Source organism: Rhizobium sp. SG741 (assembly GCF_012275435.1).
GTDB lineage: Bacteria > Pseudomonadota > Alphaproteobacteria > Rhizobiales > Rhizobiaceae > Rhizobium > Rhizobium lusitanum.
The window spans coordinates 1-57671 of sequence record NZ_JAAZQP010000016.1; the positions used below are offsets into that span (position 1 = coordinate 1).

At 61.5% G+C, this 57671-nt stretch carries 50 protein-coding genes (1 of these 50 running past the window's edge); 26 read left to right on the forward strand and 24 right to left on the reverse strand.

Features of this window, described 5'->3' with window-relative positions; genetic code table 11:
- Positions 1 to 349: 349 nt before the first annotated feature.
- The 4 genes from FHT29_RS29580 to FHT29_RS29595 all read left to right on the forward strand — a co-directional run bounded on the left by FHT29_RS29580 (position 350) and on the right by FHT29_RS29595 (position 5776).
- The gene (locus tag FHT29_RS29580) at positions 350 to 1300 is read left to right on the forward strand and encodes an ornithine cyclodeaminase family protein (protein ID WP_047559264.1); all 951 of its coding nucleotides are present in this window, start codon (positions 350 to 352) and stop codon (positions 1298 to 1300) included.
- On the forward strand, positions 1297 to 3774 hold the full coding sequence (gene hrpB / locus FHT29_RS29585) for an ATP-dependent helicase HrpB (protein WP_047559267.1): 2478 nt from the start codon (positions 1297 to 1299) through the stop codon (positions 3772 to 3774). The genes FHT29_RS29580 and hrpB overlap by 4 nt, the downstream gene beginning before the upstream one ends.
- 2 nt (positions 3775 to 3776) lie before the next feature.
- Positions 3777 to 5114 (forward strand): ActS/PrrB/RegB family redox-sensitive histidine kinase, encoded by a 1338-nt coding sequence (locus FHT29_RS29590; protein ID WP_168600812.1) that lies wholly within the window; start codon positions 3777 to 3779, stop codon positions 5112 to 5114.
- A gap of 74 nt (positions 5115 to 5188) precedes the next feature.
- The gene (locus tag FHT29_RS29595) at positions 5189 to 5776 is read left to right on the forward strand and encodes an ActR/PrrA/RegA family redox response regulator transcription factor (RefSeq protein ID WP_037195497.1); all 588 of its coding nucleotides are present in this window, start codon (positions 5189 to 5191) and stop codon (positions 5774 to 5776) included.
- Between the two features lie 33 nt (positions 5777 to 5809).
- On the opposite strand, the gene FHT29_RS29600 is transcribed toward FHT29_RS29595, so the two are convergent.
- On the reverse strand, positions 5810 to 6361 hold the full coding sequence (locus FHT29_RS29600; protein ID WP_047559276.1) for an MmcB family DNA repair protein: 552 nt from the start codon (positions 6359 to 6361) through the stop codon (positions 5810 to 5812).
- Between the two features lie 180 nt (positions 6362 to 6541).
- On the opposite strand from FHT29_RS29600, the gene FHT29_RS29605 reads away from it, so the two are divergent.
- Positions 6542 to 7216 carry a L,D-transpeptidase gene (locus FHT29_RS29605; RefSeq protein ID WP_037195499.1) on the forward strand — a complete coding sequence of 225 codons (675 nt, stop codon included), beginning with the start codon at positions 6542 to 6544 and terminating at the stop codon, positions 7214 to 7216.
- Positions 7217 to 7482: 266 nt separating this feature from the next.
- On the opposite strand, the gene FHT29_RS29610 is transcribed toward FHT29_RS29605, so the two are convergent.
- From FHT29_RS29610 to hslV, 6 genes are all read right to left on the reverse strand, one after another.
- Positions 7483 to 9651, reverse strand: a complete 2169-nt coding sequence (locus FHT29_RS29610; protein ID WP_047559278.1) for a malate synthase G — start codon at positions 9649 to 9651, stop codon at positions 7483 to 7485.
- A gap of 119 nt (positions 9652 to 9770) precedes the next feature.
- Positions 9771 to 11774: a hydantoinase/oxoprolinase family protein gene (locus FHT29_RS29615; protein WP_047559280.1), complete on the reverse strand. Its 2004-nt coding sequence runs from the start codon at positions 11772 to 11774 to the stop codon at positions 9771 to 9773.
- A 384-nt stretch (positions 11775 to 12158) separates the two neighbouring features.
- Positions 12159 to 13565, reverse strand: coding sequence for a cytochrome P450 (locus tag FHT29_RS29620; RefSeq protein ID WP_047559281.1), 1407 nt, complete (start codon positions 13563 to 13565; stop codon positions 12159 to 12161).
- Positions 13566 to 13658: 93 nt separating this feature from the next.
- A complete protein-coding gene (locus FHT29_RS29625) occupies positions 13659 to 14612 on the reverse strand; it encodes a DUF1402 family protein (RefSeq protein ID WP_037195507.1) in 954 nt (317 codons plus the stop codon).
- 162 nt (positions 14613 to 14774) lie between these two features.
- On the reverse strand, positions 14775 to 16085 hold the full coding sequence (gene hslU / locus FHT29_RS29630) for an ATP-dependent protease ATPase subunit HslU (RefSeq protein WP_037195508.1): 1311 nt from the start codon (positions 16083 to 16085) through the stop codon (positions 14775 to 14777).
- 44 nt (positions 16086 to 16129) lie between these two features.
- Entirely contained in the window at positions 16130 to 16657 is a 528-nt protein-coding gene (gene hslV / locus FHT29_RS29635) for an ATP-dependent protease subunit HslV (protein ID WP_034481393.1), read from the reverse strand.
- 212 nt (positions 16658 to 16869) lie between these two features.
- On the opposite strand from hslV, the gene hisB reads away from it, so the two are divergent.
- Genes hisB through coaA form a run of 7 tightly spaced genes read left to right on the forward strand, consistent with a single transcriptional unit; the run spans position 16870 to position 21538 of the window.
- Positions 16870 to 17478 (forward strand): imidazoleglycerol-phosphate dehydratase HisB, encoded by a 609-nt coding sequence (gene hisB / locus FHT29_RS29640; RefSeq protein ID WP_047559495.1) that lies wholly within the window; start codon positions 16870 to 16872, stop codon positions 17476 to 17478.
- Positions 17479 to 17502: 24 nt separating this feature from the next.
- Positions 17503 to 18000, forward strand: a complete 498-nt coding sequence (locus FHT29_RS29645; protein ID WP_047559291.1) for a DUF2628 domain-containing protein — start codon at positions 17503 to 17505, stop codon at positions 17998 to 18000.
- 2 nt (positions 18001 to 18002) lie between these two features.
- Positions 18003 to 18653 (forward strand): imidazole glycerol phosphate synthase subunit HisH, encoded by a 651-nt coding sequence (gene hisH / locus FHT29_RS29650; protein ID WP_047559300.1) that lies wholly within the window; start codon positions 18003 to 18005, stop codon positions 18651 to 18653.
- Between the two features lie 25 nt (positions 18654 to 18678).
- The gene (gene hisA / locus FHT29_RS29655; protein WP_037195518.1) at positions 18679 to 19422 is read left to right on the forward strand and encodes a 1-(5-phosphoribosyl)-5-[(5-phosphoribosylamino)methylideneamino]imidazole-4-carboxamide isomerase; all 744 of its coding nucleotides are present in this window, start codon (positions 18679 to 18681) and stop codon (positions 19420 to 19422) included.
- Entirely contained in the window at positions 19419 to 20207 is a 789-nt protein-coding gene (hisF, locus tag FHT29_RS29660; RefSeq protein ID WP_037195520.1) for an imidazole glycerol phosphate synthase subunit HisF, read from the forward strand. The genes hisA and hisF overlap by 4 nt, the downstream gene beginning before the upstream one ends.
- A 14-nt stretch (positions 20208 to 20221) precedes the next feature.
- Positions 20222 to 20536, forward strand: a complete 315-nt coding sequence (locus FHT29_RS29665; protein ID WP_047559314.1) for a phosphoribosyl-ATP diphosphatase — start codon at positions 20222 to 20224, stop codon at positions 20534 to 20536.
- A 6-nt stretch (positions 20537 to 20542) separates the two neighbouring features.
- Entirely contained in the window at positions 20543 to 21538 is a 996-nt protein-coding gene (coaA, locus tag FHT29_RS29670) for a type I pantothenate kinase (RefSeq protein WP_037195524.1), read from the forward strand.
- Positions 21539 to 21541: 3 nt separating this feature from the next.
- On the opposite strand, the gene FHT29_RS29675 is transcribed toward coaA, so the two are convergent.
- From FHT29_RS29675 to FHT29_RS29685, 3 genes are all read right to left on the reverse strand, one after another.
- Entirely contained in the window at positions 21542 to 22150 is a 609-nt protein-coding gene (locus tag FHT29_RS29675; protein WP_047559318.1) for an alpha-ketoglutarate-dependent dioxygenase AlkB, read from the reverse strand.
- Between the two features lie 130 nt (positions 22151 to 22280).
- Entirely contained in the window at positions 22281 to 22715 is a 435-nt protein-coding gene (gene arfB, locus FHT29_RS29680) for an alternative ribosome rescue aminoacyl-tRNA hydrolase ArfB (protein ID WP_047559325.1), read from the reverse strand.
- Positions 22716 to 22834: 119 nt separating this feature from the next.
- Positions 22835 to 24445, reverse strand: a complete 1611-nt coding sequence (locus FHT29_RS29685) for a phosphoenolpyruvate carboxykinase (protein ID WP_047559327.1) — start codon at positions 24443 to 24445, stop codon at positions 22835 to 22837.
- A 350-nt stretch (positions 24446 to 24795) separates the two neighbouring features.
- On the opposite strand from FHT29_RS29685, the gene FHT29_RS29690 reads away from it, so the two are divergent.
- The 12 genes from FHT29_RS29690 to trxA all read left to right on the forward strand — a co-directional run bounded on the left by FHT29_RS29690 (position 24796) and on the right by trxA (position 42779).
- The gene (locus FHT29_RS29690; RefSeq protein WP_197072741.1) at positions 24796 to 25527 is read left to right on the forward strand and encodes a response regulator transcription factor; all 732 of its coding nucleotides are present in this window, start codon (positions 24796 to 24798) and stop codon (positions 25525 to 25527) included.
- 194 nt (positions 25528 to 25721) lie between these two features.
- Positions 25722 to 27515: a sensor histidine kinase gene (locus FHT29_RS29695; RefSeq protein WP_037195535.1), complete on the forward strand. Its 1794-nt coding sequence runs from the start codon at positions 25722 to 25724 to the stop codon at positions 27513 to 27515.
- Between the two features lie 8 nt (positions 27516 to 27523).
- On the forward strand, positions 27524 to 27976 hold the full coding sequence (locus FHT29_RS29700) for an HPr kinase/phosphorylase (RefSeq protein WP_168600813.1): 453 nt from the start codon (positions 27524 to 27526) through the stop codon (positions 27974 to 27976).
- 154 nt (positions 27977 to 28130) lie between these two features.
- The gene (locus FHT29_RS29705; RefSeq protein WP_034481375.1) at positions 28131 to 28532 is read left to right on the forward strand and encodes a PTS sugar transporter subunit IIA; all 402 of its coding nucleotides are present in this window, start codon (positions 28131 to 28133) and stop codon (positions 28530 to 28532) included.
- 17 nt (positions 28533 to 28549) lie between these two features.
- Positions 28550 to 28825, forward strand: coding sequence for an HPr family phosphocarrier protein (locus FHT29_RS29710; protein WP_037195537.1), 276 nt, complete (start codon positions 28550 to 28552; stop codon positions 28823 to 28825).
- Between the two features lie 182 nt (positions 28826 to 29007).
- The gene (gene ahcY, locus FHT29_RS29715; protein WP_037195540.1) at positions 29008 to 30408 is read left to right on the forward strand and encodes an adenosylhomocysteinase; all 1401 of its coding nucleotides are present in this window, start codon (positions 29008 to 29010) and stop codon (positions 30406 to 30408) included.
- A 316-nt stretch (positions 30409 to 30724) separates the two neighbouring features.
- The gene (locus FHT29_RS29720; RefSeq protein ID WP_037195542.1) at positions 30725 to 33310 is read left to right on the forward strand and encodes a PAS domain-containing sensor histidine kinase; all 2586 of its coding nucleotides are present in this window, start codon (positions 30725 to 30727) and stop codon (positions 33308 to 33310) included.
- Positions 33307 to 34818 (forward strand): tRNA (adenosine(37)-N6)-threonylcarbamoyltransferase complex ATPase subunit type 1 TsaE, encoded by a 1512-nt coding sequence (gene tsaE, locus FHT29_RS29725; protein WP_168600814.1) that lies wholly within the window; start codon positions 33307 to 33309, stop codon positions 34816 to 34818. The genes FHT29_RS29720 and tsaE overlap by 4 nt, the downstream gene beginning before the upstream one ends.
- A gap of 77 nt (positions 34819 to 34895) precedes the next feature.
- Complete coding sequence (locus FHT29_RS29730; RefSeq protein ID WP_168600815.1) at positions 34896 to 35627, forward strand: nucleotidyltransferase family protein; 732 nt, start codon at positions 34896 to 34898, stop codon at positions 35625 to 35627.
- Positions 35628 to 35632: 5 nt separating this feature from the next.
- Positions 35633 to 38824, forward strand: coding sequence for a double-strand break repair protein AddB (gene addB / locus FHT29_RS29735; RefSeq protein ID WP_168600816.1), 3192 nt, complete (start codon positions 35633 to 35635; stop codon positions 38822 to 38824).
- Positions 38817 to 42383: a double-strand break repair helicase AddA gene (addA, locus tag FHT29_RS29740; RefSeq protein ID WP_168600817.1), complete on the forward strand. Its 3567-nt coding sequence runs from the start codon at positions 38817 to 38819 to the stop codon at positions 42381 to 42383. Before addB ends, addA begins: the two co-directional genes overlap by 8 nt.
- 75 nt (positions 42384 to 42458) lie before the next feature.
- Positions 42459 to 42779 (forward strand): thioredoxin, encoded by a 321-nt coding sequence (gene trxA / locus FHT29_RS29745; protein WP_037195551.1) that lies wholly within the window; start codon positions 42459 to 42461, stop codon positions 42777 to 42779.
- A 68-nt stretch (positions 42780 to 42847) separates the two neighbouring features.
- Here trxA and FHT29_RS29750 read toward each other — a convergent pair whose 3' ends face one another.
- From FHT29_RS29750 to FHT29_RS29780, 7 genes are all read right to left on the reverse strand, one after another.
- Positions 42848 to 44176 carry a folylpolyglutamate synthase/dihydrofolate synthase family protein gene (locus FHT29_RS29750; RefSeq protein WP_047559502.1) on the reverse strand — a complete coding sequence of 443 codons (1329 nt, stop codon included), beginning with the start codon at positions 44174 to 44176 and terminating at the stop codon, positions 42848 to 42850.
- 48 nt (positions 44177 to 44224) lie between these two features.
- A complete protein-coding gene (gene accD, locus FHT29_RS29755; protein WP_037195553.1) occupies positions 44225 to 45136 on the reverse strand; it encodes an acetyl-CoA carboxylase, carboxyltransferase subunit beta in 912 nt (303 codons plus the stop codon).
- Between the two features lie 108 nt (positions 45137 to 45244).
- Positions 45245 to 46084 carry a tryptophan synthase subunit alpha gene (gene trpA, locus FHT29_RS29760; protein ID WP_168600818.1) on the reverse strand — a complete coding sequence of 280 codons (840 nt, stop codon included), beginning with the start codon at positions 46082 to 46084 and terminating at the stop codon, positions 45245 to 45247.
- A 10-nt stretch (positions 46085 to 46094) separates the two neighbouring features.
- On the reverse strand, positions 46095 to 47309 hold the full coding sequence (gene trpB, locus FHT29_RS29765; protein WP_037195558.1) for a tryptophan synthase subunit beta: 1215 nt from the start codon (positions 47307 to 47309) through the stop codon (positions 46095 to 46097).
- Complete coding sequence (locus FHT29_RS29770; RefSeq protein WP_037195560.1) at positions 47306 to 47980, reverse strand: phosphoribosylanthranilate isomerase; 675 nt, start codon at positions 47978 to 47980, stop codon at positions 47306 to 47308. Before FHT29_RS29770 ends, trpB begins: the two co-directional genes overlap by 4 nt.
- 141 nt (positions 47981 to 48121) lie before the next feature.
- Entirely contained in the window at positions 48122 to 49123 is a 1002-nt protein-coding gene (locus tag FHT29_RS29775) for an NADP-dependent oxidoreductase (RefSeq protein ID WP_047559342.1), read from the reverse strand.
- Between the two features lie 40 nt (positions 49124 to 49163).
- Positions 49164 to 49979 (reverse strand): oxidoreductase, encoded by an 816-nt coding sequence (locus FHT29_RS29780; protein WP_047559343.1) that lies wholly within the window; start codon positions 49977 to 49979, stop codon positions 49164 to 49166.
- Positions 49980 to 50069: 90 nt separating this feature from the next.
- On the opposite strand from FHT29_RS29780, the gene FHT29_RS29785 reads away from it, so the two are divergent.
- On the forward strand, positions 50070 to 50501 hold the full coding sequence (locus tag FHT29_RS29785) for a helix-turn-helix domain-containing protein (RefSeq protein WP_047559344.1): 432 nt from the start codon (positions 50070 to 50072) through the stop codon (positions 50499 to 50501).
- A 49-nt stretch (positions 50502 to 50550) separates the two neighbouring features.
- Here the strand turns inward: FHT29_RS29785 and FHT29_RS29790 are convergent, their stop codons facing one another.
- From FHT29_RS29790 to FHT29_RS29820, 7 genes are all read right to left on the reverse strand, one after another.
- On the reverse strand, positions 50551 to 51312 hold the full coding sequence (locus FHT29_RS29790; protein ID WP_037195567.1) for a SprT family zinc-dependent metalloprotease: 762 nt from the start codon (positions 51310 to 51312) through the stop codon (positions 50551 to 50553).
- Between the two features lie 91 nt (positions 51313 to 51403).
- Entirely contained in the window at positions 51404 to 51844 is a 441-nt protein-coding gene (locus FHT29_RS29795) for a DUF2852 domain-containing protein (RefSeq protein WP_047559345.1), read from the reverse strand.
- A gap of 89 nt (positions 51845 to 51933) precedes the next feature.
- Positions 51934 to 52134 (reverse strand): hypothetical protein, encoded by a 201-nt coding sequence (locus tag FHT29_RS29800; RefSeq protein WP_047559348.1) that lies wholly within the window; start codon positions 52132 to 52134, stop codon positions 51934 to 51936.
- 69 nt (positions 52135 to 52203) lie between these two features.
- A complete protein-coding gene (phaZ, locus tag FHT29_RS29805) occupies positions 52204 to 53481 on the reverse strand; it encodes a polyhydroxyalkanoate depolymerase (protein WP_168600819.1) in 1278 nt (425 codons plus the stop codon).
- A gap of 301 nt (positions 53482 to 53782) precedes the next feature.
- Positions 53783 to 54625 carry a fumarylacetoacetate hydrolase family protein gene (locus FHT29_RS29810; RefSeq protein WP_047559504.1) on the reverse strand — a complete coding sequence of 281 codons (843 nt, stop codon included), beginning with the start codon at positions 54623 to 54625 and terminating at the stop codon, positions 53783 to 53785.
- 149 nt (positions 54626 to 54774) lie between these two features.
- Entirely contained in the window at positions 54775 to 56193 is a 1419-nt protein-coding gene (locus FHT29_RS29815) for a pyridoxal-dependent decarboxylase (RefSeq protein WP_168600820.1), read from the reverse strand.
- A 65-nt stretch (positions 56194 to 56258) separates the two neighbouring features.
- Positions 56259 to 57212: a glutathione S-transferase family protein gene (locus FHT29_RS29820; protein WP_168600821.1), complete on the reverse strand. Its 954-nt coding sequence runs from the start codon at positions 57210 to 57212 to the stop codon at positions 56259 to 56261.
- Between the two features lie 160 nt (positions 57213 to 57372).
- On the opposite strand from FHT29_RS29820, the gene FHT29_RS29825 reads away from it, so the two are divergent.
- Positions 57373 to 57671, forward strand: the 5' portion of a protein-coding gene (locus FHT29_RS29825) for a DUF2218 domain-containing protein (protein WP_092573055.1). The gene runs 1 nt beyond the window's last position; the window shows 299 of its 300 coding nt (coding positions 1-299); it begins with the start codon at positions 57373 to 57375; only part of the stop codon is in view: it crosses the right edge, with 2 bases visible at positions 57670 to 57671.

Below are 57671 nucleotides of genomic sequence, written 5' to 3' on the forward strand. Positions count from 1 at the left end.
AGGAAACACTAGAGCGAAAGTCGTCGTCGCCAGCAGCGCCGCCGCCCTCGTTCAGTGAGTGGGCTTATAATCCCACCCAACGAACCAAGTCAACACACCAACTGTAAAAATTCTGACATTTTTGTAAGTGATTGATTTTAAACATCATTTTTAAAAGATGAGGCGAAAGCTGGGAAATTTGACCCGATCGAGCACCATTTCCGGATTCATTTTACTTCCTTGGACGGAAACACCCAGGAAACGGCTTTCAAAGAGGCAGACTCAAGCTCCCATGGGGTCGCCGAAGGGCCTGCATTGCCAGTTTCGCGCCCAGGACCTAATAGAAACCGAGCTATTGAAGGAGTGGAGAATGCTGGTCCTCGACGAAGAACAGACGCGCGCAGCACTTGCATGGCCGGCGCTGATCGATGCGATAGCGGCGATGTTTGCCGATGGTTGCGTCATGCCGGTCCGACATCATCACGATATGGAGGTTCCCGGCGAAAGTGACGCGACGCTGCTCCTGATGCCCGCCTGGCTGCCGGGACGCTATATGGGCGTGAAGATGGTTTCGGTGTTCCCGGGAAATGCGGCGCGTGCCCTGCCGGCCATCTTCGGAACCTATCTTCTTTCTTCGGGCCAGACGGGGGAGATGCTGGCGGTAATCGATGGCGGCGAGCTGACGGCGCGGCGCACGGCGGCGGCCTCGGCGCTTGCTGCCCGATATCTTGCGCGCGAGGATGCCGAGGAGTTGCTTGTGTGCGGCACCGGACGACTGTCGCTCAATCTGATCCAGGCACATGCCACGGGCCGGCCCTTGAAGCGGATCGGCATATGGGGGCGGGACCGCGAGAAAGCAGCAGGCATCGCCAGGGAGGCGCAGGCGCTCGGCCTGGCCGCGGAGCCCGTCGCGGATCTGCAGGCCGCGGCTCGCAGTGCCGACATCATTTCCTGCGCGACACTATCGGGTGCACCGCTGATCCAGGGGGAATGGCTGAAGCCGGGCGCGCATCTCGATCTCATCGGCGGTTTCAAGCCGGATATGCGCGAGGCCGACGATACGGCGATACGGCGGGCGCAGGTGTTTGTCGACACGCGTGCCGGCGCGATGAAAGAGGCCGGCGACATCACCCAGCCCCTGAAGAATGGCGTATTGGCAGCCGACGACATCCGGGCCGAGCTCCGTGAGCTGGTGAACGGGGCGCATCCCGGACGGACCGATGACGCGGACATAACCCTGTTCAAATCGGTGGGCGCGGCGCTCGAGGATCTCGCCGGCGCGATCCTTGCCTATGAATATGTGCGGAGCAGGCAGGCGTGACGCATACAACGCCCTCATTGCCCGACCTGCCGGTCTCGCATGTGCTCGCCGATATCGGCGTTGCCCTTGCAGAGCATCGGCGCGCCGTCCTCTCGGCACCGCCCGGCGCCGGCAAGACGACGCTGGTGCCGCTCTTCCTGTTGGGGCAGGCATGGCGCGATGACGGCAAGATCATTGTTCTGGAGCCGCGGCGGCTGGCGGCAAGGGCAGCGGCGGCCCGCATGGCATCGCTTCTCAACGAACAGGTCGGCGACACCGTCGGCTACCGCATGCGGCTCGATAACCGCGTCTCGGCCAAGACCCGTATCGAGGTGGTGACAGAAGGCGTGTTCGCGCGGATGATCCTCGACGATCCCGAACTATCGGGCGTTTCCACTGTTATCTTCGACGAATTCCACGAACGCTCGCTGGATGCGGATTTCGGCCTGGCACTGGCTCTCGACGTGCAATCGGCGCTGCGTGAAGATCTGCGCATCCTTGTCATGTCGGCAACGCTCGACGTGGAGCGTGTCGCGACCCTGCTCGACCATCCGCCCGTCATCGAGAGCATGGGCCGCAGCTTTCCGATCGACATCCGTCATCAGGACCGGCCGCCGGGTGAGCGGATCGAGGATACGGTGACGCGAGCGATCCTCGACGCGCATGCGTCGGAACAAGGCTCTATCCTCGCCTTCCTGCCGGGACAGGCGGAAATTACCCGCACGGCGGAAAGGCTGGAGGGCCGGTTCGGCACTGCCACGATGATCGCGCCACTTTACGGCAATCTCAGCCAGAAGGAGCAGGACGCGGCGATCCGGCCGGCGCCGCAAGGTACCCGCAAGATCGTGCTGGCGACCTCGATCGCCGAGACGTCGATTACCATCGACGGCGTGCGCATCGTCATCGATAGCGGCCTGCAGCGGCTGCCCGTCTTCGAAGCCTCGACCGGCATCACGCGGCTGGAAACGGTGCGGGTATCGCGCGCCTCGGCCGATCAGCGGGCCGGCCGCGCCGGGCGAACCGAACCCGGTATTGCCATCCGGCTGTGGCACCCCGGCCAGACGGCGGCGCTGCCCGCCTTCACGCCGCCGCAGATCCTCTCCAGCGATCTGTCCGGCCTTGCGCTCGACCTCGCACATTGGGGCGTGCAGGATCCGGCCGCGCTCGCCTTTGCCGACCAGCCGCCGGCCACGACGCTTGCCGAGGCGCGGGCGCTGTTGCGGCAACTGGGTGCGCTCGACGCGGAAAACGGGCTGACGGCGCGGGGCCGGCTGATGCGCGAGCTGGCACTGCCGCCTCGGCTGGCGGCGATGGTGATCTCAGCCGCCGATTTCGGCCAGGCGCGCGAGGCCGCATTGCTTGCCGTGCTGCTGACCGAACAGGGACTTGGTGGACAGAGCATCGACCTGGAAGAACGGCTGCGGCGCTTCAAGACGGAAAAGGGCGAACGCGCCGAGGCAGCGCGCCGGCTGGCCGGAAGGCTTGCCTCGGCGGCCAGCGGCAAAGGGACTGCCGGCTCAACGCCACCGTCTTTGGCCGGCTCGCTGCTGCTGCATGCCTTTCCCGATCGCATCTCGCTGCAGCGCGGCGGGCGTGGGCGCTTCGTGATGGCGAACGGGCGCGGCGCCGAACTGCCGGAAACCGAGCGCCTTGCCGGTTCCCAGATGCTTGTCATCGCCGATCTGACCGGCCGCGCGGCACAAGCGCGTATTCTTGCGGCAGCCGAGATTTCCCGCACCGATGTCGAGGAGCATCTGCCGGGCGAGATCCGCACCGAGGATCAGAGCTTCTTCGACAAAGCCAGCCGGCAGGTGCGGGCGCGGCGCGCCACGCGGCTCGGCGCGATCATCTTTGAGGAAACGCCCCTGCCGCGCCCATCCGGCGAGCAGGCGGCAAAGGCGCTGGCCGAGGGTATTCGCGAACTTGGCATCGGCGTGCTGCCATTTCCCAAGGAAACGGCGCAGTTGCGCGCGCGGATAGGCTTTCTGCATCGCACGATCGGCGAGCCCTGGCCTGATATGGGCGACGACGCCTTGCTCGCGCGGCTGGACGAGTGGTTCACACCCTTCCAGGCTGAGGCTCGCGGACTTTCCGACATTTCCGCCGGCGGGCTTTCCAACGGGCTGATGTCGCTGGTGCCGCATGAGCTGCAACGCGATCTCGGCCGGATGGCACCCACGCATTTCGAGGCGCCGACCGGCCAGCGCCATCCCATTCAATATGATGGCGAGGAGCCGCTGTTGACCATCCGCGTCCAGGAGCTGTTCGGGCTGAAACAACATCCTGCCATCGGCGGCGGCCGGTTGCCGCTGGTGTTGGAGCTGACGTCGCCAGCCCATCGCCCGATCCAAACGACGCGCGATCTGCCCGGGTTCTGGGCCGGATCCTGGCGGGATGTGCGCGCCGACATGCGCGGCCGCTACCCGAGGCACCCCTGGCCGGAAGATCCGGCGGATGCCTTGCCGACGACGCGCGTCAAGCCAAGGGGAACCTGACGATGGCACGCTTCTTCCGCGGACTGGAAAAACTTTCCGATACAGAGATAAAGGCGCAGGATGACCACCATAGCAGCCGGCGACTGAGGTTGCAGACGCTGGTTCGCCTGCGCTGGCTTGCCGTCGGCGGCCAGACGGCGACGGTGACGATCGTCGCCTTCTGGCTGAAATTTCCGATGCCACTCTTGCCATGCTACGTGCTGATCGCTTGCCTTGCCTGGATCAACTTCTTCCTGACCCTGCGTTTTCCACCGACGCACCGGTTGGAGCCGCCGGCGGCGTTTGCGCTGCTCGGCCTCGATCTTCTGCAGCTCTGCGGGTTGCTGCTGATCACCGGCGGGCTGACCAATCCTTTCTCCGTGCTGGTCTGCGTGCCTGTCATCATTGCCTTCGCCTCGCAGCCGATCCGCTACAGCATGACGCTGATCGTGCTGGCGATGATCTGCATCACCGGCCTTGCCTTCTCGCCCTTCCCGCTGCCCTGGTATGATGGGGTTGCCACGAGCGTGCACAACGTGATGCAGCTGGGAGTCTGGTGCTCCATTGCCTCCACCATGGCTTTTGCGGCCTTCTATGCCTATCGCGTCTCCATGGAAGCATCGCAGCTTGCCGACGCGCTGTCGGCGACGGAGCTGGTGTTGCAGCGGGAAAAGCACCTGTCGCAGCTCGATGGGCTGGCGGCGGCGGCGGCGCATGAGCTTGGCACGCCGCTTGCGACCATCAGTGTCGTCGCCAAGGAGATGGAACGAGAGCTCAAAGAGGACGACCGTTTCCGCGAGGATGTGGCGCTGCTGCGCAGCCAGAGCGAACGCTGCCGCGATATCCTGCGGCGGCTGACCACGCTCTCCTCGGAGGACGAGGCGCATATGCGGCGGCTGACCCTGTCGTCGATGATGGAAGAGATCATCGCCCCGCATCGCGAGTTCGGGATCACGCTGCAGCTGATCGAAAAGAGCCCGCGAGCCGGCGAGCCCGTGCTGAACCGCAATGCCGGCATCATGTACGGTCTTGGCAACCTCATCGAGAACGCCGTCGACTATGCCCGCCAGACGGTGACCGTCACGGTGGAGTACAGCGCCGATACGCTCACGATCGTCATCGAGGATGACGGCAACGGCTATTCGCCGGAGATCCTGACGCGGATCGGGGAACCTTACGTGACGACGCGGCAGCGCGACGACACGGCTGGCGGCCTCGGGCTCGGCCTCTTCATCGCCAAGACGCTGCTGGAGCGCTCCGGCGCGGCGCTCGCCTTCGGTAATCGCGATCCGGAAACGCCGGGCGCGCGCGTGCGCGTCGAATGGCCGCGCATGTTGATCGACAGTAATTCGACAAAATGATTTTCACGGCTTAAAACAGCGGTCGTCAAATTGGTGGAATATGCAGGCGGATGGTCGCCGGGATAGAAGATAGAATGACGGATAAAGAGCTTGCCGCCTCGCGTGCCGGGGACAAGGATGCCGCAGCCCATATCGGCACGGATGCGACACTGCTGATCGTCGATGACGACGGCCCCTTCCTGCGCCGGCTGGCGCGCGCGATGGAAATCCGGGGCTTCGTGGTCGAGACGGCGGAATCGGTGGCGGAAGGTGTTGCCAAGACCAAGGCCAACCCGCCGCAATATGCAGTCGTCGACCTCCGGCTCGGCGACGGCAACGGCCTGGATGTCATCGAGGCGATCCGGCAGCGACGCGACGATACGCATATCGTGGTGCTGACCGGATACGGCAATATCGCGACGGCGGTCACGGCCGTGAAACTCGGTGCGCTCGACTATCTCGCCAAGCCAGCCGATGCCGACGATATCTACGCGGCGCTGACGCAGCGCCCGGGCGAGAAGGCGGAAGTGCCGGAAAATCCGATGTCGGCGGACCGGGTGCGCTGGGAACATATTCAGCGCGTCTACGAAATGTGCGAGCGCAATGTTTCCGAGACGGCCCGCCGCCTCAATATGCATCGTCGCACGCTGCAGCGCATCCTCGCCAAGCGCGCACCCAAGTAGAAGGCCCTTCGCTTACGCTCCGCGTGCTCGACGCTAAAGCTCCTCGCCCCCATCATCCGCCCCTGGATTGATCGAAGGGCTGTCACCTTCTCCCCGAGGGGAGAAGGTAAAATCCTTGCCCGTTGCCCATTCAGCAAGCATCAGACGCTGGGCGGCGGTGCGGGAGAAATTCAACGTCACCGACTTGCGCGTCGCCGGCGGCAGCCGATGCTCCGGCGCCTCGCGGATCATGTGGGCGCCATAGCCGTCCGACAGGAAGAGCCCGCAATCTTCCGGGAAGATATCGAGCGGAACGTCCTTGTGCGTCGCAAAGTACAACCGGTCGCAATGCAGGCGGTAATCGGGCCATTTGCGGTCGACGCGGAAATCCTCGATCGAGGTCTTGATCTCGATGATCCAGATTTCGCCCTTTTCGGAAAGGCTGACGAGGTCGGCCCGGCGGCGGCTCGCTAGCGGCAACTCCGGCAGGACGGCATGACGCATCTCGTGCAGTAATAATTGCACGCCCTTGCGTACAAGCATAGCTCGTTCCGACTGCCTGCCATCTATTAACGGATTGTTATTGTAAACGTTCAAAATCGTCATGAATTGCCTCAGGGACGGGGCAAGCATTGTTGCAAAAAAACCATGTCCCTCTAATTTGCGCGCCGGAGCTATTTTTGAGCCCAACAGCAGCTTGCAAAGCTTAGTTTAATGGAAAATAAACCGTAGACAAAGATGATTGATAGTCATCCATCCCCTGCCACGAAATTTCAAGAGTCCTCCATGCGCATCCGTAATGCTATGACCGCACTCGGCCTTGTCGCAATGCTCGCGTCGGCTGGCTATGCCACCACTGCCGCAGCCGCGCCGTCCGCCACCGCAAACTCCGCAGCCGATACCATCAAGACTTTCGATGGTGACTACGGCATCACCAATGACAACGGCTTCGAACTGCCGGCGATCCCGATCCAGAAGGTGAAGCCGCAGTTCCGCCGCCAGATCGTTGCCTATAAGTCCGACGAGGCTGAAGGCACCATCATCGTCAACACGCGCGAGCGTCATCTCTACTACATTCTCGGCAACGGCGAAGCGATGCGCTATGGCATCGGCGTCGGCAAGCAGGGCTTCTCCTGGTCCGGCACGGCCTACGTAGCCTGGAAGCAGGAATGGCCGAATTGGCATCCGCCGAAGGAAATGGCGGTCCGCCGTCCGGAAATCGCCAAGTATGTCGATGGCGGCATGAATCCCGGCCTCTCGAACCCGCTCGGCGCGCGCGCCATGTATCTCTACAATGACAAGGGCCAGGACACGCTGTTCCGCCTGCACGGCACGCCGGAATGGGCTTCGATCGGTACCGCTGCTTCCTCGGGCTGCATCCGCCTGATCAATCAGGACGTCATCGATCTCTATAGCCGCGTTCTGCCGGGCCGCAGCACCAAGGTCGTCGTCATCCAGTAATCATTGCTGCTATTCAGATTGAAAAAGGCCGCCGGATATCCATCCGGCGGCCTTTTTGTTCGAGAAAGCGGGGTGATGCTATGCCGTCCCACCCGCCCTCGTCCTTCGAGGCTCCGCCTTCGGGTGCGCACCTCAGGATGAGGACTGATCTTTTCCGCTGGCCGTAGGACTCTCCCCACCTCATCCCGAGGTGCCTTGCCGTCAAAGCATCAGCGCAGACGACGAGGCCTCGAAGGATCGAGGTGGCCTCTGAGCAAGAGACGGTATCACCCTGCCTGCCTTGCCTTCAGCTCGATACGGCGGCGATGCAGCACCGGTTCCGTATAGCCGTTCGGCTGCTCGCGACCCTTGAGCACGAGATCGAGCGCCGCCTGGAAGGCGATCGAACCGTCAAAATTGCCGGACATGGCGACGTAGAGCGGATCGGAGGCATTTTGCTGGTCGACGACGGCAGCCATGCGCTTCATCGTCTCGACGATCTGGGCCTCGGTGATGACCTTGTGGTGCAGCCAGTTGGCCATGTGCTGCGCCGAGATGCGGAGTGTGGCGCGATCCTCCATCAGGCCGATATTGTTGATATCGGGCACCTTGGAGCAACCGACGCCCTGGTCGACCCAACGGACGACATAGCCGAGGATACCCTGACTGTTGTTGTCGATCTCGCGCTGGATTTCCTCCGGCGTCCAGTTCGGCCGCGAGGCGACCGGCACCGAGAGGATATCGGAAAGCTTGGCGCGGGCGCGGCTCTTCAGGCTCTTTTGGACATCGGCGACATTGACGCGGTGATAATGGGTCGCATGCAGTGTGGCGGCCGTCGGCGACGGCACCCAGGCGGTGTTCGCTCCGGCCTTCGGATGGGCGATCTTCTGTTCCAGCATGGCCGCCATCAGGTCCGGCATGGCCCACATGCCCTTGCCGATCTGAGCGTGGCCGGAAAGGCCGCATTCCAGGCCGATATCGACATTCCAGTTCTCATAGGCCGCGATCCAGGCGGCCTGCTTCATGTCGCCCTTGCGGATCATCGGTCCGGCTTCCATCGAGGTATGGATTTCATCGCCGGTGCGGTCGAGAAAGCCGGTGTTGATGAAGACGACGCGCTCGCCGGCGGCGCGGATGGCTTCCTTGAGGTTGACCGTGGTGCGGCGCTCCTCGTCCATGATGCCCATCTTCATGGTGTTGCTTGGCATGCCGAGCACGTCCTCGACGCGCGAGAAGATCTCGACGGCGAAGGCGACTTCTTCCGGTCCATGCATCTTCGGCTTGACGACATACATGGAGCCGCTGCGCGAATTCTTGCGGCGACCGTTCGGACCGATGTCATAAAGCGCGATCAGACCGGTAATGACAGCGTCCATGATGCCTTCCGGGACCTCGTTGCCATCGCGATCGAGGATCGCCGGATTGGTCATAAGGTGGCCGACGTTACGTATCAGCATCAGCGAGCGGCAGTGCAGATCGAACGTGCTGCCGTCCGGCGCCGTGTAGGCTACGTCGGGATTGAGCCGGCGTATGAAAGTCTTGCCACCCTTGGCGACTTCCTCTGTCAGATCGCCCTTCATCAGGCCGAGCCAGTTGCGGTAGACTTCCGCCTTGTCCTCGGCGTCGACGGCGGCGATGGAATCCTCGCAGTCCATGATCGTGGTGATCGCCGATTCCAGGCGGACGTCGGAAATATTGGCCGGATCGGTCTTGCCGATCTCGGTGGCGGTATCGATGACAACTTCGATATGAATGCCGTTCTGCTTCAGCAGGATATGGGACGGGGTGGCCGCATCGCCGAGATAGCCGGCAAAATGGCTAGCATCCGCCAGCGCTGCGACGCCGCTCTTGGTCGTGATCGCCAGAGCGCCATTGTTCACGGCAAAGCCGCTGACATCCTTCCAGCTTACGCCGGTAAGCGGCACGGCGGCATCGAGGAAATCGCGCACCCAGGCGATGACCTTTTCGCCGCGCTTGGGATTATAGCCCCGGCCCTTCTCGGCGCCATCGGTCTCGGGGATGGCATCCGTGCCGTAAAGCGCGTCGTAGAGCGATCCCCAGCGGGCATTGGCGGCATTGAGCGCATAGCGGGCGTTCATGACGGGAACGACGAGCTGCGGGCCGGCAATATGAGAGATTTCCGGATCAACATTGGCGGTCGAGACCGTGAAGGCCGGGCCTTCCGGCACGATATAGCCGATTTCGCGCAGGAAAGCCTCGTAGACGGCGATATCGACCGGCGCGCCATTCTTGCGATACCAATCGTCGAGCGCCGCCTGCATCCGGTCGCGCTTGGCGAGCAGCTCGCGGTTCTTCGGCGCGAGATCGTGGACGATTTTGGAGAAGCCGGCAAAAAAGGTGTCGGCATCGATACCAGAACCCGGCAATGCCTCCTTGACGAGGAAATCATAAAGTACCGGTTCGATCTGCAGCCCGTTCTTCTCAATACGGCTCATGCCAAATACTCCTCAAGGCCGTTTCACGGCTCAATTTTCACATGCTGCCACTTTGCTCACGGTTTCGCTTTCCGTCAATTTGGCAATAGTTAGAAAGATTTATGCGCCGTCGGAAACAATCAGTCCATGGCAATGCGAGGACGCCCGCTGGCGGTTGCGATGAAACGTGCCTCGATCAGCTTGCGGCTCCCCTCGACCTCCGGTGCGTCCACCTGCTCATCCATTGCCACCACGAGATCCACGGCGCCATTGAGCCGCGCCTGCGCCATCGCAGCCTCGACGGCCCGCGCCCGCGCATCGGCAAAGCTCCTGTCCTCATCGGTGAACCGCAGACTTTCGCCGGCTCCGTTCAAAACGTAGATACCATCTTCCGGCATGGTGACGAAGACGGTGGCGCTGGCTCGCACCTGGCCGACAACGGCGCCGACCGCATTGGCCACATCCGAGTGAGCAGGAATGGTGGTTTCGCTCGCCAGCATCGCGGCGATAGCGGGATAGTAGACCGGTGCCGAAGCGCCGAGCCCGATAAGGGGGCGGTCAAGCGAAACAGCGAAGCGAGCAATCCCCGAGGCGCGGCGAAGGGCGCGATCGATCGAGATCGACCTGGCCGGATCCAGATCGGCAACGCCGTCCTCGGCAAGACAGGCGGCAAGAATGACCTCGGCCGATTGGCGGGTAAGGCGATTGACGATCTTCTGTGCCAATTCCTCGATGGAAGAGGCGATGGCGCGTCCGGAGCCATCCTTCAGCCGCATCGCCAAGGCCAACCCAAGCTGCGCAGCTTCCGCATTCCACTGGTTCTGCCGACCCAGCACATGCATGGCATCCGACGGCGTGAGACCACTCAGATGCACTAGCCCCCGCGCCACCAGCCGGTCCAGAGTAGCCTTCTGCGAGGTTACGGTCAGAAGCTTGTCGAGTGCCAGGGGAGTATTGCCGATCCTGTCGAATAGCGCCTGTTCGAGCGGCGTGAGGCCGCTCGCCAGATGATCCGGCACGCCGGTGCGCATGGCGAAGCGGCCGGCATTGCGGGCAAGATGCGGCGCACGCAATTGCTGCTCCAGCACGTCAAGCACGGCCTCGCCATGCGCATGGGCGGCAAGGCTGAGCGGCAGCAGGCGACGCGGCCCGAGCTCGAAGCCAGCGACGAGGCCGCGATCGTTGATCTTCACCTCCGAATCGCCGCCAAGGCCATAGGTGCGCATCGCGACGGCCTCGACCATGGTGCGATAGCCTCCGACAACAGCGCCATCGGCGTCGAGCCTCGGCCGGCCGGCATCCATGATGGCAACGTCGGTGGTCGTGCCGCCGATATCGGAAACGACAGCATTGTCGAGGCCTGTGAGATAGCGCGCGCCGACCAGGCTCGCGGCCGGGCCGGACAAAATGGTCTCGATCGGCCGAAGCTTGGCCTCGGCAGCCGAAATCAACGCTCCATCGCCACGAACCACCATCATCGGCGCAGCGATGCCGCGCGTTGCCAGAAACCCTTCGCAGGCACCGACGAGACGATCGATCATCGATACCAAACGGGCATTGAGCAGCGTCGTCAAAGCCCGTCGCGGGCCTCCGAGCTTGGAGGATAGCTCGTGGCTGCAGGTAACAGGCAGATGCGACAATTCGCGGATACGATCGCGCACCCTGATTTCATGAGCCGGATTCCGCACGGCGAAATAGCCGGCAATGGCGAAGGAGGAGACCGTCTTTGCCAGTTCCGGCAGTGCGTCTTCCAATGCCGTCAGATCGAGCGGATTTTCGTTGCCGTGAACATTGTGGCCGCCCGGCAGAAACAGCACGGGATCGGACCCGAGCGCTTCCGCCAGGCCATCGCGCTTCAGATCATCGGGACCGAAGCCGATCATGACCAGCCCGGCGCGACCGCCCTGCCCTTCCACCAGCGCATTGGTGGCGAGCGTCGTCGACAGCGAAACAAGGCCGATCGCCGTAACCGGAACGCCGGCATCGGCAATGACGGCATCAACGGCGCCGGCGATGCCGACGGCCAGATCGTGCCGCGTGGTCAGCGATTTCGCCTTGGCGATCACACCATCGGTTTCATGGAAGAGAACCGCATCGGTATAGGTTCCACCCGTGTCGATGCCGAGCAGCAAATGAGACGTCACTGATCAATTCATCCTTGGGGATTGAGGTCGAAGCGGCAAGCGCGAAACCTATCTCGCCCTTGGCGGGCGAGAAAGCAAAAACTTAGGATTAGGCAGGGGCTTGTCCGCCGTCTAATTCTTAGTCTTTGCAAGAGAGGGGGCAGGTGGGGCGCGGAGAATCTCGACAATAGGCAAGATACGGACCCCCGCTCTTGCAATTTCAATGGCTTAGAAATTGCACCGAGATTTTGAACGTATAGAACTCCTGTTTCGCAATTCCTAAACCAGTGAAATTGCTTTCTCGCCGCCAGGGGCGAGATAGGCCCCGCATTCTCAGCCGCTGGCCCTTCGCTTCCGCTCCGGGCGTTCGTCACTGCAATCGATTCACCGGATCGATTGCTTCGGCTATGCCGAACCGTTCCTCACCGTAACCCGCATCGGCAAACCACCGCGCGGCTGGGTCGTCAGCTTCTGCACCGGCCAGGGATCGGTCTCTTCAGTCGTGTCGAAGCGGAAGCGGCGCATCATGACCGCAAGAGCGATGACCGCCTCCTGGAGGGCGAAGGTGGCGCCGATGCAGACGCGGGGACCGGCGCCGAAAGGCAGATACTGGAAACGGTTGATCTTGCCGCGGTTCTCCGGAAGAAAACGCTCGGGCATGAAGGCCCGCGGCTTTTCCCAATAGAGCTCGTGGCGATGTAGCGTCCAGGGCATGATCAACACGGTGATCCCCTTCGGGATCGTCACGCGCTCGCCCTTCGTGCTCGTCCATTCGTCGTCGGCGATAGCGGCACGGTTGATCGAAGGCGCCGGCGGATAGAGGCGCATCGCCTCTTCGAAGGCGGCACGGACATGCGGCATCAGGTCGAGCCAGGCGACGGGCTCGGCATCTGTTGCCAGCACCCGGTCGATTTCCTCTTCCATGGCTTCGCGGATATGCTGGCTGTTGGCAACGCAGTAGAGCGTCCAGGCAAGCGCGCGGGCCGTCGTCTCATGACCGGCGCCGATGAAGGTGAGGATATTATCCTCGATCTCCTCCATCGTGAGCCCGTCAGGACCGGCCTTTTCCAGAAGCAGCGTCAGGAAATCATCCGGCGCGCTGGCGCGATCCCTGCGCATCTTGTCGAGACGCTGGTTCATGGTATTGCGGACGATGCCGCGAAACTTGTCGAGCATCTTCTGGCCGCCGATGCGGGTGACGCGCGGCACCCAGGCGGGCGCGCGCAACAGATCCATGGGATCGACGCGCCCCATGCGATGCAGCAGCTCGTTGACATCGTCGGCAAAATGCTCGCTTTCGGTGACGATCTCACCGGAAAACAGCGTCTCGGCCAGAATGGCGAAGGTGAGCTCGGTCATATCGGCGGCGATATCGAAAGTCGCGCCCTTGTCGCCGACACCTTCGTATTTATACACATATTCCAGGCTCTGACTCAGCATCTGGCCGGCAAAGCCCTGGGCGTGGCGTGGCGTGAACACCGGTGCCACGGCCTTGCGCGAGCGCTTCCAGACAGGCCCTTCCGCGGTCAGCAGCCCATCGCGCAGGATCGGCCGGAGCACGAGCTGGCGGATATCGGCCATGCGGTAGTTGGCGGCGTTGTCGACCAGGATATGCTTGATCAGGCCGGGATCGTTGACGATCAGCGTCCTCTCGTTGAAGAATTTGGTCTTGATCCAAGGCAGCGTATAGGAGGGCTCGCCCCACAATTCGAGCGGATTGCGCAGGATGGTACGGATGATCGTCAATCGCGATGGCGGGACGGTGCGCGGGACCGGCGCGGGCGGAGAAAAGGCTTCCGGGATCATGTCCATGAGATCAATTCTCCTCGAAAGCCGGGCTCCTGCTTGGCCCATGTGGCCTGAACGGCATCAGACACCCGATATGGTGAATGCCGCCAGCAAAATCTAGAGAAGCGACTTCAGGTCACTCAGCTTATCATTGATAAGCCAGCCATAGTAATTTTCCTCCGGCCAGACCGGCTGCGCGGCGCCGCGGTTCTTTGCAGCAAGTGCTGCGGCGCGCTTGCGGGTGTTGCCGAGATTGTAGAGCGTCGCGGTGATGCCCGGATTGCCTGATATGTCCATGCCGGCGATCGAGCGATAGTCGTCGATGGACTTGCGGATCGATGCGGCAACGAAGGCCAGCGACAGGTCGGGATCCATGATGGCCTTATAGACGCCGCCGGCATCCTTCTCATCCAGCTTCGGAATGCCCGAGGTGCTGCTGACCAGATCGGATAGCTCAAGTGCCGTCAGCGGATTGACCTGGCCGAGGCCGAAGGTCTGACCGGCATAGAAGGGCTGGAAGAAAACCGCACTGAAGCGATTGTCGGGATAGGATTTGCCGCCGACCGTCTTGCCGCGGAAATCGTCTTCCCAGACATCGTCTCGGCAGGTCCAGAGGCTGTAGGAGTCCCTCTTGCTCTTGCAGACGTCGAATTGCGGCCGGGTGATGAAATCGTCGACACTTTCGCCGTCATAGGCGAAGCGGAAGCTCTGGCCGGCATAGGAGGCAGCCTTGACGTAATAGGACTGCAGACCGTCATACGCATCGACGTTGTAGGTGTGCTCGCCGACGAGCGCGCCGATGATATGGATCGGATCGATGCCATAGGCGCGTGCCGTCGACTTGATCTTCGACATCAGCTTGGTGTCGGTCGCCAGCAGCTCGCGGACTTTCTGGTACTTGCGGTCGAAGGTCGAATTCGTGCCTCGGGTGCGGCGCACGGAGGCGCCGGGAACCGGCGGCTGCTCGGCATTTCGGTTACCGGGCGGCACCGCGACTGCCGCTTCCGCAAATGCGGGCATCCAGGAGAAGCTGGCGACCGCCAGAAGAAATATGATCAGTATGCGTCGCAAGATGGCTGTCCTGTCGAAGTTTCAACCGATGTTTCCGTGCGGCTGCCTGACGGATAAACTTGGCCGAATAAAGCCATCCGACACAAAGAAACGGGCCCCTAACTAAAAAGTTAACGGCCCGCTGTCGAGTGCTTACTGTTTTAAATCGCCTCTGCCAGCCTGCTACAGAATGAAGCGGGAGAGATCGGTGTTGTTGGCGAGATCGCCGACATGCTCGCGAACATAGGCGGCATCGATGGTCACCGATACGCCGGCGCGGTCCGAAGCGTTGTAGGAGATCTCATCAAGCACGCGCTCCATGACCGTCTGCAGGCGGCGTGCGCCGATATTCTCGACTGTGGAGTTCAGATGCACGGCAACATCGGCAAGTGCGTCGATGGCGTCGTCGGTGAAATCGAGCTTCAGGTCTTCCGTTTCCATCAGCGCCTTGTACTGGCGGATGAGGCTGGCTTCCGGTTCGGTCAGGATGCGGCGGAAGTCTTCCTTGGTCAGCGGCCGGAGCTCGACGCGGATCGGCAGGCGGCCCTGCAGTTCCGGCAGGAGATCCGAAGGCTTCGACACGTGGAACGCACCGGAGGCGATGAAGAGGATATGGTCCGTCTTGACCGGGCCATACTTCGTCGAAACCGTCGTGCCTTCGACCAGCGGCAGCAGGTCGCGCTGCACGCCTTCGCGGGAGACGCCGGCGCCTATGCCGCCGTCGCGGGCCGCGATCTTGTCGATTTCGTCCAGAAAGACGATGCCGTCATTCTCGGCGGATTGCACGGCTTCGCGCTGGATCGCCTCGTTGTCGATCAGCTTGTCGGATTCGTCGCGCACCAGTTCCTTGTAGGAATCCTTGACCGTGGTGCGCACCTTCTTGGTGCGGCCGCCCATGGCCTTGCCGAACATTTCCGACAGGTTGAGCACGCCGATATTGGCGCCGGGCATGCCGGGGATTTCGAAGCCGCCGGGCATGCCGGAACCGGTGTCGGCAACTTCGATGTCGATTTCCTTGTCATCAAGCTGACCGTCGCGCAGCTTCTTGCGGAAGCTGTCGCGCGTCGCCGGCGATGAAGTCGCGCCGACCAGGGCGTCAAGCACGCGTTCCTCGGCGCTCATGTGCGCTTTGGCCTGAACCTCGGCGCGCTTCTTTTCGCGCACCAGGCCGATGCCGACTTCGACGAGATCGCGGATGATCTGTTCGACATCGCGGCCGACATAGCCGACCTCGGTGAACTTGGTGGCTTCGACCTTGATGAAGGGCGCGCCGGCCAGCTTTGCGAGGCGACGCGAGATTTCCGTCTTGCCGACACCGGTCGGGCCGATCATCAGGATGTTCTTGGGCATGACTTCGTCGCGCAGATCGGGCTCGAGCTGCTGGCGGCGCCATCGGTTGCGCAGGGCGATCGCCACGGCGCGCTTGGCCTCATGCTGGCCGACGATATAACGATCGAGTTCGGAAACGATCTCGCGGGGGGAAAAAGTGGTCATTTCGTGTGTTTCCCGTCAGGGCTAGAAACTATCAAGAGAGGAAATTAGGCTTCGGCGTCGAGCGTTTCCACAATCACGTTGTGATTGGTGTAGACGCAGATGTCAGCGGCGATATCGAGGGCGCGGCGGGCGACATCCTCAGCGGATTTGTCGGTATCCATCAGCGCACGGGCGGCCGCAAGCGCGAAATTGCCGCCGGAGCCGATCGCCATGGCGCCGTGTTCCGGCTCGAGCACATCGCCGTTGCCGGTGATGGCGAGCGTCACGCTCTTGTCGGCAACCAGCATCATGGCTTCGAGGTTGCGCAGATATTTGTCTGTGCGCCAGTCCTTGGCGAGCTCAACGGCTGCGCGCATCAACTGGCCCGGATATTGTTCCAGCTTCTTTTCAAGGCGCTCGAGCAGGGTGAAGGCATCGGCGGTCGCGCCGGCGAAACCGGCGATGACATCGCCCTTGCCGATGCGGCGAACCTTGCGGGCATTGCCCTTCATTACGGTTTGGCCAAGGCTGACCTGGCCATCACCGGCCATCACGACCTTGCCGTTCTTGCGAATAGTCACAATTGTCGTCATTTAACACCTGTTTGCCCCCGTTCCGGCGGGCTTTCTGCCGGGCCGCGTTTCGGCCCCGTCAGCACCTATGTAAGAGGGCTTTTGACGATTGCAAATGGCAGCCAAGCCGGATCAATGCAGACGAGCCGGCTAAAGACGCAAGCCCGCGCGTAACTTCTGGATATTTCTCGATACGCCTGATAAGGAACCCGCGTATTCCGATGGAGCAGCCCATGGCAGAGACCCCAGCGAGCCGCACGGCAAGCGTTTCCCGCAAGACCAACGAGACTTCCGTCTCCGTGTCCGTCAATATCGACGGCAGCGGCAAGTCGACGATTTCGACGGGTGTCGGCTTCTTCGACCATATGCTGGAACAGCTTTCGCGACATTCGCTGATCGACATGGAGATCGACACCAAGGGCGACCTGCATGTGGACGACCATCATGCGGTCGAGGATACCGGCATCGCCATCGGCCAGGCCATCGCCAAGGCGCTGGGCGACCGGCGCGGCATCACGCGCTATGCCTCGATCGACCTTGCCATGGACGAGACGATGACCAAGGCGGCCGTCGATCTCTCGGGCCGGCCCTTCCTTGTGTGGAACGTCAGCTTCAGCGCCCCGAAGATCGGCACGTTCGACACCGAACTGGTGCGTGAGTTCTTCCAGGCTTTAGCGCAGAATGCCGGCATCACACTGCATGTTCTCAACCATTATGGCGCCAACAATCACCATATAGCCGAGACATGCTTCAAGGCCGTTGCGCGCGCATTGCGTACCGCAACCGAGATCGATCCGCGGCAGGCAGGCCGGGTGCCCTCGACGAAGGGCACGCTCGCCTGAACCCCAACCTGGGGAAGTGAAGAAATGGCAAGCTATCTGATTTTGACTCCACCCGGAGCGGCGAACCGATCCGAAGTATCGGACCGGTATCGCGACGGTACGCGATTCATCCGCGACGGCTTTTCCTGGAAGGCCTTCCTGTTTCCGGTGCTGTGGATGCTTTTCCATCGTTTGTGGCTGCATGCCGCCGCCGCTTTTCTGTTGCAAGGCCTTGCCTTGGAATTGATGCGCCAGCCGGGCCTGTTTGCCGCCGGCGCAGCCATTCTGCTCGGCGTGCATGTTCTGGCAGCCCTCGAGGGCCCGTATGCGCTCGGCCAGCGGCTTATGGACCGCGGGTGGAAAATGGAAAATCTCGTCTCAGCGCATGATCTGGCGACGGCGGAGCAAATCCATTTTTCCCACATCGAGGACGAACCGCAGCCGGATATCCATTCGAAAAATTGGGATATCTCGGCTAACAACAGCAATTCCAGCCGTTCCGGTCCGAGCTTCGGTCTTCCCGGCTATGACGGAGGACGCTGACGATGCGCGTCGCAATTATCGACTATGGTTCCGGCAATCTGCGCTCGGCCACCAAGGCTTTCGAGCGGGCTGCCCGCGAAGCCGGCATCGATGCGGACATCGACCTCACAAATGATGCCGAGCGCGTCGCTACCGCGGACCGTATCGTGCTTCCGGGCGTCGGCGCCTATGCCGATTGCCGTCGCGGGCTCGATGCCGTTTCCGGCATGGCGGAAGCCGTGATCGATGTCGTGGAACACAAGGCCCGCCCCTTCCTCGGAATCTGCGTCGGCATGCAGCTTATGTCGTCGCGCGGGCTGGAAAAGACCGTTACCCAAGGGTTCGGCTGGATCAAGGGCGACGTCAAGGAGATGACCCCGAACGATCCCAGCCTGAAGATCCCGCAGATCGGCTGGAACACGCTGGATATCCGGCATCCGCATGCGCTCTTCGACGGGATTCCGACCGGGCCGGACGGGCTGCACGCCTATTTCGTCCATTCCTATCATCTGGCCGCCGACCATGGCGAAGACGTCATCGCCACCACGAACTATGGCGGACCAATGACCGCCTTCGTCGGACGCGACAATATGGCCGGCTCGCAGTTCCATCCGGAAAAGAGCCAGAAACTCGGCCTCGCCCTGATTGCCAATTTCCTGCGCTGGAAGCCGTAAGGCTCGCGCTCCAAGGACAGAAATCATGATTCTTTTCCCTGCTATCGACCTAAAAGACGGCCAATGCGTGCGCCTCAAGCTCGGCGACATGGAGCAGGCGACCGTCTACAATCCCGATCCGGCGGCTCAGGCGAAAGCCTTCGAGGACCAGGGCTTCGAGTGGCTGCATGTGGTCGATCTCAACGGCGCCTTCGCCGGCGAGACCGTCAACGGCGCTGCCGTCGACGCCATCCTCAAGGCAACGAAGAACCCGGTACAGCTCGGCGGCGGCATCCGCACCCTCGAGCATATGGAAAACTGGCTGTCGCGCGGTCTGACCCGCGTCATCCTCGGCACGGTCGCCGTGCGCGATCCGGCGCTTGTCGTGGAAGCCTGCAGGCAGTTTCCGGGCCATATCGCCGTCGGTATCGACGCCAAGGGCGGCAAGGTGGCAGTCGAGGGCTGGGCGGAAGCCTCCGAACTCGGCGTCATCGAGCTGGCGAAGCAATTCGAAGGCGCCGGCGTCGCCGCCATCATCTACACCGACATCGACCGCGACGGCATCCTCACCGGCATCAATTGGGCTTCGACACTGGAACTGGCCGAAGCTGTTTCCATCCCGGTCATTGCCTCCGGCGGATTGGCTTCGCTTGACGATATCCGCCGCATGATCGAGCCTGACGCCCGCAAACTGGAGGGTGCGATTTCCGGCCGCGCGCTCTATGATGGCCGCATCGACCCTAAGGAAGCACTGGCACTGATCAAGCAGGCCAGGGAGGCAGTGCAATGACCCTGAAAGCCCGCGTCATCCCCTGCCTCGACGTCAAGGACGGCCGCGTCGTCAAGGGTGTCAACTTCCTCAATCTCGTCGATGCCGGCGATCCCGTCGAGGCGGCCAAGGCCTATGATGCCGCCGGCGCCGACGAGCTCTGCTTTCTCGACATCACGGCCTCTTCCGACAATCGCGAAACCATCTTCGATGTGGTGGCGCGGACGGCGGAGCAATGCTTCATGCCGGTGACTGTCGGCGGCGGCGTGCGTTCCATCGCCGATATCCGCAAGCTGCTGCTCTGCGGCGCCGACAAGGTGTCGATCAATTCGGCAGCCGTCAATAATCCGGATTTCGTCGCCGAAGCGGCCGACAAGTTCGGCAACCAGTGCATCGTCGTCTCGATCGATGCCAAGCGGCGGCGAACCGAGGCGCTCGGCGGCGACAATATGAGCGCCTGGGAGATCTATACCCATGGCGGCCGCAACGCGACCGGCATCGACGCCGTCGATTTCGCGCGCCGGATGGTCGAGCGCGGCGCCGGCGAGCTTCTCGTCACTTCCATGGATCGCGACGGCACCAAGGTCGGCTACGATCTGGAGCTGACGCGGGCGATCGCGGATGCCGTGCGGGTGCCTGTTATCGCGTCCGGCGGCGTCGGCGACCTCGACGATCTCGTCGCCGGTGTCAAGGAAGGCCATGCGACGGCGGTGCTCGCCGCCTCGATCTTCCACTTCGGCACCTATTCGGTGGGCGAAGCAAAGCGCTACATGGCGGAGCGCGGCATTCCCATGCGGCTCGATTAGGAGGCAGCGAACCAATGAGCGGATTTACCCTCTCCGACCTCGAACGAATTGTCGAGGAACGTTCCAAGGCCTCGCCGGAGGAATCCTGGACCGCCAGGCTATGCGCCGCCGGCCAGCCGAAAGCCGCGAAGAAACTGGGCGAGGAAGCGATCGAGGCCGTGATGGCGGCGGTCACCAACGATCACGACAACCTCACCTATGAGGCCGCGGACTTGCTTTATCATCTTATGGTCGTATTGAAGATTGCAGGCATTCCGTTGCAGAATGTCATGGGTGAGCTCGAAAGGCGCACCGCACAATCCGGCCTTCAGGAGAAGGCGCGCCGGTAGAGAGCGATGACGATAGCAACCAAGACCCCGACTGCGCCCGAGACGCTCGATATTTTTCAGGCGAAAGCCTATTCGCCCTATTATTTCTTTTCTTCGGAAGAGTGGGCGAAATTCCGGGCCGACACACCGCTGACGCTGACCGCCGACGAAGTGACGCGGCTGCGCTCGATGGGCGACCCGATCGATCTCAACGAGGTCCGGCGCATCTATCTGTCGCTGTCGCGCCTTTTGTCCTCGCATGTGGAATCCTCGCAGATCCTGTTCGAGCAGCGCAACCGGTTCCTGAGCCTCTCGAATGTCGCCAAGACACCGTTCGTCATCGGCATTGCCGGCTCCGTCGCCGTCGGCAAGTCCACCACGGCCCGTATCCTCAAAGAACTGTTGCGCCGCTGGCCGTCGAGCCCGAAGGTCGACCTGATCACCACAGACGGCTTTCTCTATCCGAATGCGGAGCTGCAACGCCGCAACCTGATGCAGCGCAAGGGTTTTCCGGAAAGCTACGATACGGCAGCGCTGCTGCGATTCCTCTCGGCGATCAAGGCAGGACAGCCGGATGTGAAGGCGCCCTGCTATTCGCACCTCGTCTATGACGTGCTGCCGAATGAATTCAAGACGGTCGACCGTCCGGATATCCTGATCTTCGAAGGCATCAACGTGCTGCAATCGCGGCATCTGCCGGCCGACGGCAAGATCGTACCGATGGTTTCAGATTTCTTCGACTTCTCGATCTATATCGACGCCGACGAGGAGCTTATCCATACCTGGTATGTCGCCCGCTTCATGAAGCTGCGCGAAACCGCCTTCCGCGATCCCAATTCCTTCTTCCACCGCTACGCCTCGATCAGCGGCGAGGAGGCCCTGGCCATCGCCGAAGGGCTCTGGAAGAACATCAACCTGAAGAACCTGCGCCAGAACATCCTGCCGACCCGCCCGCGCGCCGACCTCATCCTGCAGAAGGGCAAGAACCATCTGATCGAACAGGTAGCGCTCAGGAAGCTTTGACGTTCAGGGATCAACCCGCCTTAAAGTCAGGTTTATCCGCCCGCCATTCTTCAGCAATGTCGACGTGGCCGGATAGATGCGGTCGACGCCATGGAAGCAGAGCCTGCCCTCGCCGCCGAGAACGACGATATCGCCACTGGAGAGCTTGAAAGATAGCGTGCGATCATTGCGGCTGAGACCGCCGACCCGGAAGAGGCAGCTGTTGCCCAGCGAGATCGACAGGACGGGTGCGGCCAGATCCTGCTCGTCGCGGTCCTGATGCAGCCCCATGCGGGCATCGTCGGCGTAGAAATTGACGAGGCAAGCCTGCGGCGGCTTTTCATAGCCAGCTATATCATTCCAGAGATCGAGCAATTGCGGCGGCATGGCCGGCCATGGTCGGCCGGTGACGGGATGCGTCGGCTGATAGCGATAGCCGCGCTGCTTGTCCGTCACCCAGCCGAGCGCACCGCAATTGGTCATGCGCACCGACATTTCCTTGCCTGTCCCGGGCATGGCGGGCGTGAACAGCGGCGCTTCGGCCACGATTGCGCGGATGGCCTCGACCAGGCCTTCCTGTTTGGGGCGATCGAGATAGTCGGGGAGATGGCGAATACCGTTGGGAAGCAGCATTGATGTTTTCCTGATGGTGCCGGCCACGTGAATGTGCCGTCGTCGCAGGCATGCAGCTGCCGCGAAATCAGATCGCCCGACAATCCGCATTCTAATCCCGCCAAACCAAAAGCGCAGCCCGAAAGCCGGCTTAATCGCCGCCAGGCTTGCCGCGCATCTTCTTGACTTCGGAGCGCCCGGATTTTTCCTTCAGCCGGCGCTCGATGGAACCCTTCGTCGGCTTGGTCTTCCTGCGCGGCGGCGGCGGCGGGGCCGCGGCTTCGAGGATCAGTTCCTTCAGACGTTCGCGGGCATCCTCGCGATTGCGATCCTGGCTGCGGAAACGGCTGGCCTCGATCATCAGCACGCCGTCCTTGGAGAGGCGCCGCCCGGCAAGCCTCGCCGCATTTGCCTTGACGCGCTCGTTGAGCGACGGCGAATTCTGGAGGCTGAAGAAAAGCTGGACCGCCGTTGCAACCTTGTTGACGTTCTGGCCGCCAGGACCGCCCGCCAGAACGAATTGTTCCGTCAGTTCCCAGCCGGCAAGGGTGATCCGGTCGTTGATATAAAGCGCTTCGCTGGCCATGGTTTTCTCCGCGCCTGTCTATCCCACATCGGAGCGCGGTTGAAAACTACTGCCGGGCAAAATGAAAACCCGGCGAACTGGTCGCCGGGTTTCACGTGAGTCATTCCCGTTCTGGATGTTTATTCTGCTGCGACGGGCATTCCCGGCGCCGCGTCGCGGACATTGCCGTCGACGTGATCCTCGAACTTGGCGAAGTTGGTGACGAACATCTGGACCAGCTTCTTGGCCTGCGCGTCATAGGCCTCGCCATCGGCCCAGGTGGAGCGGGGGTCGAGGATGGCCGTGTCGACGCCCTCGACGGCAACCGGCACCGCAAAGCCGAAATTCGGATCGATGCGGAATTCGACATTGTCGAGATCGCCCTTCAGTGCGGCGGCCAGCAGGGCACGCGTCGCCTTGATCGGCATGCGCCGTCCCGTGCCATAGGCGCCGCCGGTCCAGCCGGTATTGACCAGCCAGCAGCTGGCGCCGTGGCGGGCAATCAGTTCCTTGAGCAGATTGCCGTATTCGGCCGGATGGCGCGGCATGAAGGGAGCGCCGAAGCAGGTCGAGAACGTGGCTTCCGGCTCGACGACGCCCTTCTCCGTGCCGGCGACCTTGGCGGTGTAACCGGAGAGAAAGTGGTACATCGCCTGTTCCGGCGTCAGCCTGGCGATCGGCGGCATGACGCCGAAGGCATCGGCCGTCAGCATGATGATCGTCTCGGGATGGCCTGTTAAGCCGGATTCCGAGGCGTTCGGGATGAAATGCAGCGGATAGGCGCTGCGGGTATTCTCCGTCAGCGAACCATCGTCGAGATCCGGGCGGCCATGCTCGTCCAACACGACATTTTCCAGCACCGTGCCGAAGCGGCGGGTCGTGGCGTAGATTTCCGGCTCGGCCTCGGCCGACAGGCGAATGGTCTTGGCGTAGCAGCCGCCTTCGAAGTTGAAGATGCCGTTTTCGCCCCAACCATGCTCGTCGTCGCCGATGAGCGTGCGCGTCGGATCGGCTGAGAGCGTCGTCTTGCCGGTGCCCGACAGACCAAAGAAGATCGCGGCGTCGCCATCAGGGCCGACATTGGCCGAGCAGTGCATCGGCATGACGCCGCGTTCCGGCAGCAGATAGTTCAGCGCGGTGAAGACCGATTTCTTCATTTCGCCGGCATAGGACGTGCCGCCGATCAGAACGATGCCGTTGACCAGATCGCAGGCAATCACCGTTTCCGTGCGGCAGCCGTAACGCTCCGGATCGGCGCGGAAGCTCGGCAGGTCGATGATCGTCAGCCTGGGCACGAAGCTTTCGAGCGCCGAACGTTCGGGGCGGATCAACAGGTTGCGGATGAACAGCGAATGCCAAGCGAATTCCGTGATGACACGCGTCGGCAGGGCGTAGTCGCGATCGGCGCCACCGATGAGATCCTGGACGAACAGGTCCTTGCCATGCGCATGCGCCAGCATGTCTTCCTGCAACAGCGCGAAGTGCTCCGGCGACATCGGCTTGTTGTTGTCCCACCAGATCTGATCTTCGGTGGTGGCGTCGCGCACGACGAACTTGTCCTTCGGAGAACGGCCGGTGTGCTGCCCGGTCAGCGCCCTCAGCACACCATCGGCGGTGAGATCAGCTTCGCGGCGGCGAATCGCCTCTTCATAGAGGTGGGCCTCCATGAGGTTATAGCGCACGCTGGCGGCGGCTCCCAGGCCGATCGTTCCCAGTTCGGTTGCGGGATTACGGACGCCGAATTGCTCCATCACTTTTTTCCTCAACAAGGCCTTGGCCGTTAGAACTTTCTAAAGCGTAGAGACGTCTTTTTAAAAGCACAAGAGCAAAAAACAAAAAATCTTTAATGATATCAGTTATTTAATCGATTTAAATAAACTTCGATAATTTTAAATCGTTTGAATTGACAACACCGGGACGTTTCGTCGCACAACCTTTGAGCAAGCGCGTCGCGGTTCGACAATCCACCCCTTTATCTTTGCCACAATTTGTTCCACCTTTATCCCCATAAGCGCGCCAGGTTACCGCCGACCGAGCTGGCAAACCGCCTGGGCTGGATTCCAAATCCGGGAGACGCGCACTGATGACGGAGACGAATACCATGTTGACAATCGCGCTCGTTGACGACGACCGCAATATCCTGACTTCCGTGTCGATTGCCTTGGAAGCAGAGGGATATAAGGTAGAGACCTATACGGACGGCGCGTCCGCGCTCGATGGTCTGCTCGCCCGGCCGCCGCAGCTGGCGATCTTCGATATCAAGATGCCGCGCATGGATGGCATGGAACTTCTGCGCCGCCTGCGGCAGAAGTCCGATATACCGGTGATCTTCCTCACCTCGAAGGATGAGGAGATCGACGAACTCTTCGGCCTGAAGATGGGCGCCGACGACTTCATCACCAAGCCTTTCTCGCAGCGCCTGCTGGTCGAGCGCGTCAAGGCGGTGCTCCGCCGCGCTTCCGCCCGCGAGGCCGCGAACGCAGCTGGCGGCAGCGCAGCCGCCAAGCCGGGTGCCACGCAGCAGGCCCGCTCGCTGGAGCGCGGCCAGCTCGTCATGGACCAGGAGCGGCATACCTGCACCTGGAAGGGCGAGCCGGTGACGCTGACCGTCACGGAATTCCTGATCCTGCATTCCCTGGCGCAGCGCCCCGGCGTCGTGAAGAGCCGCGACGCTCTGATGGATGCCGCCTACGACGAGCAGGTCTATGTCGACGACCGCACGATCGACAGCCACATCAAGCGGCTCCGCAAGAAATTCAAGATGGTCGATCTCGATTTTGATATGATCGAGACGCTGTATGGCGTCGGCTACCGCTTCCGCGAAGCTGCCTAGAGCCGGATGATTTTAGGTCGGATCGACCTAAAATCTGAATCCGCTCCGGAATCAGAAATAGGGCATGACGTCGTCCGAAATCCCCTCACACCTTTCGGCATCATGCCCGAATAGTTAACTGGACCATACAGCGGGCAATGGAATAAGAGCATGCGGACGGGACCGCGATCCCGTTCTTCGAAAGGGCCATTGGATTGGCACAGCTGGTGCAGGACAGAGATATAGATGACGCGGAAAGCCCGAGCGGCGCTCGACCTGCGCGCCGCCGATGGACTCATCCGTTCACGCTGATCCGCCGTATCTTCGGCAATGCCGTCTTTTCGAGCCTGACGCGGCGCATCCTGTTCTTCAATCTTGCCGCCCTTGTCGTTCTTGTCGGCGGCATTCTCTACCTCAACCAGTTCCGGGAAGGCCTGATCGACGCGCGCGTCGAGAGCCTGCTGACCCAGGGCGAAATCATCGCCGGTGCCGTTTCCGCCTCGGCATCGGTCGATACCAATTCTATCACCATCGATCCGCAGAAGCTGCTCGAGCTGCAGGCCGGCCAGAGCATTACGCCTGTTCCGAACGACGAGGACCTGGAATTCCCGATCGATCCGGAAAAGGTGGCGCCGGTGCTGACCCGGCTGATCTCGCCGACACGCACCCGCGCCCGCATCTTCGACGCCGATGCCAATCTGCTGCTCGACAGCCGCCACCTCTATTCCCGCGGCCAGGTGCTACGCTATGACCTGCCGCCTGTTGACGACGAGAAGCAGAGCTGGTCGGACTGGTTCAGCGGGTTGCTGAACAAGATGCTGCAGCCGGGCAACCTGCCTGTTTACAAGGAAGCGCCCGGAGGCGACGGTTCGATCTATCCGGAAGTCATGAACGCACTGACCGGCGTGCGCGGCGCCGTCGTCCGCACCACGGAAAAGGGCGAGCTGATCGTCTCGGTCGCAGTGCCCATCCAGCGTTTCCGGGCTGTGCTCGGCGTGCTTTTGCTCTCGACCCAAGCCGGCGACATCGACAAGATCGTCCATGCCGAGCGCCTGGCGATCATGCGCGTCTTCGGCGTTGCGACGCTGGTCAACGTCGTCCTGTCGCTGCTTCTGTCGTCAACCATAGCCAATCCGCTGCGCCGGCTCTCGGCCGCCGCCATTCGCGTGCGCCGCGGCGGGGCGAAGGAGCGCGAGGAAATTCCCGATTTCTCCGCCCGCCAGGACGAGATCGGCAACCTATCGATCGCGCTGCGCGACATGACGTCGGCGCTCTACGACCGCATCGACGCGATCGAAAGTTTTGCCGCCGATGTCAGCCACGAGCTGAAGAACCCGCTGACATCCCTGCGCAGCGCCGTCGAGACGCTGCCGCTGGCCAAGAGCGACGATTCCAAGAAGCGGCTGATGGATGTGATCCAGCATGATGTGCGCCGCCTCGACAGGCTGATCAGCGATATCTCCGACGCCTCGCGTCTCGACGCTGAACTCGCCCGCTCGGATGAAAAATCGCTCGATCTGGAAGTGCTGCTGCGCGACATGATCGATATTTCCCGCCAGGTCGGACACAGCAAGAGGGCAGTCGAGATTGAGTATTTGGTCGACCGCAAGCCGGCCAACAAGGCGAAGTTCACCGTCGTCGGTCACGACTTGCGTATCGGCCAGATTGTCACCAATCTCATCGAAAACGCTCGATCCTTCGTCCCGAACGGCACCGGGAAGATCACGGTGAGGCTGACGCGCACGAGGACGCGCTGCGTCATCTACATCGAGGACAATGGCCCCGGCATCCAGGCAGAGGACATCGACCGCATCTTCGAACGTTTCTATACCGACCGGCCGGATTCGGAGGAGTTCGGGCAGAATTCGGGTCTCGGCCTGTCGATCAGCCGGCAGATTGCCGAGGCGCATGGCGGATCGCTCCGCGCAGAGAACATTATCGACACTGACGGCACAACGCTGCTGGGGGCCCGCTTCATCCTGTCTCTGCCCGCCGAGACGCCGGCATGAGCGGCCGCATGACCGTCGAAGCAGCCAATATTCACGCGACAGCGATCGTCATCGGCAAGACCGGCCTATTGTTCCTGGGGCCTTCGGGCAGCGGCAAATCCTCGCTCGCCTTTTCATGTCTGACAGCCGCCAAGCCGCTCGGGCTCGCCGCAGCGCTGGTCGCCGACGACCGGGTGTTGATCACAGAGCACGATGGTTCCATTTTCGCCGAATGCCCGCCTTCGATCGCCGGCCTGATGGAAATCCGCTACACCGGCATTGTTCGCCTGCCTTATGTTCAGAAGGCCGAAATGCACTTCGCCATCCGTCCGGTCGATCCAGCGACGGCGGAAAGGCTGCCTCCCGAGGACGACCAGATAAACGTGACCGGCTCCATCCGGCTGCCGCTGGTCCGCCTGTCTGCCAACTCGGTGAATCCGCTCCCAACAATTATGGCGAAAATCGCTTCCAGTTTGGAATAATCGGCCTTTTAAGCCTTCACAGGCGTTCAAATCCTGTATTTTAAGCTTGCACTTCGTCTTTTCATCGCCAAGATGTCCCCCCAACTGGTGGACGACATTGCTGCATTGCGATATTGGCCACCTGTTTGCGTAATGCGATGGGAGCAGTAATATCATGATCGGACTTGTGCTTGTCACTCATGGCAAGCTAGCTGAAGAGTTTCGGCATGCGGTCGAGCATGTCGTTGGTCCGCAGAAGTTCATAGAAACGGTATCCATTGGTCCCGAAGACGACATGGACAAGCGGCGACAGGATATCCTGCAAGCCGTCGCCGGCGCGGATGATGGCCACGGCGTCATCATCTTGACCGACATGTTCGGCGGCACGCCCTCCAATCTTGCAATTTCCGTCATGAATAGCGGCCATACCGAGGTCATCGCCGGCGTCAATCTGCCGATGCTTATCAAGCTTGCAGGCGTGCGCGGCGACAACAACATGGAGAAGGCTCTGGTTGAAGCTTCGGAGGCCGGACGCAAATACATCAACGTAGCCAGCCGTGTGCTCAGCGGCAAATGACGGACAGCACCGCCTCTATGACCGAGCTTTCCAGGGAACTCCTGATCATCAATAAGCGAGGCCTCCACGCCCGCGCCTCCGCCAAATTCGTCCAGACCGTCGAAGCCTATGACGCCGCCATCACCGTTTCCAAGGACGGGACGACTGTCGGCGGCAATTCGATCATGGGCCTGATGATGCTGGCGGCCAGCCCCGGCTGCAGCGTGCTGGTGACGGCGAGCGGCAATCAGGCCGCCGAAGCGCTCGAGGCGCTGGACCTGCTTGTGGCCAACAAGTTCGGCGAGGAAATCTAAGTTTTCCTCTTGGCTGCCGCCAGGATATAAAGACATAAAGACTTCTTTATATCATTATTGATTTCCAGCCTGAAGCCTGCTACACGGCATCATCCCACACGCTGTCAGCGTGCAATTCTTGTTGCATTCGGCCGAGGCGTTTTGCCCACGGCGCGGTTGCATCGTTCAGGCTGGAGATCTTCATGAGCACTGAAAAGGACTACGTCGTCGCGGATATCGGCCTTGCCGACTTCGGTCGCAAGGAAATCACGATCGCCGAAACCGAAATGCCGGGCCTGATGGCCTGCCGCGCCGAGTTCGGCGAAACGAAGCCGCTGAAGGGCGCGCGCATCACCGGCTCGCTACACATGACGATTCAAACAGCCGTTCTCATCGAGACGCTGGTGGCGCTCGGCGCCGAGGTTCGCTGGGCATCCTGCAACATCTTTTCGACCCAGGACCATGCCGCTGCAGCGATTGCTGCTTCCGGCGTGCCGGTCTTCGCCATCAAGGGCGAAAGCCTCGAGGACTACTGGATCTACACCGATAAGATCTTCCAGTGGACCGATGGCGGCCTGTCCAACATGATCCTCGACGACGGCGGCGACGCCACCATGTACATCCTGCTCGGCGCCCGCGCCGAAGCCGGCGAGGACGTGCTCTCCAACCCGCATTCCGAAGAAGAGGAAATCCTCTTCGCGCAGATCAAGAAGCGCCTTCAGGCTTCGCCGGGCTGGTTCACCAAGCAGCGCGACGCCATCAAGGGCGTAACCGAAGAAACCACCACGGGCGTCAACCGCCTCTATCAGCTCAGCCAGAAGGGCCTGCTGCCCTTCCCGGCGATCAACGTCAACGACTCGGTCACCAAGTCGAAGTTCGACAACAAGTACGGCTGCAAGGAATCGCTGGTTGACGGCATCCGCCGCGCAACCGACGTCATGATGGCCGGCAAGGTCGCTGTCGTCTGCGGCTATGGCGACGTCGGCAAGGGCTCTGCCGCTTCGCTTTCCGGCGCCGGCGCCCGCGTCAAGGTTACGGAAGTCGATCCGATCTGCGCGCTCCAGGCTGCGATGGACGGTTACGAAGTCGTTCAGCTCGAAGACGTCGTCTCCAGCGCCGACATCTTCATCTCCACGACCGGCAACAAGGACGTCATCCGCATCGACCATATGCGCGCGATGAAGGACATGGCGATCGTCGGCAACATCGGCCACTTCGACAACGAAATCCAGGTTGCCGCTCTGCGTAACCTGAAGTGGACGAACGTCAAGCCGCAGGTCGACCTGATCGAGTTCGCCAAGGGCAACCGCATCATCCTCTTGTCGGAAGGCCGCCTGCTGAACCTCGGCAACGCCACCGGCCATCCGTCCTTCGTCATGTCCGCTTCCTTCACCAACCAGACGCTGGCGCAGATCGAGCTCTTCACCAAGCCCGGTCAGTATCAGAATCAGGTCTACGTGCTGCCGAAGCACCTCGACGAAAAGGTCGCCCGCCTGCATCTCGCCAAGCTCGGCGTAAAATTGACCGAGCTTTCGGACGAGCAGGCCGCGTATATCGGCGTCACGACCCAAGGTCCTTTCAAGTCCGACCACTACAGATACTGATTTTAAGATCAATATCCACAACATCTTGTGGCCCCGGCATTGACAAATGCCGGGGCTTATTTTTTGGCCAGCTCCCTTCCCGCAGATTCCCTTAGGCAGTATTGTTTTTGAACTTGATTCGTGACGAACCGGCGCGCCCGGAGCCATGAAAATGGGATGTCTTGTCAGGATGCGGCACAGTAGAGCCGGATGATGTTGGGTCGGCTCGACCTAACATCTGAATCCGCTCTCCAATCAAATAAGTAGAGCATGATGTCATCCGAAAACCGCTTAGACTTTTCGGCATCTTGCTCTGAAGGACGGAGACAGACCTCTTATGTCTGAAGGGGAAGACAACTTGCATCAGCCAGCGCTACGCGGAGCGGCAGCGTGGTTGCGGCAGGGCGGTGCATATATGTTTTTACCGCGGACGAAGCGAGGGAATGACAAGGGTCGGCTGGCCTCGCTGACCCGTCTGTTGCGGCTCAGCGTGTTCGGCGGCCTCGTTACCGGCCTGGCGGGTCCTGTTCTCGCGCAGAGCAACATCGCGTCGCAGGCGACCGTGCGCCTCTTCACCTCTTCCGAAATGGCTGTTTTTTCCATCATCATCGGCGTCATTTCCGCCGCTCTGCTGTCGACCGTGTGGATGGTCCGGCAGCGTGGCAATCTGGAAAACGAAAGCCGCGAGATCCGCACGGCGCTGTCCGATGCCAATCAACGCATTTCCCAGTATCAGGCGCTGATCGCCGACAAGAACCGCCGTATCGTCATCTGGGATGGCCAGAATGCGCGCCCGGAGCTACTCGGCCAACTCCCGGTCGAGACCGGCGCGCCCCAGGACAACGAATTCCTTGCTTTCGGCCGCTGGCTGAAGTCGTGGTCGGCCGGCGAGCTGGACAAGGCGATCGACAAGCTGCGCGGCAACGGCCAGAGCTTCGACATGGTGGTCGAGACCAACCGCGACGAGATCCTAGAAGCGCAGGGCCGCATTTCCGGCGGCCGCGCCTTCGTTCGCTTCATCGCGCTCAACAATCTGCGCGCCGAACTGGCCGAGCTGAAGATCGAGCGCGACCGGCTGATGACGTCGATCTCCGCCTTCCAGAATCTGCTCGACGCCATCGACCTGCCGGTCTGGCAGCGCGATGCCGAAGGCAAGCTGACCTGGATCAACCAGGCCTATGGCGAAGCTGTTGAAGCCGTCTCGACGGAAGAAGCCATCCGCGAGGGGCGCGAATTCCTGACGACCGTGGCCCGCGAGCGCATTCGCGCTTCGGCGACCCCGGAATCGCCCTTTCACGACAAGATTTCGACGGTCGTACACGGCAACCGCACGTTCTTCGACGTCATCGACGTAAAGTCTCCGAGCGGCTCCGCCGGCATCGCCATCGACGTTTCCGAGGCGGAAGCGGTCCGGGCCGAGCTGGCGCGTACGCTGAAGAGCCATGCCGAGACGCTCGATCATCTGGCGACGCCGGTTGCGATCTTCGACGGCGACAGACGGCTGCAGTTCTACAATCAGGCTTTCGTCCAGCTCTGGGAGCTCGACATCGCCTTCCTCGAGAAGCGACCCGACAATAGCGAGATCCTGGACCGGCTGCGCGGCGCCAAGAAGCTGCCCGAGCAGCTGAACTGGAAGACATGGAAGGACGGCGTCCTTTCGGTCTATCGCGCGCTCGATACGCAGAGCGACCTCTGGCACCTGCCCAATGGCCAGATTCTGAGGGTTTTCGCCACGGCGCATCCCCAGGGCGGCGCCACGTGGGTGTTCGAGAACCTGACCGAGCAGGTCGACCTTGAGACGCGCTACAATACGCTGGTCAAGGTGCAGGGCGAGACCATCGACCACCTATCCGAAGGCGTCGCCGTCTTCGGGCCCGATGGCCGTATCCGCCTTTCAAACCCGGCCTTCCGCATTCTGTGGAACATCACGGAGGCGCAGGCCAAGCCCGGCACGCATATCCAGGCGCTGGCCGAGGCCTGCACGCCCTCCTACGACCGACCGGACGGCTGGAAGCGCTTTGCCGAGCAGATCACCAGCTTCGATGACGAGCGGCCGTCGTCGCAGGGGACGCTGGAGCTCTATTCAAATCTGGTGCTCGACTACGCCGTCATTCCGCTGCCGAATGCGCAGACCATGCTGACCTTCGTCAACAAGACGGACAGCGTGCGCGCCGAACGGGCACTGACCGAGAAGAACGAGGCGTTGCTGAAGGCTGACGAACTGAAGAACGACTTCGTCCAGCATGTCTCCTACGAACTGCGCTCGCCGCTGACCAACATCATCGGCTTCACCGATCTCCTGAAGACGCCCGGCATCGGCTCGCTGAACGATCGGCAGGCCGAATATATCGACCATATCTCCACCTCGTCGTCGGTGCTGCTGACGCTGGTCAACGATATTCTCGACCTGGCGACGGTCGATGCCGGCATCATGCGGCTGAACTATTCCGAGATCGTGCTCAGCGATCTTCTAGACGAAGTATCGATGCAGATTGCCGACCGGCTGCAGGAAAGCGGCGTGACGCTGGAAATCACCGTGCCCGCCCATCTCGGCTCCATTGTCGCCGACCAGCAGCGGCTGAAGCAGATTTTGCTCAAGCTTCTGACCAATGCCGCCAATTTCGCGCCCGAAGGATCAACCATCGCGCTGACATGCGGACGCGAAGGCACGGACTTCGTCTTCTCGGTCGCGGACAACGGCCCCGGCATATCGGAAGATCTGATCCACACGGTCTTCAACCGCTTCGCTTCCAACGGCAAGGGCGGCAAGCGCAGCGGCGCGGGCCTTGGCCTTTCCATCGTGGAAAGCTTTGTCAGCCTGCATGACGGCCAGGTCTCGATCGAAAGCGAGCCAGGCAAGGGAACGAAGGTGACCTGCCGTATTCCGTCCGCCGGACTGCCCCACTCCGTCGCAGCAGAATGACAGCAACCGACACCAGCATCTCCCTCTTCCTCGCAGATGATACGGCCACCGCCCAGCTTGGGGAGGATCTGGCGCTGGCGTTGAAGGCAGGCGACTGCGTGGCGCTTTCCGGCGACCTCGGCGCAGGCAAATCATCGCTCGCACGCGCGCTGCTGCGTGCCATGGCCGATGACGCGGAACTCGACGTACCAAGCCCGACCTTTACGCTCGTGCAGTCCTATGAGCTGCGCATCCCCGTCTCCCATTTTGACCTTTATCGCCTTGGCGATCCCAGCGAATTGATGGAACTCGGCTTCGACGAAGCGCTGCAGACTGGCATCTGCCTCGTCGAATGGCCTGAAATGGCGGAAAGCGAGCTGCCGAAAGAGCGCATCGTAATCAAACTGGAACATGAGGGTGAAGGACGGCGCGCGACGATCATGGCGCCGGCCAGGCAAATGGCGCGCATCCGGCGCGTGCTGGCGATACGCGCCTTTCTCGATGCCAACGGCTATGCAGGCGCCCGGCGCCGCTTCCTGACCGGGGACGCCTCGCTGCGGGCCTATGAGTCCATCTATCCGCGTGGCGAGGGCAGCCGTGTGATCCTGATGGATTGGCCGCCACTGCCGGAGGGACCGGCGGTGCTCGATGGCAAGCCCTATCCGAAGGTCGCGCATCTCGCCGAGAATGCCTATCCCTTCGTGGCTCTCGCCGACATTCTCCGCGAGAACGGCTTTGCCACACCCGAAATCTTCTCCGTCGACTACGAGCAAGGCATCCTGCTGATCGAGGATCTCGGCACCGATGGCGTGCTCGACGAGCATGGCAGGCCCATTGCCGAGCGCTATCGCGCCAGCGTCGCGTGCCTCGCACATCTGCACAGCCTTGTCATTCCCCACGATATTCCGGTGACGCCGGATCATACCCATCACATTCCGGATTTCGACCGGACCGCCATGAAGATGGAAGCGCGGCTGCTTCTCGACTGGCATCTGCCCTGGAAACGCGGCACCCCGGCCAGCGACGCCGAACGCGCCGATTATCTGGCGATCTGGGATCAGCTCATCGACCAGCTTGATGACGCGGAAAAAAACCTGCTGCTGCGCGACATGCATTCGCCCAACATCATCTGGCGGGCGGCGGAAAAGGGCATTCAGCGCATCGGTCTCATCGATTTCCAGGACGCGATGATCGGGCCTACGTCCTATGATCTCGCCTCGCTCGTGCAGGATGCGCGCGTGACGATCGAGCGCGATCTGCACGATCAGCTGATATCGGACTACCTCGCACTTCGGCATGCCCAAGGCGGCTTCGACGAGGCCAAGTTCCTGAAAAGCTGGGCCATCATGTCGGCGCAGCGCAACTGCAAGCTCGCCGGCCTCTGGGTGCGGCTGCTGCAGCGTGACGGCAAACCCGGCTACCTCAAGCACATGCCGCGCACCCTCGCCTATCTCGCCATCGCCTTCGAGCATGAGGCGCTGGCTCCCTTGCGCGAATGGTGCGAGAAAGCCGGTATCGGCAGGGCATAGCAACCGAAGACCCGGCGACGGCTTTCCGGCCTTGTGCTAAAGGAAAGCAAGCGACCGAATCACGAGTTCGAGACGAGATGACCATCAAGCAAGCCATGGTATTGGCCGCGGGGCTCGGAACCCGCATGCGGCCGATCACCGACACCATCCCGAAGCCGCTGGTGAAGATCGCCGGCAAGTCGATGATCGATTACGCACTGGACGCATTGGCCGAAGCCGGCGTCGAGCGTGCAGTCGTCAATGTGCATCACCATGCCGACCAGATGGAAGCGCATCTGCGCAGCTATCGCGGGCTCGAGATCCTGATCTCAGACGAGCGGGACGCGCTGATGAACAACGGCGGCGGCCTGGTCAAAGGCTTCAAGCTGCTGAGCCGCGACCCGGTTTTCGTGATGAATGCAGATCTGTTCTGGATCGGCGAACGGCCAGGCGAACCGACAAACCTTGAGCGTTTAGCCGGATTCTACGACGCCTCCCGCATGGACATGGCCATGCTCTGCGTCGAGCTGGAAAAAACGACGGGCCATAACGGCAAGAACGATTTCAGCATGGCTGAAGACGGCCGGCTCCGGCGCTATCGAGACGCGCCGCATGACGGCGTCGTCTATGCCGGCGCCATCGCGATGGATCCGTCGCTCCTCGACGACGCACCGGATGACGCCTTCAACATCAATATATACTTCGACAAGGCCATTGCCCGCGGCCGGCTCTACGGTACGATGCTCGAAGGACACTGGCTGACTGTGGGGACACCCGAGGCGGTCGGCGAGGCGGAGGAAACGATCCGGACTTTCCGGGCGTTTGCGTGAGGCCCATGGCAGGCGGCCACCGTCAACGCATCCTGACGATCCCGACAGGCCTGCCCTTCCTGAAGACCCTTGCGGCCGCTCTCTGCGACGGCCGGCTGACCGAGCATTTCCGCCATGATCCGAACGATCCGCTGTCGCTCGCCAAGGTCACCATCTTCCTGCCGACACGGCGCGCGGCGCGTGTCCTGCGCTCGGAATTCGTCGATCTGCTCGGCGGCCGTTCCGCCATCCTGCCGGTCATTCGCCCGCTCGGCGAAACCGATGACGACAGCGGCTATTTCGAGGAAACCCTGCCTGATACGGCCGATCTGGCGCAGCCGCTTGCCAATACGGCGCGGCTTCTGGAGCTGGCGCGGCTGATCCTTGCCTGGCGCAACAAGCTGCCGCAGATCGTGCGCGACATCCATTCCGATTCACCGCTCGTCGCCCCCGCAAGCCCGGCCGATGCCATATGGCTGGCGCGCAATCTCGCCGAGCTTATCGATTCGCTTGAGACCGAGGATCGGGACTGGAGCGAGCTTGCCAGTCTCAACGCCGAAGAGCATGCGCTCTGGTGGCAGCTGACGGCCGAATTTTTGGCGATCGCCAGCGCCTTCTGGCCGGCGCGCCTCGAAGAGCTCGGCAAGTCCTCCGCCGCCCGCAATCGCAATGCCATCCTTCGCGCCGAAGCACAGCGGATTGCCGCGACGCAGCATCCGGGACCGGTGATCGTCGCGGGTTCGACCGGCTCGGTGCCGGCAACTGCGGAGCTGATCGCGGCCGTCGCCTCGTTGCCGCAGGGGGTGATCGTCCTGCCCGGACTCGATCTTTCGATGCCGGAAGAGCACTGGCAGCTCGTCGCGCCGGAAACAGTCGCCGGCGAAAGGCCCGATCCGACCACGCGCAGCCATCCGCAATACGGCCTTTCATTGCTGCTGAAGCGCTTGCATGCCACCCGTCACGATGTCGAAACCGTTGCCGAGGCGGCGGAGAGCATGCAGATGCGGGCGCAGATCCTGTCGCGCGCTTTGGCGCCGGCAGAGGCGACGAGCGGCTGGGGAAGCTGGCACAAGACGCTTGCTCCTGATGCCATAGCCAGCGCTTTCACCGATGTCGCCCTGATCGAGGCGGCAAACGAGCGCGAGGAAGCGACGGCAATCGCCATCGCATTGCGACTGGCGCTGGAGAAGCCGGGACGCAATGGCGGCGAAAGCCAGGCCGCCTTGATCACGCCCGACCGCAACCTCGCAAGGCGCGTGACCGCAGAACTATCCCGTTTCGGCATCACCGCCGACGATTCGGCCGGCACGCCGCTTTCGGCCATGCCGCAAGGCACGCTGCTGCAATTGCTGCTCGAAGCGACGCTCCGCCCTGGCGATCCCGTCTCCATCGTCTCGCTGCTCAAGCATCCCCTCGCCCGCTTCGGCTTGCCGTCGCAGACGCACCGGCTCGGCGTCGACGCGCTGGAAATCCTGGCGCTCAGGGGCGGAGTCACCCATGTCGATATCGGCACGCTGGAGGCGCTGCTCGATATCAGGCTCGCCGAACAGGCGAACGACCGCCACGCGCCGCAATGGCGCAAATCGCTTCCCCCCGAATCCGTGGAGCATGCACGCGAGCTGGCGAGTAGGGTCACCAGGGCATGTGAGCCGCTTGTGACGGCACTCTCCTTGCAGACGGCCGACGGCTTACCTACCCTTTCGGAATGGGCCGAGCGCACCGGCCGGACGCTCGAAGCCGTCGCGACCGACGAGCGCGGTGATCTGGCGGCGCTTTGGTCCGGGGAAGCCGGAGATACGCTCGCCAGCCTGCTGAAGGAAGTCATCGATACCGAAGGCCAGCTCGAGGCGGACGGGCCGCAATGGATCGACATCATGACGGCCCTCTGCGTGGGACAGGCGGTGAAGCCGCGGGCTCTCAGCCACCCGCGCCTTTTCATTTTCGGCACGCTTGAAGCGCGCCTGCAGAGCGTCGACACACTGATCCTCGGCGGCTTGAATGAAGGCTCATGGCCCGGACAGACGGCGAACAATCCCTTCATCTCGCGCACGATGAAGACGGAGATCGGCCTTGAGCCGCCGGAACGGCGCATCGGCCAGCTTGCCCACGATTTCGAAATGGCAAACGGCACCCGTGATCTCATCTATTCGCGCGCTCTGCGCCAGGGTTCGACGCCGACGGTCGCCTCCCGGTGGCTGCAGCGGCTGATCGCGCTCGGCGGCGAAGACCTTGAAAGCACATTGAAGGCACGCGGCGATCAATACCGCCATTGGGCAGGCCTGATCGACGAAGGCGACAATCAGGCCCCGGCATTGCGGCCGGCGCCGAAGCCGCCCGCTGAACTGCAGCCGAAAAGCTATTCCTTCAGCGAGGTCGGCCGCCTGCGTCGCGACCCCTATGCCATCTATGCGCGGCGCGTGCTGCGGCTCGATCCGGTCGATCCGTTCAATCGCGATCCCGGCCCGGCCGAGCGCGGCACGCTCTATCACAAGATCATCGACCGCTTCGTTCGTGAAGGCCACATTGCCGGCACGCCGGATGCGACGCTGGCTATGGATCGCATCATCGCTGAGCTGTTCGATGCACAGCGGCTGCCTGACCATATCGACAGCGTCTGGCGGCCGCGCTTCCGCGAAGTGGCCCGCGCCTTTCTCTCCTGGGAAGCGGAACGACGGCCGGAGGTTCGCAAGACGGCGACGGAAGTGCCGGCCGGTGTCGAAATCGGGCCCATCGGCGTCAGGCTGACTGGCGTCGCCGACCGCATCGACATCAAGAGCGACAAGGCGGCCGATATCATCGACTACAAGACCGGCTACAATCCCTCGCCGCCGCAGGCCCGCGCGCTGCTCGACCCGCAGCTGGCGCTGGAGGCCTATGCGCTCAGACAGGGTGCCTTCCGCAATATCGGCGCGATGGTTCCCGAAAACCTGCTTTACGTGCGGCTGCGGCCGGGCGATCGTTTCAAGGTCGATCAGGTCAACAACGAACATTCCAGCCGCGGCAGCAAGACGGAAACAAAGTCGGCTATGGACCTGGCGCAGGAAGCGATGGACCAGTTCGTCAAATTCGTTTCGCTGCTGCAATCCGGCGAGAAGGGCTTCTCCTCGCGGCTGATCCCCGCCCAGCAGTTCGAATATGGCGGCGATTACGATCACCTCGCCCGCGTTTCGGAATGGTCGACGGCAGAAAGCGAACAGGAAGGCGGCGGCGATGAGTGAGCTTTCCGCCAGCGAACCAGCCGGCCTGCCCGACAGCGACGACCCCGGCGTCTGGATCAGCTGGACGACGATCCAGCAATCCATCGCCTCGGACCCCGAACGCTCGGCCTGGGTTTCGGCCAATGCCGGCTCGGGCAAGACGCATGTGCTCACCCAGCGCGTCATCCGCCTGCTGCTATCTGGCGCCCGGCCCTCGGCCATCCTCTGCCTCACCTATACCAAGGCCGCCGCTTCCGAAATGTCGAACCGCGTCTTTGACCGGCTGGCAACTTGGGCGACGATGCCGGACGAGGAGTTGAAAACGCGCATCGCCGATATCGAGGGCGCGGAACCGGATATCTTCAAGCTTGCCGAGGCGCGTCGGCTCTTTGCCAAGGCGCTGGAGACGCCGGGCGGGTTGAAGATCCAGACGATCCATGCCTTTTGCGAGGCCTTGCTGCATCAATTCCCGCTCGAGGCGAATGTCGCCGGGCATTTCTCCGTTCTCGACGACCGTGCGGCGGCGACCCTACTCGAGGATGCGCGCCGCGCGCTGCTGGCCTCCGCGACGCCGCACGGCGATGCCGAGCTGGCACAAGCCTTTGCCTATGTGCTCGATCTCGGCGATGAATCGGGCCTGGAAACGCTGCTCGGCGATATCGTCGCCAAACGCAACGCCATCCGCCGCTTTACCGAAGCGGCGGAGCGACAGGGCGGCCTTGAAGCGACGCTGCTGGCGCGGCTCGGACTTTCCGCCGACGACACGGAAGCCGGCATTGCGGAACAGTACTGGCCGCTTCCCGGCCTCTTCGGTGCGACGCTGGAGCTCTATCTCACGCTCGCCGATCAGAAGGGCGGTGCAAAAGCACAGGAGATCGCTTATGCGCTGCGCCTCGCCAAACGTGAAGCGGATGCTATCGCCCGCGCCGAGATACTCGAAAAGGTCATGCTGACCGCGAAAGGCGAACCGAAATCGGACAGCCAGTTTTTTGTGAAGGCGATGCTGGCGGACGCTCCGGCACTTTCCGATGCAGTGGCGGCGGCACGCGCTCATGTCGTTGCCTGCCGCGACCGGCTGAAACTGATGCGGATGTACCGGGCGACCCGCGCTGCCCTTATCCTCGCCGACCGGCTGAACCGAGACTATGAGGAGCTGAAGAAGCGGCGCAGCCAGCTCGATTTCGAGGATCTCATCACCCGCACGGCGGACCTTCTCAACAAGAAGGGCGTCGGGCCATGGATTCACTATAAGCTGGATAAGGGTATCGATCACATCCTTGTCGATGAGGCACAGGATACCAGCCCGATCCAGTGGAGCGTCATCCAGTCGCTAGCGGAGGATTTCTTCGCCGGCGAAAGCGCGCGGCCGACGCTGCGGACGATCTTTGCCGTCGGCGACGAGAAGCAATCGATCTATTCGTTCCAAGGCGCGCGGCCGGAGCGCTTTTCCGAGGAAAGCGATCGCACCCGCCGACGGGTGGATGCCAGCGGCCTGCGGTTCTCGTCGATTCGGCTGCCGCTGTCCTTCCGCTCGACGGCCGATGTGCTCGGCGCCGTCGACCATATCTTCACCAGCCCGGAGAACGCTAGGGGGCTCAGCGCCGTCAACGAGCCGGTGGTGCACCGCTCCAGCCGCATCGGCCATCCCGGCGCCGTCGATCTCTGGGAGATGATCGCGCCGGAACCGGCTGCCAAGGAGGAGGACTGGACGGCACCTTTCGATTCGACGCCGGAAAGCGCACCGCCCGCCATCCTGGCGCGGCGGATGGCGCAGACGATCGGCAACCTCATCGGGCGAGAGACGATTATCGAGAAAGGCAAGGCCCGCTTCATCGAAGCCGGCGACATTCTCGTGCTGGTGCGCAAGCGCGACAGTTTCGTCAACGCGCTGACCCGCGCCCTGAAACGGCGCGGCAACATTCCCGTCGCCGGTGCCGACCGGCTGGTGTTGACCAGCCATATCGCCATTCAGGATCTCCTGGCGCTCGGCCGCTTCCTGCTGTTGCCGGAAGACGATCTTTCGCTTTGCGCCCTGCTGAAAAGCCCGTTGTTCGACCTCAGCGAAGAGGATGTCTTCGCGGTCGCGGCCTATCGTGATGACCACGAGAGCGTCTGGAGCCATCTGCAACGGTTCGCCGAAGACGGCCATGACCGCTTTAGCCGGGCCGTCGAACAGCTGAAGACCTTCCTTGCTTTGTCGAAAAGCCTGGCGGTGCATGACTTCTACGCTCGCGTGCTCGGCAGCTTCGGCGGCCGGCGGCAGTTTCTGGCGCGGCTCGGCACCGAGGTCAGCGACATCCTCGACGAATTCCTGACCTTCGCGCTGGATCACGAGACGGGCGGCCTGCCCGGCCTGCAATCCTTCATCTCGACGCTGGAACTGGAAGCACCAACCGTCAAGCGCGAGCAGGACAAGGGCCGCAACGAAGTGCGGATCATGACGGTGCATGCCTCGAAGGGGCTGGAGGCGCCGATCGTGTTCCTCGTCGACGGCGGCGGCAAGGCCTTTACCCATACGCATCTGCCGAAGATGCGGCTGATCGAAACCGGCAAGGACCAGATCCCGCTGCCGGTCTGGGTGCCGGTCTCCGCGCTTGCCAATTCGCTGACGCAGGCCGATACGGCGCGGCTGCAGTCGCTGACCGAGGAAGAATATCGTCGCCTGCTCTATGTCGGCATGACGCGCGCTGCCGACCGGCTGATCATCTGCGGCTACCGCGGCATCCGCGAAAACAGCGATACATGGCACGCGATGATTTCGGCGGCGCTGCGCCAGGACGAGCAGCATTGTACGTTGCGGACTTTCTCCGGCGCTGATGGTGACTGGCAGGGCTTGAGCTGGCGAATTGCGCAAGTGAAGCTCGATTTCGAAATCATGCCGGAGCCGGAGAAACTGATGGAGCGGGCGGGCTTGCCTGCGGGACTCAGCCGACCGCTGCCGCCGCAGAGGAACCTTCCCCGGCCGCTCAGCCCCTCTGGGGTCGGCACCGTCATCGACGATGAGGCCGACAATCTGCTCGTCACTTCGGCGCTTTTCGGCGAGAAGGCGAAGTCCGACCACGCTCTGCAGAAGGGCCGCTTCATCCACCGCATGCTGCAGACACTGCCTGATATCGCGCCGGAGGATCGCGCCGACGCGGCGCGGCGCTACGCCGAGCGCGCCGCGCGCTTCTGGCCCCAGGCCGAGCGGGAAGCATTGATCGGCTCCGTCATGGCGCTACTCTCGCACCCGGACCTGCAAGGCACCTTCAGCGCGCATGCCCAGGCCGAAGTCTCGATCATGGGCACGTTGACGCTCGGCAGCCAGTCCTATGCCGTCTCGGGCCGCATCGACCGTCTGGCGGTACTCGACGACCGCATCGTCATCCTGGACTACAAGACGAATCGCGTGCCCCCGGGCAGTGAGCGGGACATTCCCTTCGCGCACAAAGCGCAGCTTGCTATCTACCGCTCCATCCTTTCGCCGCTCTATCCGGGAAAACGCGTCGATTGCCTGCTGGTCTATACCGAAAACGCTTCGATCTATACGCTGTCCGACGACGCCCTTGCATTGGCGCTTGCGGAGCTCCAGACAAAGTGAAATATCGGACATTGAAATTCAGGCGCCGCCCCCTCACATACATAGCAACCGCAAATCCTGGTAAAGGAGCAGCCTATGGCTACCGTTAAAGTCGATACTTCCAACTTCACTGCTGAAGTCCTGCAGTCCGCAGAGCCCGTCGTCGTTGATTTCTGGGCCGAATGGTGCGGTCCGTGCAAGATGATCGCTCCGGCTTTGGAAGAGCTCGCCGTACAGTTTGAAGGCAAGGTCAAGGTCGCCAAGCTCAATATCGACGAAAATCCGGAACTGGCCGCCCAGTTCGGCGTTCGCTCGATCCCGACGCTTGCCATGTTCAAGGGCGGCGAAGTGGCTGACATCAAGGTCGGCGCCGCTCCGAAGACCGCCCTGCAGAGCTGGATTTCCAGCGCATCCTGATAGGTATCGACTGAATAGATAAAAAAAAGCCCGGCTCGACCGGGCTTTTTTATTGATCCTGATCCAATTTATCGGGGCGGCGTGCCGTTATCGGCAAGAACGTCGCCGACCAGATAGAGGGATCCACCGATCAAAATGCGCGGAGCGGGTGAATTCGGCACGACGAAGGCCTTGATCGCATCCAGCGCCTCGCCGACATCAGACATCGGTTCCGCCACCAGGCCGGCATCATAGGCCGCGTTTGCCAGAATGACCGGATCGATCATCGCGTCGCTGGCGCGGATCGGCACGCAATAGACCTTTTCCGCAAGACCGGCGAAGGCCTTGAAATAACCGACCGGATCCTTGGTGTTGATCATGCCGATAATCAGGAACAGAGGGCGCGGCTGGCGCTCCTCGAAATTGGCCATGGCTTCGGCGATGACTTCGCCGGCGCCGGGATTATGGCCACCATCAACCCAGATCTCCGCGCCTTCGGGTGCATGCGACATCAGATTGCCTTCCGTCAACCGCTGCAGGCGGCCCGGCCATTCGACCGAGGTCATCGCCTTTTCCATCATCGTTTCGGTGACGACGAAACCGGCGGCCTTGACGGCGCGGATGGCGGCGGCGGCATTGGCATATTGATGGCGGCCCGGCAGGCGCGGCAGCGGCAGATCGGCGAGGCCGAACTCGTCCTGATAGACCAGCTTGCCATATTCTTCGTGGGCGGAAAAATCCTGGCCGAAAACGGCCGTCGGACAACGCAGCCGCTCGGCCGTCGATATCAGCACGTCGAGCGCCGCATCATATTCCTGATGGCCGATGACGACCGGATGGCCTGATTTCATAATGCCAGCCTTCTCGGCCGCAATCAGCTCGACGCGATCGCCGAGATAGGGCTGGTGATCGAGCGAAATCGGCATGATGACCGACACGGCCGGATCGGAAATGACGTTGGTGGCATCAAAACGGCCGCCGAGGCCGACTTCGATGACGGCGGCATCGGCCGGATGCTCGGCAAAGAGGATGAAGGTCGCTGCCGTCAGGATCTCGAAGACCGTGATTTTCTGGCCGCCATTGGCGTCGGCGATGCGCCGCAGCACATCAGCGAACACGGCGTCGTCGACAAGCTTGCCGCGGCCACCCTTGACGCCCATGCGGTAGCGCTCGTGCCAATTGACGAGATGCGGCGAGGTGTGAACGTGGACGCTGTAACCGCCGGCTTCGAGCAGCGCGCGGCAGAAGGCCGTCACCGATCCCTTGCCGTTGGTGCCGGCGACATGGATCACCGGCGGCAATTTCCTATGAGGGTTACCGAGGATATCGAGCAGCCGGGTTATTCTCTCCAGGGAGAGATCGAAGCCCTTGGGGTGCAGCCCCATCAGCTTGTCAATCTCCCGTGCTGCCTCGCTCATTGCGGATTGATCCATAGCCGTCATCCCGCACCTCCGCCATCGATGATATCAGGCGCTCGCCGCTATCGCCAGCGCAGCACCATTCTTGCTCTTGGCGGACACGTCGTTTGCCGGCGCCTTGGTCAGGATCTTCAGGAGCGTGGCCAGGGTATCCGGAATGTCGTGACGCTTGATGACCATGTCCACCATGCCGTGTTCCAGCAGGTATTCCGAGGTCTGGAAGCCTTCCGGCAGCTTTTCGCGGATCGTCTGCTCGATGACGCGCTTGCCGGCAAAGCAGATTTCCGCGCCCGGCTCGGCCAGATGAATGTCGCCCAGCATGGCGTAGGAGGCGGTGACGCCGCCGGTCGTCGGATTGGTCAGAACGACGATATAGGGCTGGCCGGCTTCCTTCAGCATGTCGACGGCAACCGTGGTGCGCGGCAGCTGCATCAGCGACAGGATGCCTTCCTGCATGCGCGCGCCACCCGAAGCCGGGAACATGACCAGCGGGCATTTCTCTGAAATCGCCCGCTCGAATGCCTTGACGATGGCCTCGCCGGCAGCGATGCCGAGCGAACCGCCCATGAAATTGAACTCATGCACGACGGCAACGAGCTTGACGCCGCGAACCTTGCCGACGCCGGCAAGGATCGTGTCTTCCTGCTCGGTCTTGATGCGGCTGTCCTTCAGGCGGTCGGTATATTTCTTCGAATCGCGGAACTTCAGCGGGTCCTGCGCGACCTTCGGCTGCGGCAGGGCTTCATACTCGCCATTGTCGAAGAGATCGGCAAGGCGCGCCTTGGCCGGCATCTTCATATGGAAGCCGGAAGCGGGGATGACCCACTTGTTGTCCTCAAGATCCTTGTGGAAGACCATTTCGCCGGTCTCCGGGCACTTGATCCAGAGATTCTCCGAAATTTCGCGACGGCCCAGCATGGAGTTGATCCGCGGGCGAACGTAATTCGTGATCCAGTTCAATTCGAAACTCCTAATCGACCATATCAATCGATATCGTAGTCGTCACTTAATGCCCATAGGCCATGTCTTCAATTCGCAACGATTTGAAGACAGGCCTATATGGGGAAACTATTCGGCGGCAACAAGGCGTGCCGAGCGGGTTCCCGTCGACAGGCCCCGGACAAGCGTCGCGACGGCCTGGATGGTGTCGGCGCTGGCCTTGCCATCCTTGGTGAGGCTGGTGGCGATCTGGTTGACGATGGCGGTGCCGACGACCACGCCGTCTGCGGAGCCGCCGATTACCTTGGCATGCTCTGCCGTTTTGACGCCGAAGCCAACGCAGATCGGCAGGTCGGTGTGCTGTTTGATACGCTCAACTGCGCCCGACACCAGCGACGGATCCGGCAGAGCCGAACCGGTGATGCCGTTCATCGAGACATAATAGACGAAACCGGACGTGTTCTTCAAAACGGTCGGCAGGCGCTTGTCATCGGTGGTCGGCGTCGCCAGGCGGATGAAGTTGATGCCCTTCCTGATGGCGGGAATGCAGAGTTCGTCGTCCATTTCCGGCGGCAGGTCGACGACGATCAGGCCATCGACGCCGGCGACAAGGGCGTCATCGAGGAACTTTTCGACGCCGTAAATATAGATCGGATTGTAGTAGCCCATCATCACGATCGGCGTATCGGCATCCACTTTACGGAAATCGGCGGCGAGCTGCAGCGTCTTCTTCAGCGTCTGGCCGGCCTTCAAGGCGCGCTGGCCGGCAAGCTGGATCGCCGGGCCGTCGGCCATGGGATCGGAAAAGGGCATGCCGAGCTCGATAACGTCGGCACCGGCTTCAGGCAGCGCCTTCATGATGCCGAGCGAGGTGTCGTAATCGGGATCGCCACCCATGAAATAGGTGACGAGTGCCGGGCGGCCTTCAGCCTTCAGAGCGGCGAAGCGTTTGTCCATACGTGCGGTCATGGCGTCTAACTCACATTCCCAGAATCTTGGCGACGGTGAAGATGTCCTTGTCGCCGCGGCCGGAGAGGTTCATCAGGATGATCTCGTCCTTGCCCATCTTCGGGGCGCGCTTGATGACTTCGGCGAGGGCGTGGCTCGGCTCCAGTGCCGGAATGATGCCTTCGAGGCGCGTCAGCGTCTGAAAGGCTTCCAGCGCTTCATGGTCCATGATCGGCACATATTCGGCGCGACCGATATCGTTCAGCCAGGAATGTTCCGGGCCTATGCCGGGATAGTCGAGGCCGGCCGAAATCGAATGTCCCTCTTTGATCTGGCCGTCATCGTCCTGCAGCAGATAGGTGCGGTTGCCGTGCAGCACGCCGGGCGAGCCTGCGGTGATCGAGGCGCAATGCTCGTCGCCCTCAAGGCCCTTGCCGCCGGCTTCGACGCCGACGATCTTGACGCCTTCATCATCGAGGAAGGGATGGAAGATGCCGATCGCATTCGAACCGCCGCCGACGGCCGCGATAACGAGATCCGGCAGGCGCCCTTCGGCTTCCAGCATCTGCTGCTTGGCTTCCGTGCCGATCACAGCCTGGAAATCCCGAACCATTTCCGGATAGGGATGCGGGCCGGCGGCCGTTCCGATCAGGTAATAGGTGTCGTCGACATTGGTGACCCAATCGCGAAGGGCTTCGTTCATGGCATCCTTCAGCGTGCCGCTGCCGGCCGTTACCGGAATGACCTCGGCGCCAAGAAGCTTCATGCGGAAGACGTTCGGCGCCTGCCGCTCGACATCGGTCGCGCCCATGTAGACGACGCAGGGCAGGCCAAAACGGGCGGCAACGGTCGCGGAAGCGACGCCATGCTGGCCCGCGCCGGTTTCGGCGATGATGCGGGTCTTGCCCATGCGCTTGGCCAGCAAGATCTGGCCGATGCAGTTGTTGATCTTATGGGACCCGGTGTGGTTCAGCTCTTCGCGCTTGAAATAGATCTTCGCGCCGCCAAGTTCGGCCGTCAGGCGCTCGGCAAAGTAAAGCGGGCTCGGGCGGCCAATATAATGCGTGCCGAGAGATTTCAATTCCGCCTGGAAGGCCGGATCGTTCTTCGCCTTGTTCCATTCCTCCTGCAAATCCAGGATCAGCGGCATCAACGTTTCGGCAACGAAACGGCCGCCATAAATGCCGAAACGACCGTCCTCATCGGGGCCGGCGCGGAAGGAATTCAGTTTTGGCGTCTGGTTCACTCTCTACTCCCTGCTGCCGGTTCCGGCAGACATGCTTCTGCAAATGCGTCGAAAAACTGGTCGATCTTACCCAGATCCTTCACACCCGGCGCGCTTTCGACGGCGGAGGAAAGATCGATGCCCGTGGCCTTGGTGGATGCCAGCGCGAGCGCGACATTATCCTTGTTGACGCCGCCGGACAGCATGTAGTCGACCCGATCGTCGAGCCAGCTCATCAGGCCCCAATCGAAGGACACGCCGTTTCCACCCGGCAGCTCCGAGCCGACAGGCGGCTTGGCATCGAACAGGAAGCGGTCGGCAATGCCGATATAGGATTCGACCCGCTTCAGATCGTCGGCGTCACGCACCGACATGGCCTTCATGACCGAGACATTATAGACCGCTTTGATCGTCAAGACACGCTCCGGGCTTTCATTGCCGTGGAGCTGCAATATATCCGGCTGCACCAGCGACATGATCTCATCGAGATCGTCATTGGTGGGATTGACCGTGACGGCAACGATCTTTGCCTTGCCGCGAGCGCGCTCGGCCAGCCGGCCGGCCAGATCGGGCTCGATATAGCGTGGGCTCTTCTCGAAGAAGATGAAGCCGATATGGGTGGCGCCGCGCGCAAGCGCACGATCCACCGCTTCCGGCGTCTTCAGACCGCAAATTTTGACATCGGGGTTCATGGCAGCGGAGTGACACGAAATTTCAAAAGAGTCGAGCCTAAAGGCGACAGGCGGGGGAATTTTGCGCTGCCGAAGGCGACGGCGGGCAACAGTGCTCTTTGGCCTGAAACCTATACAATGGCCTTCATGAGGCAAAAGTCCTCACCGCACCGCGATGACGACCTTGCCCCGAGCACGGCCTGTCTCGACGTAGGCCAGCGCCTCGTTGGTCTTTTCGAACGGAAAGACCCGATCGACGACAGGTCGTATGGCTCCTGCCTCGATCAATGAGGCGATCTGCTCGAGCTGCCCGCTGCTCGGCTTCATGAAGAGGAACGAATAGCTGACGCGATGGCGTTTGGATTTTCTGCGGATGCTAAAGCTCAGCAGGCGCATGGCTTGCCGAAGCAGCCAGCCGGAACCGCTTTCCCTGGCAAACTCCGGATCTGGCGGACCGGAGATCGAGATCAGCTTCCCACCCGGCTTCAGGACGCGGAGTGATTTTTCCAGCGTATCCTTGCCAAGGCTGTTCAGCACGACATCATACCCCTGCAGGACGTTTTCGAAATCGTCCTTCTTGTAGTCGACGACGACATCCGCTCCGAGACTTCCGACCAGATCGACATTGGCTGTGCTTGTCGTCGTCGCCACGGTCGCACCGATATGTTTGGCAAGCTGGATGGCAATCGCCCCGACACCGCCCGAGCCGGCATGGATCAGAATCTTCTGCCCCTTCTTCAGGTTTGCCCGGTCGACAAGCGCCTGCCAGGCGGTCAGGGCGACGAGCGGCACCGATGCCGCCTCTTCCATTGTCAGGTTCTTCGGCTTCATCGCAACGTCGGCCTCGTTGATAGCAATGAACTCCGCGAATGTGCCGATGCGGTCCTTGGCCGGGCGCCCATAGACTTCGTCGCCGGTTTTGAATTTCCGGACTTTAGATCCGACCCGAACCACGACGCCTGCCGCGTCATTGCCCAGGATCAGCGGCAGGCGGTATGGCAGCACAAGTTTGAACTCGCCGTCCCTGATCTTGGCATCCACCGGGTTTACGCTGGCAGCATTGATCCCGACCAAAACTTCGTCTTCCCGCAACTCCGGCTCGGGGACTTCGCCCAAGCGCAGAGCAGCACCTTTCGCATAGCGATCGATCAGGAATGCCTTCATGATACTGACTTTCTTTTCCTAAGGTTGCGGCGCTAGTGGCTCAGGCTGGAAGCCTATTGAACTTCCGAAGATTTTTGTCGACGAATGACTCGGGCAGGAGGCGGCGTATGAAGCGGACCTGGCCTGCCATCTTTCCTGCGGTGTAACGTCTCTTCGGTGATGCCGCATTGGCCGCCTTAACGAGCATGTCGGCGACGATCTCCGGTGCATCTCCCGTCTCGACGATCTCCCGCATCAGCTTTTCCGCATCGGTGCGAATGGTGTCGTAGATGGGAAGCGGCTGATCAGCACGCGTGAGATTTTCCTCGAAAGACGTGCGGGTGACGCCAGGCTCGACCAGCACGACGCGAATGCCTTGCGTTCGCACCTCGTGGTCGAGCGATTCCGAATAGCCCTCGATCGCATGCTTGGTCGATGCATAGAGGGCGTTGAAGGGGGCGGGTATGAGACCAAGGATGGAGCTCACGTTGATGATCCTGCCCCTTCGCTGGCGTCTCATAATGGGCAGCACCGCATTCGTCAGACGCACGACGCCGAAGACATTCACATCGAACAGAGCCTTTGCCTGTACGGCAGAAGACTCCTCGGCACCTCCGAGCAACCCGATCCCGGCATTGTTGACGAGAAGATCGATCCGTCCTGCACGGATCACAACATCTTCGACCACACTCTGTACCGAACGGTCGTCGGTGACGTCGCAAACCAGCATCGTCACGCCATCGGAGGTGTCGGCCATCGGCTTGCGGCTGGTTCCGAACACCTGGTAACCATTGCGCCGCAGCGCTCGTGCGGTTGCCAGCCCAATGCCGGAGGAAGCGCCTGTGACCAGGGCGACGCCGCGTTCTTTACCGCTCATCTGTCTCAGCTTTCATTTTTGTCATGGAACATCGATGAAAACTAAGTTACTATCATTTCGAAACTAAGTCACTATCAAAAAGATACTAACATGCAGAATCTTTCAGACCAATCATGCCTGATTGCCCGCAGCCTCGCGCTGGTGGGGGACGCATGGAGCATGCTGATCCTAAGGGACGCCCATGCTGGGCTCACCCGATTCGATGAATTCCGCAAGAGCCTCAGCATCGCCCCGACGATCCTGACCCGTCGGCTTGCGGCGCTTACGGAGGACAGGCTGCTGGAGAAGCGCCGCTATTCGGAGCGGCCGCCGCGGGATGAGTACATATTGACTGCAGCGGGCCAGGACTTCCTGCCTGTCCTGTTTGCGATCGGCGCGTGGGGGCGAAAGCACCGCAATGCAGACGGTGTAACCCGGTTCTTCGACGCCGAGACCGGGACGGAGATCGATCCCGTCATGATCGACCGTGCAACCGGCGCTCCGATCGGCACGCGGCCGATTCGCATCGCTGCACCCGAATGAGCCACATCACGCGAAAGGGGCCAGAAGCCTTTAGCCGATAACGGCTTGCTCAATCAAAATCGATCGCGTGCAGCTGACTGCCATGGCGCTTCAGCCAGGCCTTGGCATCGTCCATGCCGGGGCAGAGCTTGCGGCAGAGCGCCCAGAAGCGCGGGCCGTGGTTCATTTCTCTCAAATGCGCGACCTCATGGGCGGCGAGATAGTCGATGACCAGCGGCGGCGCCATGACGATGCGCCAGGAGAAGCTGAGGTTTCCCTGGGAAGAGCAAGAGCCCCAACGGCTGCGGGTGTCCTTCATGGTGATGGAGGAGACAGGCGCGCGGATCGTTCCGGCGTGCACCGCCACGAGCTTTTCGAGATCGGCGCGTGCCTCTTTCTTCAGGAAAGTCGCGATGCGGCGGCCGGCATGTTCCGGCAGACCGCTGACACGCAGCACCGGCTGGCCGTCCACGATGATGGCTTCGGTGAGACCGCGCAGGGTACCTGTGTGCTCGATCCGGTGACGCACGCCGCGCAGAAGGATTTCGCTGCCGCTGCGCAGGCTGCTGTCCGTCGTGAATTTGGCGAGCTTTGTCAAAAGCCAGCCCTGATGCCGGTCGAGGAAGGCATTGACCTCGCGTGCCGCAAGACCGCGCGGAATGGTCATCTTCAGCGAGCGTCCGCCTGGCTCGATCCGAAGCGTGATGCGCGTCGCCCGCTCATGCTGGCGTATCGTCAGCGGCATCAGACGGCCGGCGACGTTCAGGGTGCGCGTTTCCGGCGCGGGTGGTTCGGCAGACGCTCTGCGGGATCTGGATAGAAGCGGAAACATGGAAGGCAGTTTTATACGATTCGGGCTGATATCTGGCAAAGAAAAACCGGCATCGCCGGATGCCGGTTTCGATTGCGTTACAGGGCCTCGGTCACGGCGTCTGGAATTCGGTCGCCGGACCGCCATTGTTGTCATTGCGCTTGACGCTGTCGCGCTCGCGCATGAAGCGGTCGAACTCGTCCTGATCCTTGGCGCGGCGCAGCTCGCGGACGTAGCTGTCGAATTCGGCGCGCATCTCGTCCAACTTGCGGCGCTCCTGCTCGAGGCGCTCAAGTTCCGCCTTGCGCCAGTCGTCGAACGCGACGTTGCCGGTGGAGAAGGAATGACGGTGACGGCCGCGATGGCGGCCGCAGCCGGCAAACATGCCGTCGGCCCTTTCATTCACATCCCGTTTGAAATCCCGCAAACGTTCCCCGAAGAGAATATAGGCGAGCATGGCAAAGCCCAGTGGCCAAAAGACCACGAAGCCAAGCACCATCAGGGCAATAGTAGCCGGAGTCCAATCCGGGCGTAGCAATGCAGATTGGTTCATCGTGAGGTATCCTCGCACGGCGCATCGCCCCTCGACCAACACCGATCGACGGAAAGGCTTCTGCGCATTTTTTAAAGCTCTACTGCATCTCAGCGCGTTCCAAGGACGCGCGGCGCGGTAAACGGCCCGATCATCTTCGAAACCGCTGGAATCGAGATGGTAACCTCTTCGTGAGCCTTCAATGGCATGTTCAGGCGGAATCGGACAAGCCCTTGAATCCGCGCGGATAATTCAACAAAAGCTAATAATTTGCGCTGCCAGAGCGTGATGACGTTCTTTTCGGACGTCATCACGCTCTAGCTATTCGATTTTGCATGATCTCATCCAAAAATCGCTGCGCCTTTTTTGGATCATGCTCCTCAGGCGGATTTCCCGCCCTTGATCACCCGCTTGACGACCGGCCGGCCGGTGCGGGCATGCTCGCGGGCAAAGGCTAAAATGCGCGGCGCGATCTCGCGGCGGAAGCGCGAGCCGTTGAAGACACCGTAATGGCCGACGTCCGGCTGCAGATAATGCATGCGCATATGATCGGGGATGCCGGTGCAGATGGTCTGCGCCGCCATGGTCTGGCCGACGCCGGAGATATCGTCATTCTCGCCCTCGACGGTCAGCAGCGCGACATTGCGGATCACCGAAGGATCGACCGGCCGGCCGCGATGCATGAGTTCGCCCTTGGGCAGCGCATGCTTGATGAACACCTGGTCCACGGTCTGCAGATAGAATTCCGCAGTCAGATCCATGACAGCCAGGTATTCATCATAGAAATCGCGGTGCTTCTCCGCCGGCTCGCCGTCGTTCTTGACGAGATGCACGAAGAAGTCCTTGTGGGCGATCATGTGCCTATCGAGGTTCATAGACATGAAGCCGGAAAGCTGCAGGAAGCCGGGATAGACGGGCCGCATGAAGCCCGGCTGCGGCCAGGGGACATTCATGATGACATTGTCGGCAAACCATTCGAGCGGCCTGTCCTTGGCCAGCTGGTTGACCGCCGTCGGATTGATGCGCGTATCGATCGGGCCGCCCATCAGCGTCATCGACGCTGGCACCAGAGGATCGCCGGCCGCCTCCATCACCGCAACGGCCGCGAGAACCGGCACGGACGGCTGGCAGACGGCAACGACATGCGTGTCCGGCCCGAGATGGTGCAGCATCTCGATGACGTAATCGATATAATCCTCCAGATCGAAGGTGCCTTCGGTCATGGGCACCATGCGGGCATCGATCCAATCGGTGATGTAGATATCGGCGCCCGGCAGAAGGGCTTCCACGGTTCCGCGCAGCAGTGTCGCATAGTGGCCCGATATCGGCGCGACGATCAGGATGCGCGGATCGATGCCGTGACCGGCGGGCAGGCTGCGCTCGAAATGGATGAGATTGCAGAACGGCTTCTTCCAGGCGATCTTTTCGTGCACCGAAACCGGCTTGCCGTCGATCGTCGTCTCATGAAGCCCGAATTCCGGCTTGCCATAGCGCCTGGTCGTGCGCTCGAAGACTTCGAGGCTTGCCGTCAACGTGCGGCCAAGCATGGTATGCGACAGCGGATTAAGGGGATTGGCAGAGGCCAAGCGCATCATGTCGGCAGCGGCGCGGAAGGGTGCGAGGGCGGCATGATTGAGTTCGTAAAACTGATAAAACATTTGGGGGCGTCACCTTTCGAGATGCCGGCGCGCGAACTTGCAAATCACATAGATTTTCAAAAGCTCATGCGCCTCATATGTCGCTGCTTTCATTGCGGCGCTCCTCCGGTTGCGCTACGCAGCAGGATGATTGCGGCTCCTCAGGCGCAATCTTCATCCTTTAAGCTCTTACTAACCAGTCTAGCAGTTTTTGCTGGGGGGCAACATAACTGCAGAGAGTTTTACCTATAAAAACGCCGGAGAAGCGATTCTCCGGCATAACAATGATCTCAAAAGATTAAAGTTCCTGAGCCTCAAGGCCTCATGCGTCTGCGAGGAAGGTCTGGCGCTGCGTGCCGAGGCCTTCCATGCCGAGTTCGACGACATCGCCCGGCTTCAGATATTGCGGTGGCTTCATGCCCATGCCGACGCCGGGAGGCGTGCCGGTGGAGATGACGTCACCCGGATGCAGCGACATGAACTGGCTGAGATAGGATACGAGGTAGGCAACACCATAGACCATGGTCTTGGTCGAGCCGTTCTGCATCGTCTTGCCGTTGACCTTCAGCCACATGCCGAGGTTCTGCGGGTCGGCAACCTCGTCCTTCGTAACCAGCCACGGGCCGATCGGACCGAAGGTGTCGCAGGACTTGCCCTTGGTCCATTGTCCCGAACGTTCCGTCTGGAAAGCGCGCTCGGAAACATCGTGCGAAACGCAATAGCCGGCGACATAATCGAGAGCATCGGCTTCGCTGACATATTTCGCCTTTTTGCCGATGACGACGCCAAGCTCGACTTCCCAATCGGTCTTTTCCGAGCCGCGCGGGATCAGCACGTTGTCATTCGGGCCGACGATGGCCGAGCTTGCCTTCATGAAGATGATCGGCTCCGGCGGCACGGTGGCACCGGTTTCCGCGGCATGGTCGGAAAAGTTCAGACCGATGCAGATGAATTTGCCGGTGCCGGCGATACAGGCGCCGATGCGGCCTTCCGCCAGTTCCGGCAGGCTCTTCGGATCGAGAGCGGCGATCTTTGCGAGACCAGCCGGCGAAATGGCCTCTCCACCAATATCGGCGACATGCGCGGAGAGATCGCGGATCTTGCCGTCGCTATCTAGAAGTGCCGGCTTTTCCTTTCCGGCTTGCCCTACACGCAACAATTTCATGGATTTTCCTTCCCTGCATTTTTCAAAGACGAGATTGCTTTCAAAGCCAAGATTGGTGACACCATATATGAACGAATTATTTACCAGTGTCATCAATCGATTTCAGAGCATAGCATGCTCCCGCGTTCCGCGTGGGAACAACAGTTTTTCTAGACCGGGGGCAATGCTCTGGCGATTTCGACGATGACAGCAAAAGCCGTATCGATATCTTCCGCTGTCGCTTCGAACTGTCCGGCCTGAAAGCGAATGACCAGGCGGCCGGCAACGCGGGTCTGCGTCAGATAGATGCGGCCGTCATTGTTGATCGCGGCAATCAGGCGCTGCGTATGGCTTTCCTGATCGGCGCCCGTCGGCGCCTTGTGATCGAACGAAAACAACGACAGAAACGGCTGGGTGACAATCTCAAAATCGGGTTCGGCCGCCAGACGCTTAGCCAGATTCTGCGACCATGCGACGTGATTGCGGATCATCCCCCGCAGCCCTTCCAGGCCGTGATAGCGCAGCAGGAACCAGAGCTTCAACGCGCGGAAGCGCCGGCCAAGCGGCACCGACCATTCCGAATAGTTGATGATGCCGTCATGGCCATGGGTACGCAGATATTCGGGCTGGATCGCCAGCGTCCGCACCAGCGTTTCCGGTTCGCGAACGAACTGGACGGAGCAATCGAATTGCGCGCCAAGCCATTTATGCGGATTGAAGACGATGGAATCGGCCCGCTCGACGCCTTGCCACAGCTCACGGAATTCCGGGCAGATCATGGCGGAGCCCGCCCAGGCGGCATCGACATGCACGTAAAGTCCGTGGGCATGCGCCACATCGACGACAGCAGCGATGTCATCGCAGGCGCCGACGCTGGTGCCACCAACGCAGGCGATAACACCGGCCGGCAGCAAGCCGGCGGCGCGGTCTTGCTCTATCGCCGCGGCAAGCGCCTGAGGATCCATGGCCTTGTTCGGACCGGCGGAGGGGATGCGCACCAGGTTCTCCGCGCCGACGCCGGAAATCCAGATGGCGCGGTCGATTGACGTATGGACCTGATCGGTCGAATAGATCCGCACCGCCTTGTTTGCAGCAAGTCCGTGGCTGTTGCCATGCCAGTCCAGCGCCCGCTCGCGCATGACCAGAACGGCGGCAAGAGTTGCGGTTGAAGCCGAATCCTGGATGAGGCCGGTGAAACTGTCAGGCAGGCCGAGGGCTTGACGCAGCCAGTCGACCACCTTGGTCTCCAACTCGGTGGCGGAAGGCGAGGTCTGCCAAAGCATGCATTGGGCAGCGATGGCGCTGACCAGATATTCGGCGATCACCGAGACCGGGGCGGCATTGGCGGGGAAATAGGCAAAGAAGCGTGGATGCTGCCAATGCGTCATGCCGGGAACGAGGATATCCTCGAAATCCTTGAAGATATCCTCCATCGCTTCGCCGGATTCCGGTGGGGAATCGGCAATATGCGCGGATATTTCGCCGGGAGCCGTCTGCGCCCGCACGGGCCGGTCCCGGAGCGATGCGCGATAATCCGCACCCCAATTCGCGGCCTTTTCCGACCAGCGCCGGAACTCCTCCCCATTCATAACGGTCCTCCCAATTCCATCAAAACGAGGCGGACCTTAGACGGGTTTTTGGGGGCGGTCGAGTATCAGAACAGCTCTTCGAGTGCAGGGCCGAGCGGCACGATACCGCTCGGATTGAGCGCCGTCACCGAATAGTAGCCGCGCTTGATGTGATCGAAGCTGACCGTCTCGGCGATCCCAGGCCAGTCGAACATGCGGCGGCAGAAGGACTGGAGATTGGCATAATCCGACAGCCTGCGGAGGTTGCACTTGAAGAGGCCGTGATAGGCGACATCGAAACGGACGAGGGTGACGAACAGCCTGATATCGCTTTCGGTCGGATGGTCGGTAAAGAGGTAGTCCCTGCCCTCCAGCTCGGCCTCAACCTGATCGAGACATTCGAACACGCCATGGAAGGCTTCCTCATAGGCGACCTGCGTCGTCGCGAAGCCGGCGCGATAGACGCCGTTATTGAGGGCCGGATAGATCCGCGCGTTGAAGCGGTCTATATCCTCGCGCCTGCCGGCCGGATAAAGATCGATGTCGTTCTGGGCGAGATCGCCGAAACCGTCATTCAGCATGCGCAGGATGTCTGATGACTCGTTGTTGACGATCGTGCCGGTCTGCTTGTCCCAAAGCACCGGCACGGTGGCGCGGCCCGTGAAGAGCGGATCGGCCTTGGTGTAGATCTCATGCATATAGGTGGCGCCGTTGACCGGGTCGTCTGTCGCGCCGGGATAATCTCCGAAACGCCAGCCCTGCTTGGTCAGCGCCGGTTCGACCACCGAGACGGAAATGACATCCTCAAGCCCCTTCAGCTTGCGGCCGATCAGGGTGCGCGACGCCCAGGGGCAAATCAACGCGACATAAAGATGGTAACGGCCGGCCTCCGCCTTGAATCCGCGCTCTCCCGACGGTCCCGGTCGGCCGTCGGGTGTTATCCAGCTGCGGAAACTCGAGGTCTGGCGGACGAAGCCGCCCTTTTCATCCTTGGCCTGGACCGGCTGCCAATCCTCAGTCCATTTCCCGTTCACCAGCAAGGTTGCGTCTCCAGTCGCGAGTGTTCTCTTCCGCGACAGCATAGCGAAACAGGATTTCGCCGAAATAACGCAAACTTGAAACAGTCTGTCTACCTGGCGAATGCGGAAGGATCTATGTATGGAAACACGTGTCTTCTGTTCAAGTTTACTGGAGCATCCCATGCCCGCATCCGTCTCGTCAGTGAAAACAGAGCATGCCAGTCGCTATCTGCAGCAGCTCTGCAAGCACTGGAGCCACCGATTTGAGGTGGAATTCAATGAAACGGCCGGGAAGGTGCCTTTCAGCGCCGAAGCCTCTCTTGGGCTGGCGGCCAATCCCACCAACCTGATCATGACGCTGAGTGTTGAAAAGCCCGAGGATCTCGAACGCATGCAGGCAGTTGTTGCCGATCACCTCAAGCGTTTTGCATTTCGCGAAGAGCTCGATGTGATCTGGACTGCCGACGAGAGCCGAGTATA

Bases quoted from the DNA above. Each gene is read 5' to 3' on its own strand.
- addB (WP_168600816.1), top strand. From the start codon at position 35,633: ATGGCAGGCGGCCACCGTCAACGCATCCTGACGATCCCGACAGGCCTG.
- hslU (WP_037195508.1), bottom strand. From the start codon at position 16,085: ATGACCACTTTTTCCCCCCGCGAGATCGTTTCCGAACTCGATCGTTAT.
- FHT29_RS29580 (WP_047559264.1), top strand. From the start codon at position 350: ATGCTGGTCCTCGACGAAGAACAGACGCGCGCAGCACTTGCATGGCCG.
- phaZ (WP_168600819.1), bottom strand. From the start codon at position 53,481: ATGTTTTATCAGTTTTACGAACTCAATCATGCCGCCCTCGCACCCTTC.
- hisB (WP_047559495.1), top strand. From the start codon at position 16,870: ATGGCAGAGACCCCAGCGAGCCGCACGGCAAGCGTTTCCCGCAAGACC.
- FHT29_RS29675 (WP_047559318.1), bottom strand. From the start codon at position 22,150: ATGCTGCTTCCCAACGGTATTCGCCATCTCCCCGACTATCTCGATCGC.
- addA (WP_168600817.1), top strand. From the start codon at position 38,817: ATGAGTGAGCTTTCCGCCAGCGAACCAGCCGGCCTGCCCGACAGCGAC.
- ahcY (WP_037195540.1), top strand. From the start codon at position 29,008: ATGAGCACTGAAAAGGACTACGTCGTCGCGGATATCGGCCTTGCCGAC.
- FHT29_RS29665 (WP_047559314.1), top strand. From the start codon at position 20,222: ATGAGCGGATTTACCCTCTCCGACCTCGAACGAATTGTCGAGGAACGT.
- FHT29_RS29710 (WP_037195537.1), top strand. From the start codon at position 28,550: ATGACCGAGCTTTCCAGGGAACTCCTGATCATCAATAAGCGAGGCCTC.
- FHT29_RS29795 (WP_047559345.1), bottom strand. From the start codon at position 51,844: ATGAACCAATCTGCATTGCTACGCCCGGATTGGACTCCGGCTACTATT.
- FHT29_RS29790 (WP_037195567.1), bottom strand. From the start codon at position 51,312: ATGTTTCCGCTTCTATCCAGATCCCGCAGAGCGTCTGCCGAACCACCC.
- FHT29_RS29605 (WP_037195499.1), top strand. From the start codon at position 6,542: ATGCGCATCCGTAATGCTATGACCGCACTCGGCCTTGTCGCAATGCTC.
- trxA (WP_037195551.1), top strand. From the start codon at position 42,459: ATGGCTACCGTTAAAGTCGATACTTCCAACTTCACTGCTGAAGTCCTG.
- hslV (WP_034481393.1), bottom strand. From the start codon at position 16,657: ATGACGACAATTGTGACTATTCGCAAGAACGGCAAGGTCGTGATGGCC.
- FHT29_RS29800 (WP_047559348.1), bottom strand. From the start codon at position 52,134: ATGACGTCCGAAAAGAACGTCATCACGCTCTGGCAGCGCAAATTATTA.
- FHT29_RS29595 (WP_037195497.1), top strand. From the start codon at position 5,189: ATGACGGATAAAGAGCTTGCCGCCTCGCGTGCCGGGGACAAGGATGCC.
- FHT29_RS29770 (WP_037195560.1), bottom strand. From the start codon at position 47,980: ATGAACCCCGATGTCAAAATTTGCGGTCTGAAGACGCCGGAAGCGGTG.
- FHT29_RS29620 (WP_047559281.1), bottom strand. From the start codon at position 13,565: ATGGACATGATCCCGGAAGCCTTTTCTCCGCCCGCGCCGGTCCCGCGC.
- trpA (WP_168600818.1), bottom strand. From the start codon at position 46,084: ATGACCGCACGTATGGACAAACGCTTCGCCGCTCTGAAGGCTGAAGGC.
- FHT29_RS29815 (WP_168600820.1), bottom strand. From the start codon at position 56,193: ATGAATGGGGAGGAGTTCCGGCGCTGGTCGGAAAAGGCCGCGAATTGG.
- arfB (WP_047559325.1), bottom strand. From the start codon at position 22,715: ATGGCCAGCGAAGCGCTTTATATCAACGACCGGATCACCCTTGCCGGC.
- FHT29_RS29730 (WP_168600815.1), top strand. From the start codon at position 34,896: ATGACCATCAAGCAAGCCATGGTATTGGCCGCGGGGCTCGGAACCCGC.
- FHT29_RS29645 (WP_047559291.1), top strand. From the start codon at position 17,503: ATGGCAAGCTATCTGATTTTGACTCCACCCGGAGCGGCGAACCGATCC.
- hisA (WP_037195518.1), top strand. From the start codon at position 18,679: ATGATTCTTTTCCCTGCTATCGACCTAAAAGACGGCCAATGCGTGCGC.
- FHT29_RS29590 (WP_168600812.1), top strand. From the start codon at position 3,777: ATGGCACGCTTCTTCCGCGGACTGGAAAAACTTTCCGATACAGAGATA.
- FHT29_RS29775 (WP_047559342.1), bottom strand. From the start codon at position 49,123: ATGAAGGCATTCCTGATCGATCGCTATGCGAAAGGTGCTGCTCTGCGC.
- FHT29_RS29610 (WP_047559278.1), bottom strand. From the start codon at position 9,651: ATGAGCCGTATTGAGAAGAACGGGCTGCAGATCGAACCGGTACTTTAT.
- hisF (WP_037195520.1), top strand. From the start codon at position 19,419: ATGACCCTGAAAGCCCGCGTCATCCCCTGCCTCGACGTCAAGGACGGC.
- FHT29_RS29685 (WP_047559327.1), bottom strand. From the start codon at position 24,445: ATGGAGCAATTCGGCGTCCGTAATCCCGCAACCGAACTGGGAACGATC.
- FHT29_RS29600 (WP_047559276.1), bottom strand. From the start codon at position 6,361: ATGACGATTTTGAACGTTTACAATAACAATCCGTTAATAGATGGCAGG.
- tsaE (WP_168600814.1), top strand. From the start codon at position 33,307: ATGACAGCAACCGACACCAGCATCTCCCTCTTCCTCGCAGATGATACG.
- FHT29_RS29705 (WP_034481375.1), top strand. From the start codon at position 28,131: ATGATCGGACTTGTGCTTGTCACTCATGGCAAGCTAGCTGAAGAGTTT.
- FHT29_RS29690 (WP_197072741.1), top strand. From the start codon at position 24,796: ATGTTGACAATCGCGCTCGTTGACGACGACCGCAATATCCTGACTTCC.
- FHT29_RS29720 (WP_037195542.1), top strand. From the start codon at position 30,725: ATGTCTGAAGGGGAAGACAACTTGCATCAGCCAGCGCTACGCGGAGCG.
- FHT29_RS29785 (WP_047559344.1), top strand. From the start codon at position 50,070: ATGCAGAATCTTTCAGACCAATCATGCCTGATTGCCCGCAGCCTCGCG.
- FHT29_RS29750 (WP_047559502.1), bottom strand. From the start codon at position 44,176: ATGAGCGAGGCAGCACGGGAGATTGACAAGCTGATGGGGCTGCACCCC.
- hisH (WP_047559300.1), top strand. From the start codon at position 18,003: ATGCGCGTCGCAATTATCGACTATGGTTCCGGCAATCTGCGCTCGGCC.
- FHT29_RS29810 (WP_047559504.1), bottom strand. From the start codon at position 54,625: ATGAAATTGTTGCGTGTAGGGCAAGCCGGAAAGGAAAAGCCGGCACTT.
- coaA (WP_037195524.1), top strand. From the start codon at position 20,543: ATGACGATAGCAACCAAGACCCCGACTGCGCCCGAGACGCTCGATATT.
- FHT29_RS29700 (WP_168600813.1), top strand. From the start codon at position 27,524: ATGACCGTCGAAGCAGCCAATATTCACGCGACAGCGATCGTCATCGGC.
- FHT29_RS29780 (WP_047559343.1), bottom strand. From the start codon at position 49,979: ATGAGCGGTAAAGAACGCGGCGTCGCCCTGGTCACAGGCGCTTCCTCC.